Annotated in this window: 50 protein-coding genes and 1 pseudogene (2 of these 51 running past the window's edge); 13 read left to right on the forward strand and 38 right to left on the reverse strand. The window is 57.2% G+C overall.

What is annotated here, in order from left to right; all coding sequences use genetic code 11:
- On the forward strand, window positions 1–316 hold the end of the coding sequence (locus tag BQ7486_RS05005) for a DUF3482 domain-containing protein (protein ID WP_074009162.1). It extends 1,112 nt beyond the left edge of the window; 316 of the gene's 1,428 nt are visible here — the last part of the coding sequence; the start codon falls outside the window, past its left edge; it ends in the stop codon at window positions 314–316.
- Window positions 317–564: 248 nt separating this feature from the next.
- Here BQ7486_RS05005 and BQ7486_RS05010 read toward each other — a convergent pair whose 3' ends face one another.
- The 10 genes from BQ7486_RS05010 to BQ7486_RS05060 form a co-directional block, all read right to left on the reverse strand.
- A complete protein-coding gene (locus BQ7486_RS05010) occupies window positions 565–1,065 on the reverse strand; it encodes a Dps family protein (protein ID WP_074009163.1) in 501 nt (166 codons plus the stop codon).
- 259 nt (window positions 1,066–1,324) lie between these two features.
- Window positions 1,325–2,260, reverse strand: a complete 936-nt coding sequence (gene secF / locus BQ7486_RS05015; protein WP_022373998.1) for a protein translocase subunit SecF — start codon at window positions 2,258–2,260, stop codon at window positions 1,325–1,327.
- A 29-nt stretch (window positions 2,261–2,289) separates the two neighbouring features.
- Window positions 2,290–4,179, reverse strand: coding sequence for a protein translocase subunit SecD (gene secD / locus BQ7486_RS05020; protein ID WP_074009164.1), 1,890 nt, complete (start codon window positions 4,177–4,179; stop codon window positions 2,290–2,292).
- A 199-nt stretch (window positions 4,180–4,378) separates the two neighbouring features.
- Window positions 4,379–4,726 carry a preprotein translocase subunit YajC gene (gene yajC / locus BQ7486_RS05025; protein ID WP_204206992.1) on the reverse strand — a complete coding sequence of 116 codons (348 nt, stop codon included), beginning with the start codon at window positions 4,724–4,726 and terminating at the stop codon, window positions 4,379–4,381.
- Between the two features lie 501 nt (window positions 4,727–5,227).
- The gene (gene argC / locus BQ7486_RS05035; RefSeq protein ID WP_074009269.1) at window positions 5,228–6,295 is read right to left on the reverse strand and encodes an N-acetyl-gamma-glutamyl-phosphate reductase; all 1,068 of its coding nucleotides are present in this window, start codon (window positions 6,293–6,295) and stop codon (window positions 5,228–5,230) included.
- Between the two features lie 151 nt (window positions 6,296–6,446).
- Entirely contained in the window at window positions 6,447–6,839 is a 393-nt protein-coding gene (rpsI, locus tag BQ7486_RS05040; protein WP_022373994.1) for a 30S ribosomal protein S9, read from the reverse strand.
- Between the two features lie 11 nt (window positions 6,840–6,850).
- Window positions 6,851–7,279, reverse strand: a complete 429-nt coding sequence (gene rplM / locus BQ7486_RS05045; protein WP_074009166.1) for a 50S ribosomal protein L13 — start codon at window positions 7,277–7,279, stop codon at window positions 6,851–6,853.
- 309 nt (window positions 7,280–7,588) lie between these two features.
- Window positions 7,589–8,134, reverse strand: coding sequence for a sulfatase-like hydrolase/transferase (locus tag BQ7486_RS05050; protein WP_074009167.1), 546 nt, complete (start codon window positions 8,132–8,134; stop codon window positions 7,589–7,591).
- Between the two features lie 16 nt (window positions 8,135–8,150).
- Entirely contained in the window at window positions 8,151–9,752 is a 1,602-nt protein-coding gene (locus tag BQ7486_RS05055; RefSeq protein ID WP_074009168.1) for a zinc ribbon domain-containing protein, read from the reverse strand.
- A gap of 27 nt (window positions 9,753–9,779) precedes the next feature.
- The gene (locus tag BQ7486_RS05060) at window positions 9,780–10,106 is read right to left on the reverse strand and encodes a hypothetical protein (protein ID WP_143183053.1); all 327 of its coding nucleotides are present in this window, start codon (window positions 10,104–10,106) and stop codon (window positions 9,780–9,782) included.
- A 429-nt stretch (window positions 10,107–10,535) separates the two neighbouring features.
- On the opposite strand from BQ7486_RS05060, the gene BQ7486_RS05065 reads away from it, so the two are divergent.
- Complete coding sequence (locus tag BQ7486_RS05065; protein WP_074009170.1) at window positions 10,536–10,742, forward strand: cold-shock protein; 207 nt, start codon at window positions 10,536–10,538, stop codon at window positions 10,740–10,742.
- 111 nt (window positions 10,743–10,853) lie between these two features.
- Here BQ7486_RS05065 and icd read toward each other — a convergent pair whose 3' ends face one another.
- Window positions 10,854–12,113, reverse strand: a complete 1,260-nt coding sequence (gene icd, locus BQ7486_RS05070; protein WP_074009171.1) for an NADP-dependent isocitrate dehydrogenase — start codon at window positions 12,111–12,113, stop codon at window positions 10,854–10,856.
- Window positions 12,114–12,239: 126 nt separating this feature from the next.
- Between icd and BQ7486_RS05075 the strand changes: the two genes are divergently transcribed.
- Window positions 12,240–12,656 carry a DUF192 domain-containing protein gene (locus BQ7486_RS05075; RefSeq protein ID WP_022373042.1) on the forward strand — a complete coding sequence of 139 codons (417 nt, stop codon included), beginning with the start codon at window positions 12,240–12,242 and terminating at the stop codon, window positions 12,654–12,656.
- Window positions 12,657–12,820: 164 nt separating this feature from the next.
- Here BQ7486_RS05075 and BQ7486_RS05080 read toward each other — a convergent pair.
- The 3 genes and pseudogenes from BQ7486_RS05080 to infA all read right to left on the reverse strand — a co-directional run.
- Window positions 12,821–13,399: pseudogene (locus BQ7486_RS05080) on the reverse strand (superoxide dismutase); the annotation flags it as partial.
- Between the two features lie 192 nt (window positions 13,400–13,591).
- Entirely contained in the window at window positions 13,592–15,100 is a 1,509-nt protein-coding gene (xseA, locus tag BQ7486_RS05085; protein WP_084765689.1) for an exodeoxyribonuclease VII large subunit, read from the reverse strand.
- Window positions 15,101–15,179: 79 nt separating this feature from the next.
- Window positions 15,180–15,455, reverse strand: a complete 276-nt coding sequence (gene infA, locus BQ7486_RS05090; protein WP_022373040.1) for a translation initiation factor IF-1 — start codon at window positions 15,453–15,455, stop codon at window positions 15,180–15,182.
- 352 nt (window positions 15,456–15,807) lie between these two features.
- On the opposite strand from infA, the gene hemG reads away from it, so the two are divergent.
- The 3 genes from hemG to BQ7486_RS05105 all read left to right on the forward strand — a co-directional run bounded on the left by hemG (window position 15,808) and on the right by BQ7486_RS05105 (window position 17,689).
- The gene (gene hemG / locus BQ7486_RS05095; protein WP_022373039.1) at window positions 15,808–16,371 is read left to right on the forward strand and encodes a menaquinone-dependent protoporphyrinogen IX dehydrogenase; all 564 of its coding nucleotides are present in this window, start codon (window positions 15,808–15,810) and stop codon (window positions 16,369–16,371) included.
- Window positions 16,372–16,573: 202 nt separating this feature from the next.
- The gene (locus BQ7486_RS05100) at window positions 16,574–16,924 is read left to right on the forward strand and encodes a CidA/LrgA family protein (protein WP_022373038.1); all 351 of its coding nucleotides are present in this window, start codon (window positions 16,574–16,576) and stop codon (window positions 16,922–16,924) included.
- Window positions 16,925–16,930: 6 nt separating this feature from the next.
- On the forward strand, window positions 16,931–17,689 hold the full coding sequence (locus BQ7486_RS05105; protein WP_074009174.1) for an LrgB family protein: 759 nt from the start codon (window positions 16,931–16,933) through the stop codon (window positions 17,687–17,689).
- A 590-nt stretch (window positions 17,690–18,279) separates the two neighbouring features.
- Here the strand turns inward: BQ7486_RS05105 and dnaJ are convergent.
- The 5 genes from dnaJ to BQ7486_RS05130 form a co-directional block, all read right to left on the reverse strand.
- Entirely contained in the window at window positions 18,280–19,440 is a 1,161-nt protein-coding gene (dnaJ, locus tag BQ7486_RS05110; RefSeq protein ID WP_074009175.1) for a molecular chaperone DnaJ, read from the reverse strand.
- A 137-nt stretch (window positions 19,441–19,577) separates the two neighbouring features.
- A complete protein-coding gene (gene dnaK, locus BQ7486_RS05115) occupies window positions 19,578–21,518 on the reverse strand; it encodes a molecular chaperone DnaK (RefSeq protein ID WP_074009271.1) in 1,941 nt (646 codons plus the stop codon).
- A gap of 344 nt (window positions 21,519–21,862) precedes the next feature.
- Window positions 21,863–22,498 carry a nucleotide exchange factor GrpE gene (grpE, locus tag BQ7486_RS05120; protein WP_074009176.1) on the reverse strand — a complete coding sequence of 212 codons (636 nt, stop codon included), beginning with the start codon at window positions 22,496–22,498 and terminating at the stop codon, window positions 21,863–21,865.
- 66 nt (window positions 22,499–22,564) lie between these two features.
- Window positions 22,565–23,560, reverse strand: a complete 996-nt coding sequence (gene hemH / locus BQ7486_RS05125) for a ferrochelatase (protein ID WP_022373552.1) — start codon at window positions 23,558–23,560, stop codon at window positions 22,565–22,567.
- A 160-nt stretch (window positions 23,561–23,720) separates the two neighbouring features.
- Window positions 23,721–24,290, reverse strand: coding sequence for a VUT family protein (locus BQ7486_RS05130; protein WP_022373551.1), 570 nt, complete (start codon window positions 24,288–24,290; stop codon window positions 23,721–23,723).
- Between the two features lie 226 nt (window positions 24,291–24,516).
- On the opposite strand from BQ7486_RS05130, the gene BQ7486_RS05135 reads away from it, so the two are divergent.
- Window positions 24,517–26,739, forward strand: a complete 2,223-nt coding sequence (locus tag BQ7486_RS05135) for an inorganic phosphate transporter (RefSeq protein WP_074009272.1) — start codon at window positions 24,517–24,519, stop codon at window positions 26,737–26,739.
- 182 nt (window positions 26,740–26,921) lie between these two features.
- On the opposite strand, the gene BQ7486_RS05140 is transcribed toward BQ7486_RS05135, so the two are convergent.
- The 5 genes from BQ7486_RS05140 to BQ7486_RS05160 form a co-directional block, all read right to left on the reverse strand.
- Entirely contained in the window at window positions 26,922–27,698 is a 777-nt protein-coding gene (locus tag BQ7486_RS05140) for a radical SAM protein (RefSeq protein WP_074009177.1), read from the reverse strand.
- Window positions 27,699–27,740: 42 nt separating this feature from the next.
- Entirely contained in the window at window positions 27,741–28,910 is a 1,170-nt protein-coding gene (locus BQ7486_RS05145; RefSeq protein ID WP_074009178.1) for an amidohydrolase, read from the reverse strand.
- Window positions 28,911–29,062: 152 nt separating this feature from the next.
- A complete protein-coding gene (locus tag BQ7486_RS05150; RefSeq protein ID WP_074009179.1) occupies window positions 29,063–29,758 on the reverse strand; it encodes an orotate phosphoribosyltransferase in 696 nt (231 codons plus the stop codon).
- A gap of 2 nt (window positions 29,759–29,760) precedes the next feature.
- Complete coding sequence (locus BQ7486_RS05155; RefSeq protein WP_022373545.1) at window positions 29,761–30,768, reverse strand: amidohydrolase family protein; 1,008 nt, start codon at window positions 30,766–30,768, stop codon at window positions 29,761–29,763.
- Window positions 30,769–30,818: 50 nt separating this feature from the next.
- Window positions 30,819–31,928, reverse strand: a complete 1,110-nt coding sequence (locus tag BQ7486_RS05160) for an FAD:protein FMN transferase (RefSeq protein ID WP_074009180.1) — start codon at window positions 31,926–31,928, stop codon at window positions 30,819–30,821.
- Between the two features lie 204 nt (window positions 31,929–32,132).
- Between BQ7486_RS05160 and BQ7486_RS05165 the strand changes: the two genes are divergently transcribed.
- Window positions 32,133–32,711 (forward strand): AIM24 family protein, encoded by a 579-nt coding sequence (locus tag BQ7486_RS05165; protein ID WP_074009181.1) that lies wholly within the window; start codon window positions 32,133–32,135, stop codon window positions 32,709–32,711.
- Between the two features lie 77 nt (window positions 32,712–32,788).
- Here BQ7486_RS05165 and BQ7486_RS05170 read toward each other — a convergent pair whose 3' ends face one another.
- The 3 genes from BQ7486_RS05170 to BQ7486_RS05180 all read right to left on the reverse strand — a co-directional run bounded on the left by BQ7486_RS05170 (window position 32,789) and on the right by BQ7486_RS05180 (window position 36,078).
- Window positions 32,789–33,121, reverse strand: coding sequence for an FMN-binding protein (locus tag BQ7486_RS05170; RefSeq protein ID WP_204206993.1), 333 nt, complete (start codon window positions 33,119–33,121; stop codon window positions 32,789–32,791).
- 316 nt (window positions 33,122–33,437) lie between these two features.
- Window positions 33,438–34,847: a flavocytochrome c gene (locus tag BQ7486_RS05175; RefSeq protein WP_074009182.1), complete on the reverse strand. Its 1,410-nt coding sequence runs from the start codon at window positions 34,845–34,847 to the stop codon at window positions 33,438–33,440.
- A 166-nt stretch (window positions 34,848–35,013) separates the two neighbouring features.
- Window positions 35,014–36,078: a YheT family hydrolase gene (locus BQ7486_RS05180; protein ID WP_074009183.1), complete on the reverse strand. Its 1,065-nt coding sequence runs from the start codon at window positions 36,076–36,078 to the stop codon at window positions 35,014–35,016.
- Between the two features lie 471 nt (window positions 36,079–36,549).
- Between BQ7486_RS05180 and aroG the strand changes: the two genes are divergently transcribed.
- Entirely contained in the window at window positions 36,550–37,611 is a 1,062-nt protein-coding gene (aroG, locus tag BQ7486_RS05185; protein WP_022373539.1) for a 3-deoxy-7-phosphoheptulonate synthase AroG, read from the forward strand.
- Between the two features lie 76 nt (window positions 37,612–37,687).
- Here the strand turns inward: aroG and tgt are convergent, their stop codons facing one another.
- Window positions 37,688–38,821, reverse strand: coding sequence for a tRNA guanosine(34) transglycosylase Tgt (gene tgt, locus BQ7486_RS05190; protein WP_022373538.1), 1,134 nt, complete (start codon window positions 38,819–38,821; stop codon window positions 37,688–37,690).
- Window positions 38,822–38,826: 5 nt separating this feature from the next.
- Window positions 38,827–39,930: a tRNA preQ1(34) S-adenosylmethionine ribosyltransferase-isomerase QueA gene (queA, locus tag BQ7486_RS05195; protein ID WP_074009274.1), complete on the reverse strand. Its 1,104-nt coding sequence runs from the start codon at window positions 39,928–39,930 to the stop codon at window positions 38,827–38,829.
- Window positions 39,931–40,622: 692 nt separating this feature from the next.
- On the opposite strand from queA, the gene BQ7486_RS05200 reads away from it, so the two are divergent.
- The gene (locus BQ7486_RS05200; RefSeq protein WP_022373536.1) at window positions 40,623–41,318 is read left to right on the forward strand and encodes a trimeric intracellular cation channel family protein; all 696 of its coding nucleotides are present in this window, start codon (window positions 40,623–40,625) and stop codon (window positions 41,316–41,318) included.
- Here BQ7486_RS05200 and BQ7486_RS05205 read toward each other — a convergent pair.
- From BQ7486_RS05205 to BQ7486_RS05240, 7 genes are all read right to left on the reverse strand, one after another.
- Window positions 41,315–42,352 (reverse strand): DMT family transporter, encoded by a 1,038-nt coding sequence (locus BQ7486_RS05205; RefSeq protein WP_074009184.1) that lies wholly within the window; start codon window positions 42,350–42,352, stop codon window positions 41,315–41,317. The genes BQ7486_RS05200 and BQ7486_RS05205 overlap by 4 nt on opposite strands.
- A gap of 437 nt (window positions 42,353–42,789) precedes the next feature.
- Window positions 42,790–43,023, reverse strand: a complete 234-nt coding sequence (locus tag BQ7486_RS05215) for a sulfurtransferase TusA family protein (protein ID WP_074009186.1) — start codon at window positions 43,021–43,023, stop codon at window positions 42,790–42,792.
- Window positions 43,024–43,028: 5 nt separating this feature from the next.
- On the reverse strand, window positions 43,029–45,650 hold the full coding sequence (alaS, locus tag BQ7486_RS05220; protein WP_074009275.1) for an alanine--tRNA ligase: 2,622 nt from the start codon (window positions 45,648–45,650) through the stop codon (window positions 43,029–43,031).
- A 267-nt stretch (window positions 45,651–45,917) separates the two neighbouring features.
- On the reverse strand, window positions 45,918–47,252 hold the full coding sequence (glmM, locus tag BQ7486_RS05225) for a phosphoglucosamine mutase (RefSeq protein WP_074009187.1): 1,335 nt from the start codon (window positions 47,250–47,252) through the stop codon (window positions 45,918–45,920).
- Between the two features lie 39 nt (window positions 47,253–47,291).
- Window positions 47,292–48,158: a dihydropteroate synthase gene (folP, locus tag BQ7486_RS05230; RefSeq protein ID WP_022373531.1), complete on the reverse strand. Its 867-nt coding sequence runs from the start codon at window positions 48,156–48,158 to the stop codon at window positions 47,292–47,294.
- 90 nt (window positions 48,159–48,248) lie between these two features.
- Window positions 48,249–50,147 carry an ATP-dependent zinc metalloprotease FtsH gene (gene ftsH, locus BQ7486_RS05235; protein WP_074009188.1) on the reverse strand — a complete coding sequence of 633 codons (1,899 nt, stop codon included), beginning with the start codon at window positions 50,145–50,147 and terminating at the stop codon, window positions 48,249–48,251.
- A gap of 157 nt (window positions 50,148–50,304) precedes the next feature.
- On the reverse strand, window positions 50,305–50,955 hold the full coding sequence (locus BQ7486_RS05240; protein ID WP_143183067.1) for an RlmE family RNA methyltransferase: 651 nt from the start codon (window positions 50,953–50,955) through the stop codon (window positions 50,305–50,307).
- Window positions 50,956–51,028: 73 nt separating this feature from the next.
- Between BQ7486_RS05240 and BQ7486_RS05245 the strand changes: the two genes are divergently transcribed.
- Window positions 51,029–51,466 (forward strand): YhbY family RNA-binding protein, encoded by a 438-nt coding sequence (locus tag BQ7486_RS05245; protein WP_022372438.1) that lies wholly within the window; start codon window positions 51,029–51,031, stop codon window positions 51,464–51,466.
- A gap of 84 nt (window positions 51,467–51,550) precedes the next feature.
- Here BQ7486_RS05245 and BQ7486_RS05250 read toward each other — a convergent pair whose 3' ends face one another.
- Window positions 51,551–52,804 (reverse strand): hypothetical protein, encoded by a 1,254-nt coding sequence (locus tag BQ7486_RS05250; protein WP_143183054.1) that lies wholly within the window; start codon window positions 52,802–52,804, stop codon window positions 51,551–51,553.
- Between the two features lie 193 nt (window positions 52,805–52,997).
- Between BQ7486_RS05250 and BQ7486_RS05255 the strand changes: the two genes are divergently transcribed.
- Window positions 52,998–55,379 (forward strand): inorganic phosphate transporter, encoded by a 2,382-nt coding sequence (locus BQ7486_RS05255; protein WP_022372440.1) that lies wholly within the window; start codon window positions 52,998–53,000, stop codon window positions 55,377–55,379.
- On the forward strand, window positions 55,379–56,053 hold the full coding sequence (locus BQ7486_RS05260; protein WP_074009190.1) for an HAD-IA family hydrolase: 675 nt from the start codon (window positions 55,379–55,381) through the stop codon (window positions 56,051–56,053). The genes BQ7486_RS05255 and BQ7486_RS05260 overlap by 1 nt, the downstream gene beginning before the upstream one ends.
- Here BQ7486_RS05260 and uvrB read toward each other — a convergent pair.
- A protein-coding gene (gene uvrB, locus BQ7486_RS05265; protein ID WP_022372442.1) for an excinuclease ABC subunit UvrB crosses the window boundary here: on the reverse strand, window positions 56,033–57,388 show its 3' portion. It continues 681 nt past the right edge of the window; 1,356 of the gene's 2,037 nt are visible here — the last part of the coding sequence; its start codon lies off the right edge, out of view; the stop codon is at window positions 56,033–56,035. The genes BQ7486_RS05260 and uvrB overlap by 21 nt on opposite strands.

Raw genomic sequence — 57,388 nt, forward strand, 5'->3', positions numbered from 1 at the left:
CATTCTCGGCGCCGCGGGTGCCGTCGGAGCCGTTCATATGTACAGCCGCAAAAAGGAGCAAAACGGCGTGACCGCCGCCTGGAGTCACGCGGCGCTTGAAGACTTCATGCTGCAGTCGGTACTTTTGTATCTGGCCGTCGCGCACTTCGGGCGCGGCCGCGGCAACTGGACTGAAAGCGAATATCCTCCTGCCTGGAAGGAAACCGTCGAAAAGGTTCTCAAAAACCATCAGGCCGAGGACAAGCACCTGCCGATTATGGTGCAGCCGGTGCTGGAAGAGACGCTGAAAACGCTCTACCCGGGGATCGTTCTCTGAGAACGGGAATCCGCCATCCCTGCAGTTCGTGCTACCTCTGCAGCCCGCTCCTGTCCGAAGGACCGTTTCCGTCCGGCAGTTGCCCGTTACATGGAACTAACCGACGAACCATTGCCGGCAGCAACAACCTCGAAAAGCTTTACCTCGCAGGGGAATTCGGAGGCAATTACCCGGTTCGTCAAACGCAAAATCCCCGCCGGGCACCACACCCAACGGGGATTCGTTCTCAAGGAGGAGAAACTCTCTGATTACTTCGCTTTGCGGCAGGCGCGCTTGGCAGCGGGCTTGGTGTCGCAGGAAGCGGCATCAGCGTCGGTGCGCATCGCGCGGATGAACCACAGATCCTTGGCAAAGCCGCTCAGGAATTCTTCAAACTGAGTCTGAACCTGGAAGTCGTCATTTTCAGCAGCTGCATCGCGGATTTCTGCAGCGAGCTTCTGCATCGTCTTCATATCGGCTTCAATCATCGCCACGGCTTCGCTGCAGCAGACCGTCTTGAAGGTCCCTTCCTTGATGACGGACTGAGCAAGGGAGTCCTTGAGCGTGGCCACCGGGCTTTCATCGCGCATCTTGAGGATTTCAGCCACATCATCGTAGGCATCGAAGGCGCGGTCGTAAAGAGCTTCGGTGTATTCGTGAACTGGCTTAAAGAGGTGACCGGTCACATTCCAGTGAATGTTGTGCAGCTTCACGTTCCAGACCAGAAGGGAAGCGATGTAGGAGTTAAGAAGCTTGGTCGTATTTTTCATGCTGGGGTTTCCTTATCGTTATGGCGGAGCTTACTTCTTCCGGGACGGGAGTTTCTGCATCCGTTCTTGAGTTACCCGGATTTTTACACAATATCTATCGTTAATCAATTCTCGATAGTATTATCGTATTAACAAGCCTCTCCCTGCATTATGGTCACAGGACTTCCTCCCTCACCGTTTTTACTGCCGGGCCTGATGAAAACGCCGCCCAAGGGCAGCGTTTTCAGGTTGACCCGCGTCAGTTTTTTGGGCCTTCCCGTTACGGTACCATTTCCTGGACTTCGTCCTTTTTGACGGGCTTCACGAGGTCTTCACGCTTCACACCCAGGTACATGGCAATTGCTGCGGCCACGAAGACCGAGGAGTAAATACCAAGGCAGATGCCGATCGTGAGCGCGAGCGAAAAGTGGTGCAGCGCCGGGCCCCCGAAGAAGAACATCGAAAGCGTCATGGCAAGCGTTGACGTATGCGTGATCACCGTTCGCGAAATCGTTGCCGTGATGGCGGAGTTGATGACCTCAACCGTTGAGGTGCGGCGCATCTTGCGGAAGTGCTCGCGCACGCGGTCGAAAATAATCACCGATTCGTTCACGGAATAGCCGAGCACCGCGAGCACGGCCGCAAGCACCGGCAGTGAAAACTCCCACTGCATGATCGCAAAAATACCGATGACGATGATGACGTCGTGCAGGTTTGCGATGATCGCCGCGACGGCAAACTTCCATTCGAAACGAAACGCGAGGTAGATCATGATGCCGATCACAACCAAAAGCAGCGCCGTCGCGCCGTCGGTTGCGAGTTCCTCACCCACCTGCGGCCCCACGTATTCGTTGTTAAGAAGCTTTACGCCCGGGTCTTTGGCGCTTAACACCTTCATGAGTTCCTGCGCCTGCTGGCCCGAAGATTCACCGGCCTTCATCGGAAGGCGGATCATCAGGTCGCGCGCCGTGCCGTAATTCTGCACGGCCGCTTCGACCTTGAGTCCCTGCTGAATCTGGCCCCGGACTTCCTCAGCCGACACCGCCTGCGGGTAATTCACCACAACCTGCGTACCGCCCGTGAATTCGATGGAAAACGCCAGGCCGTGCGCAAAGATCCAGTAGACCGCCACCGCAAAGGAAATGAACGAAATCGCATTCAGAATATGCGAAAAGCGCATAAACGGAATGGTTTTGTGAATGCGGAAAAATTCCATTTTCTTTTACTCCGAATCCGTTTACACCCTTAAGCCTTCGCCTTCTCGGCGTCGGGCTTCCAGACCTGACCGATATGCACGCGGGCGAGTTTCTTCTGTCGCCCGTAGATGAGGTTGATCATCGCGCGCGAAACAGTGACCGAGGTAAAGATCGAGGTCATGATGCCCAGGCAGTGCACCACGGCAAAGCCTCTCACCGGGCCGGAACCGAAAATCAAAAGCGCCAGACCCGCGATAAGACTCGTGATGTTGGAGTCAAGAATCGTATTAAAGGCCGTATCGTAACCTTCGCTGATCGCGAGCTGCGGCGTTCGTCCGACTCTCAGTTCTTCACGTACGCGTTCGTTAATCAGAACGTTTGCGTCAACGGCCATACCCAAGGTAAGCGCAATAGCCGCGATACCGGGAAGCGTGAGCGTTGCCTGCAACATCGAAAGGATGGCGATAAGGCACATGACGTTGCAGACAAGGGAAATCGCGCTTACGACACCGAAGACCTGGTAGTAGAGCATCATGAAGATCGCAACCACCGCAAAGCCGTAGAGCGTGGAGCGGAAACCCGCTTCAATGTTGTCGGCACCAAGGCTCGGCCCGATCAGACGTTCTTCCACGATTTCCATGGGAGCAGCAAGTGACCCGGCACGCAGCAGCAGTGCAGTGTCCGTCGCTTCAATCGTTGTCATACGGCCCGAAATCTGCACACGGCCGCCGCCGATTTCCTGACGGATCACGGGAGCGGTCACCACTTCGCCCTTACCCTTTTCAAAAAGGATGATGGCCATGCGCTTACCGACGTTGTCGCGCGTCACATCGCGGAAAATGCGGGCACCCTTATTGTCAAGCGTGAGGTTTACCGTGGGCTCCTGGGTTTGCGAATCAAACCCGGGCTGCGCGTCGTTTAAGTTTTCACCGGTGAGAATCACGCGGCGCTTCACAAGAATGGGCCTGCCCTCGCGGTCCATGTACTTTTCGTCGCCGAAGGGGACGTTACCCTGCTGCATCTGCGCATAGGCTTCGGGCGAATCGTCCACCAGACGCACTTCAAGCGTGGCGGTACGGCCGAGGATGTCCTTGGCCTTTGCGGTATCCTGCACACCGGGGAGCTGCACCACAATACGGTCGGCGCCCTGCTGCGCGATCACGGGTTCGGCCACACCGAGCTCGTTGATTCGGTTGTGCAGCGTCGAGATATTCTGCTTTAACGAGTATTCCTGAACGTTTTGAATCGCTTTCTGCGAAAGTTCCGCAACGATCATGAGTTTGCCGCCTTCGTCAGCCTCACGAAACGACAGATCGGGCTGCGTCTGACGCATCACGTCCATGGCGCGGGCGCGCTCCTCAGCGTCATTAAAGAGCACCTCAATGGTGTTGCCGGTACGGCTGATCCCTGCGTGGCGGATGCGCTTGTCACGAAACTGCGTTCTTAAGTCCGCAGCCGTCGATTCCGCACGCTTCTGAATCGCGGTACGCATATCAACCTGCAGCAGAAAGTGCACGCCGCCCCGGAGGTCAAGGCCGAGGTACATCGGAAGCGCGTTGATTTTCAAAAGCCACGAGGGCGTATTGGGCACAAGGTTCGGCGCAACGATATAGCCCGGATCGGTTTTGTCGGGGTTCAGGGCCTTTTCAATCACTTCGCGGGCGAGCAGCTGCTCTTCACCCTGCGTCGGATCAAAACGCACGCGCACCGTGTTTTGCTGAGCGCCCTGCTCATAGAAAACACCGTTGGGAGTGAGCTTGGCATCGGCCAGTGCCTTCTCCACGTTTTTAAGGACCGTCTCATCGACTTTGACGGTGGACTTACCCGAACTCACCTGCACGGCAGGCGATTCGCCGTAGAAATTCGGGAGCGTATAAAGCGCCGCCACAATGAGCACAACGGCAATCAGGATGTATTTCCAAAGAGCGTAGCGGTTCATAGGAAATCAAACAAAAACAATCCGCCGGGAGCTTAAAAATGTTCTCAACGGAAACTGACGGAAAAAGGCAGACACGGCGTTACACGCGCGCTACCGGTAAAACGCGAAAAGGGCGCCTGCCGCCGTCAGTGGTCGGAGGGCGCCCGTTTACGCGGGAGCTTTTTGTTGGGCGGCTCAAAACGGCCGCCGCAAAAAAGCATCAGATCGACTTGATCGTTCCCTTGGGCAGAACCGTCTGAACGGCACCGCGCTGCATCGTAATCGTCACGGGCTTGTCGTCCACGCGGCTGATTTCGATCACGATGTACTGGTCGTTAAGATCCGCAATACGGCCGGCAATGCCTCCGAGCGTCAGGATCTCATCACCCTTGGCGAGCTCCGAACACATCTTCATGTGTTCCTTCTGGCGCTTTTGCTGCGGACGGATGAGGAAGAACCAGAAAACAACGAAAATCAGAACAATCGGAACAATCTGCATGAGCAGACCGCCGGCGCCGCCGGCTGCTGCATCGGCCGTCTGGGCCATTGCATCGGAAATCAGGAACACAACTTTCCCCTTAAGGTATGTATGTAGGCTGCGCCCGTCAAAAGCGCAGTGCCCGCATTATACGGGCTTGCCGCGGACCGCCCAAAAATAAAGTTGCAAACAGTTGTGGACGGATTTCACTGCAAAAGCCGCGCCCCCATGCAGTAGCATAACTGAAATTATCATAAAGCCAGTTATGACGATGCACTTTACCGGCCGACAGACTGAACTTGCTCACCTCCACGCCGCCCGCGAACGCGTTTTCCAGGGGGCCTCAGAAATCAGCTTCAGACCGGCCGCCGCGGTATTGGCAAAACCTCGCTTGTTCTCAAACACTGCGGGAACCAACGCGCGCTTTACCTGTATGCCGCAAACGTAACCGAGGGCCTTCTCACGCGGCGCTTCACAGGATTTGGGCGGAGGCACCCGCTTCTTTGCGAATCGGCTGACGCCTGCCGCAGAAAAAAAGACCGGTGTCTCAAACGAGTCCGGTCTCTGCATTTTTTGGGTAGATCAAGCGCCTTAGGGCGTCGTTGCGGGCCGGTAAAGTCCTGTCTTTTCATCAATGCCCGCCATCAGATTCATCGCCTGCACGGCCTGACCGGCAGCGCCCTTCACAAGGTTGTCTTCCACGACAAGAATCACCAGAAGGTCCCCGCCCTGCGGACGGTGCACGGCAATGCGAGCAAAGTTTGATCCCCGCACACTGCGTGTTTCAGGCGTTGATCCCGCAGGCATCACGTCAACGAAGGGTTCGTCCGCATAGCGCTTTTCAAAAAGCGTCTGCACATCAAGTTCCGTGCCGGGCTTACTAAAGCGCAGATAAATCGTCGAGTGAATCCCGCGGATCACCGGAAGCAGATGCGGCACAAACGTAAGTCTCAGATCCTTGTTGCCGGACAGAAGCCCTAACTGCTGCTCGATTTCAGGCCCGTGGCGGTGCCCTGCAACCCCGTAGGCATGAAAGTTATCAATGTTTTCCGCGGCAATGAGTGAAACACTTGCCTTTTTACCGGCCCCGGAAATCCCGGACTTGCTGTCGGCAATGATGCTCGTGAGGTCAAAGGTGCCCGGATGCGCCTTTTCATAGGCCATCAAGGGAGCCAAGCCCAGTTCAATACTTGTGGGATAGCAGCCTGCCATCCCCACCACACGCGCGGTTTTCATGGCCTCACGCATAGTCTCGGGCTGACCGTAGACGGCTTCGGCCAAGAGTTCCGGGCAGGCATGATCGAGCTTATACCAGCGCTTAAATTCTTCAGCGTCCTTCAGGCGAAAGTCCGCTGCAAGGTCAATGATCCGCACGCCTTTACTCACGAGTTCACGCGCGGCATTCATCGCCACGCCGTGGGGCGTAGCAAAAAACACAAAGTCGCAGACGGTGAGATCTGCGGCATCGGGCGAAGAAAACTTCAGATCGTCCAAAAACCCCCGCAGAAAGGGAAAGAGTTCGGTGACAGATTTACCGGCTTCGGTGCGCGAGGTAATCGCGGTGATTTCCACGTCACTGCGGTTAGCCAGCAGGCGCAGCAGTTCACTTCCCGTATAGCCTGTTGCGCCCACAATCCCGACTTTGATTGTCTTGTCCATTCTGTTTCCTTCCCGTTTTGCGTTTTGAGCGGATACAAAAAAGCCGCCAGCGGCCATAGACCGAAAGCGGCTTTTCGTTTTTGCCCTCTCGTTTTCTCCCGTACGGCGCCGATCGGTGCAGTATACGGGAGAAACGCAGGTCCAAACAATATCAGCGCTTGCTGAACTGCTTGGCGCGGCGGGCACCGCGCAGACCGACCTTCTTACGTTCAACTTCACGGGCGTCGCGCGTGACGAGGCCGGCGTTGGAGAGAACGCTCTTCAGATTTGCATCGTAGTCGATCAGAGCACGGGTAATGCCGTGACGCACAGCGCCGGCCTGGCCGGATTCACCGCCGCCGGTGACGTTGACCATGATGTCAAACGTTTCGACGTTTTCGGTGAGCTGCAGCGGCTGCATGACGACCATACGGCCGGTTTCGCGCTTGAAGAAATCGTTGAGTTCACGACCGTTGATCACGATCTTGCCCGTACCGCGCTTGATGAAGACGCGAGCCACAGAGCTCTTGCGGCGGCCGGTACCGTAGTTGTAGTTGCCGATCATCTTTGTCTTCCTTAAATATCAAGAACCTTGGGCTGCTGAGCAGTGTGCGGATGCTCGGTGCCGGCGTAGATCTTCAGTTTCTTGATCATGGCGTAGCCGAGCGGGCCCTTCGGAAGCATGCCCTTCACAGCGATTTCGAGGGCACGGCCCGGGTGCTTGGCCTGCATTTCCTGGAAGGTCGTTTCATACACGCCGCCCGGATAGCCGGTGTGGCGGTAGTAGGTCTTCTTGCCGGCTTTTTCGGCAGAGAGCTTGATTTTGTCGGCGTTGATCACGACGATGTAGTCGCCCGTATCGACGTGCGGCGTGAATTCGGGCTTGTGCTTGCCGCGCAGACGAGCGGCAATTTCGGTGGCAAGGCGGCCGAGCACCTTGTCACTGCCGTCGACCACGTACCAGTCGCGCTTGACTTCGAGCGGCTTGGCCGAAAAGGTCTTCATTATTTTCACCTAATGGGTTGTGACGCAGCAATCAGACTCGCACTAAGGATGGCGCCCGTGCTTTAACGCGGCGGAAAAGGTGCCGCGACTGTCCGTCACTGAATCGTTTCTACAAATAGTCAGATGCCCGATTCTTCCGGACACCGAGAATGTGTTTTGCTGACGTCTGACGGTCATTATTGCCGCCGATTCAGTGGAAACGGGGAAATCTGCGGCGGCCGACAAAAAATCAGGGGGCGAATTTTACCTGCAAACGCCTGCGTGCGCAAGAGCCGCAAAAACCCTGATTTTTAAAGGCAAAAGAGGCGCCTAGCGCTTTTTCCAGCGGGTAAGCTCATCGACGGCTTCCTTAAGGTACGCGGGCATTGTTTCGTCCTTTGCGGGCCGCCCCGTCTTATCCTGAAACTCAAGCATTCCGAACTTATTGATGAGCACGATGCGCTCGGGTTCCACAAAGGCGTTTGAGCAGTAGATTGTCGAATGAAACCAGTTTTTGCGGCGGTTTTCGCTCCAGAGCGATTCGCCCGTCGTGTAGTCAGTGGTCGGATTGGTGCAGCCGAGCGCCTCAGGAATAAGCGTTGCCGTGAGGTCCGCGGAGGACGTCACCGCGTCCACCAGCCTGCCCGCTTTTCCCGGCCAGTGCACGATGAGCGGCACCTTGATCTGCGCGTCCGTGTAGTTGCCGTTATGCCCCCAGTAGTTCAGTTTATTGTCGTTAAATTCCTCGCCATGATCCGAACTCACCACGACGATCGTGTTTTCCAGGAGCCCCTTTTCCTTAAGGTACCCCGTGACGCGCGCGAGTTCTCCGTCCGTCCAGTAAGCCGAATTGCGGTAGCGGTTAAAGTACGGCACGGGATCCGTGTCGTTCCTAAACAACCCGCGCTTGAAAGCGCGGGGTTTCCTGACACGGTGCAGGCTTTTCCGTAACAGCCAAGGTTTTTGAGGCCTTGTCTGCCCGGGCGTCCCCTGCACCACAGGAACATTTAAAACGCAACCGCTCTACGGGTACGGGCTTCATCAGCTCGATCCGTCGGTTCCGGCGAAGGACTGCTTCGTCTTGCCGATTCGCTGGTTTGTACTGCACTATCGATCCGGCGTTCCCTGAGACTTGTTTGAGCCTCGCAAGCGCTGATTGCTCAGCCTTCAGATCGTAGCTGTCAGTGGCGGGATCCGCAAAATACAGGTTCATGGCGGCCGCGACATCGCGGTCCATGTACCAGCCCGTGTCTCCCAACTGATGACTTCTCTCCCAAAGAGCCTTCTTACGGTACGTTCCCGTTTCGGGATCGTGCTGACTCGGGCGCAGTTTCCGGGGACTGACTTCCACCACACAACAGCCGGCGCTTTCAGCCTTACTTGTCATCCGGGTTATCAATCCTGCAATACCGCTTTTGCCCAAACTCTTGCCGTATCCGGCTCTCTGAAATGCTTTGTATGAGTTCTTCTCCACAATGACGGTGCCGGCCCTGCCGAACACCTGGTTAATCACTTCGCCGTGCAGGCAACGGCGGGTTTCCGCCTGACGGCGGTACAGATCCGCAAGTTTTGCCTTTGTTGCCTTATAGGTCTTGGATTCCTTCCAGACAATCTTTTTTCCGGCGGCTTTAACGGTGCCGTCCGCGTTGTAGCACTCCCGATTTGTGTCTCTGCGGGAGCGGTCCATGGCACGTAAAAGACGCGCAATCTCCTTTTCCTGAGAGACAGTGCCCGCGCTCACCAAAATCTTCTGCTGCCACTCGGGGCTGTAAAAAGTCATGGTCCTCGGGCCCGGATCAACAGCCACCTTGAGATCCTTGGGAGCATAAACGTGCTTGACGGGCGGTACGCCTTCGACAATGAGCTGAACAAAGTAGCGCATACGGCCGCGGATCATCCGCCGGACAAGACGGCAGTATTTGACACGCTTAAAGCCGGACGGATCTGTTGCTGAAAGAAGAGCTTCTTTCTGCCAGGCATCCGGCGCTTCAGCCTTTATCACCAGATCCAGAACCTCGAGCGTCCACGTCTTAGCCTTCCAACGCAACCCTGTTTTGTTTGATTTTCCCTCAACGCTGTGCAAGCCCCGTTTAGCACTCTTAAACCGCGGCTGACCGCCCTGATGAAGCAGCCAGCGCTCAATGCCCTGCCAGACACGTGTGGCAATTTTCTGCGCTTCGTTGATGCCGATGCGCTTTGTAAAGCCGCCCTTGGCACGGTGCTCTTTCACGACATCATGCAGGGCATACTCGGAAAGGAGAGCGGACTTCTGAATTTCCTTAAACCGCTTGTTACGGTCTTTGCCCTTGGGCATCGCGGCCGTCAGCTTCCATGCTTCAGTGCTTTTCATGGCGCGCACGCGTTTCTTTGCTGTTCCAAGAACAGCATTGAAGAGCTGGCGTGCATCGGAGAAGTAGGTCTCCAGTGCACTTTCCTGATCCTCTCCGGTTTTCAGGCCCAGCTCGATGACAAAGGACGGTGTGCGCGATTTCATAGCGGCTGAATATACCTTAAGCGAAAACTATGTGCATGGTTTGGCTGCGTTTGGGCCAAGATTAAAAAATTTCGAAAGCCCGCATTCCTCCCGGGGCTCAAGCCCCGGGCTTCCTGCGGGAAATTCTGTGAGCGGCCACCCCGGTACCATCAAAAAGAGGAGCGTCAGAACGAAGACATGCCCGGTGAGAAACACAAAGAAGTACGCGTACTGCCAGAAGGCCCAGTCTTCGGTACCCGTAAAGTAGCGGCTGCCTGTGACGGCTGCGACAAGCGCCGTAATCAAAGCCGCACGCAGCAAAAAGCCCGCGCCCGCACGGTCGGCGCCGAGCATTTCCCATAAGCGTTTCTGCATGGTGTTTTTTGTTGCCCGCGCGAAAACGGCCGGCCGGTGTCTCAGAAATAAAGGTGCCGCATTGTAGCGGCTCGCGCTTAAATCCCCGAAGCGCCGCGCCAAAGCCCGCGGCAGAGGCTTTCGGAGCACTACCCCCCCCCCGCGTTTTCCCGCTCCCTAAGGAAAAACACGTGTAGTAAAAAACACAAATACCGCACTGCCTTAAGTCAAAAAGATGGCCCTCTGACTCGCCAATTGAGTCGGCTCAGCGTATTGTGTACCGTGCATTCGGCCTGAAGTCAGGGCTTTTGTCCTGAAAACTCTCGCTCACATGCTGGGATGCCGCACTTATCTATCCGTTTTACAGCGGCATCTGGCTCTGATGTTCTTTTGTTATCGGCAGAAACGTTTTTTGCCGGAGAAGCGGAGCAGGATAATTAGGAGTTAGAAATGGCAAGTGGTATTGTCAAATGGTTCAACGACGCCAAGGGTTTCGGTTTCATCACCCCGGACGAAGGCGGCGAAGATCTTTTTGCTCACTTCTCTGCAATCGAGATTGAAGGCTTCAAGACCCTCAAGGAAGGCCAGAAGGTGACGTTTGAAATCGTGACCGGCCCCAAGGGTAAGCAGGCTGCTCACATCAAGCCCGTGAAGTAATTCACGTCTCGCTTTCGGCAAAAAAGCGCCGGTTCCGTTTCGGGAATCAGCGCTTTTTTCTTGTCCGGCAAACGCGGGAAGGCCCAAAAAACCTTCCCGTTTTTTTTGCGCTTAGAGCTTCGCGATCAGCTCATCACCGAACCCGGAGCACGTGAGCGTCACGGCGCCTTCAACGAGCGCCGCCAAGTCCGCCGTGACGCGCCCCGAGGCAATCATGGCGGCCACGCCCTTTTCGATGAGATCAGCCGCTTCGTTCCAGCCCATGTGCCGCAGCATCATCTGCGCGGAGAGAATTTCCGAGCAGGGATTGGCGATATTTTTCCCGGCAATCGCGGGGCCCGTACCGTGCGTGGCTTCAAAGATCGCGACGGTATCAGAGAGGTTTGCCCCCGGGGCAATGCCGATGCCGCCCACCTGCGCCGCCAGGGCGTCGCTCACGTAGTCACCGTTCAGGTTCATGGTGGCGATGACGTCGTAGTCGGCGGGCGCAAGCAGGACCTGCTGCAAAAAGGCGTCACAGATGCAGTCCTTCACCACAATCATGCGGCCCGTCTTCGGGTTTTTAAACTGGCACCAGGGGCCGCTGCTGATCACTTCGGCGCCGAACTCGCGCTTGGCAAGGGCATAACCCCAGTCACGGAAAGCGCCTTCCGTAAACTTCATGATGTTGCCCTTGTGCACCAGAGTGACGCTCTTACGGTCATGATCCACCGCGTACTGCAGGGCTTTACGCACCAGGCGTTCGCTCCCCTCACGGCTTACCGGTTTAATGCCGATGCCGCTCGTTTGGGGAAAGCGGATCTTTTTAACGCCCATCGCGGTCTGCAGAAATTCAATCACCTTTTTGGCTTCGGGGGTATCCGCCGCCCACTCAATCCCTGCGTAAATGTCTTCGGTGTTTTCGCGGAAAATCACCATGTCGACTTTTTCCGGGTGCTTCACGGGAGAAGGGGTACCTGCAAAGTAGCGCACGGGTCTGAGGCACACGTAAAGATCGAGCGTCTGGCGTAGCGCAACGTTGAGGCTTCGGATACCGCCGCCCACCGGTGTTGTGAGCGGCCCCTTAAAGCCCACCTTAAACTGCCTCAACGCTTCAAAAGTTTCTTCGGCGATCCACGTGTCCTTGCCGTAAATCTTTGTGGCTTTTTCGCCCGCATAGATTTCCGTCCACCAGATACGGCGGCGTCCGGCATAGGCTTTTTCTACTGCTGCATCCACCACCTTTTTCATCACGGGCGTGATGTCCGCCCCGATCCCGTCGCCCTCAATGTAAGCCACGATCGGGTTATCCGGCACCACAAGACGCCCGTCCGTATCAACGGTTATGGCACTGCCCTGCGGCGGAACCTGAATATGCTCAAATGCGCACATATGGGATATTCTCCTTAGAATAGAGCCTGGCCGCCCGTTAACGCAGCCGAAGTCGAATTTTTTAATTATGGCGGCTCAGCTCATTTTCTTCCTATGCAATTACGCTTACTCGTTCTCGGAACCCTGATGCTTTCGTCACTGGCAGCCTACGGTGACGACAACGTGCGCATGGAAGAAAAAACCGTGACGGTAAACGACAAGGCGCTTACGGTGGAAGTCGCCCGCACGATTGAAGAGCAGCGTAAGGGCCTGATGTTTCGCACGGAGCTTGCCGCCGACCGCGGCATGGTCTTTGTGTTTACGCCCGTGCGGCCCGTGGCGATGTGGATGAAAAACACCCTCATTGACCTCGATGCCGCCTTTTTGGACGAAAAGGGCTGCATCTTCCGGATTGCCTCGATGAAGGCGAAAACGCTTGATCTGCACCGCTCGAAATTGCCTGCGGCCTATGTTGTTGAAACAAACGGCGGGTGGTTTGACTTTCACAACGTAAAGCCCGGGGACTGCTTTGCCGGAATTAAGGAATTAAGGCCGCGCCGATAGCTGCGGCGTGCGCCCATAAAAAAGACGACCCTTGAGCCGTCTTTTTTACTGACTGCGGGTTTCGATTCCCCGCAGTCACCGGATTAAACGTCAGCCTCTTAGTGGCAGCCGCCGCAGCAGCAGAACGTTTCCGCACGGCTGCCGCAGCCGCAGGGAGCGCCGTTAAAGCGGTCTTCCACAAATTTCCAGTTGACGAGCTTATCGAAGAACGCCGCGATGAACTTCGGACGGGCGTTGCGGTAGTCGATGTAGTAAGCGTGTTCCCAGACGTCAATCGTCAGAAGCGGCCTCATGCCGTGGACGATGGGGTTGTCGGCGTTGGAGGTCGAGAAAATATCGATCGTGCCGTCTTCCTTTTCCACCAGCCACGTCCAGCCGGAACCGAAGTTGCCGGCCGCAGCGGCGCTGAAGGCTTCCACAAAGGCTGCCACGTCACCCCACTTGGCGACAATCGCGTCACGCAGGGCACCCGCGGGTTCACCGCCGCCGTTGGGGGTCATGCACTTCCAGAAGTAGTTGTGGTTGTAGACCTGAGCAGCGTTATTGAAAATGCCGCCCTTGGCCTTCAGAATGATTTCCTTTAAAGGCTTGTCTTCCCATTCGGTGCCCTTGATGAGCTTGTTGAGGTTCGTCACATAGCCCTGATGGTGCTTGCCGTAGTGGTACTCAATCGTTTCCTTGCTCATCACGGGAGCAAGCGCGTCCATGGCGTACGGAAGATTCGGCAGAATAAATTCGCTCATTGTCAGTCTCCTGAATTTCTCATGAAAACCGGGCGGCCGGGCAACACGCCCCGTCACCGGCACCGGTTAAGTTGGGCGCATCATAGTGCCGGATGGCTTAGAAATGCCTTATGGTTTTGCCGACTGAAAAAGCAGGTAACAATTTGCCGGTATCGGCTAAGCGGGAGTGCCTAAAAAATGAGCGATTCCGACCTATTTCGCCGTGCTTACCACGCGGCTTACGGCCTCGCCCCGGGCAAAGCGCACAGTCAGGCTCTCCCCGACCGTGAGTTTTGCGGCATCGCGCACAATTTCCCCCTTGTCGGTGACCGCGAGTGCGTAGCCACGCGAGAGAACCGCTTCGGGCGCCAGGGCCTTCAGGCGCTTGGTGAGTGCCGTCTGCCGCTCACGCTTAAGTCCCGTTTCTCCGACAATGAGGCGCTTTAAAAGGGCCTCGCGCCCGGCCAATTCCGTGCGCATCAGCGTCACGTCAGGCAGGGAATCGGCAAGTCTGCGGGTGAGTGCTGTCAGCGCGAGCCTCTTTTCGGGAACCTGGTTTTGAAGCGCTGCCTCAAGCCTTGCGGACAAACGCGCAAGCGTAAGCGACTGAGCGTCAAACGCGGGCCGCGCCCTGATAAGTCGCGCCGACGCCTCAAGATACGCCTTTTCTTTCTGCGCAAAAACCGTTACGGGGAGCCCGGCCACACGGCTTACCGCATAGTCAAGCCGGCGCTCCGCGTTTTCCATCTGCCGCTCAAAAAGGCGCTCCAGGCGGCTTGCCCTTTCAGCGCGGTAAAGCGCATGCATTACGGTTTCCCTGAGGCTGCGCTTCATCACGGCAAGAGCCCCGGCAATGACGCCGTCGGCCGCCTTCCAGTTTTCCATGGCTTTGGCGGCCGCCGCAGTGGGCGTTGCCGCACGAAAGTCCGCCACGAGGTCTGCGATCGTCGTGTCGGTTTCGTGTCCCACGCCCGAAATCACCGGTGTATGCAGTTCCGCAATAACCCGCGCGAGCGTTTCTTCGTTATAGGTCCAGAGGTCAGCGAGGGCCCCCCCGCCCCTCACGAGCAAAATAACGTCACACTCGGCACGAAAGTCCGCGTCCCTGAGCGCCGCGCAGAGTTCGGCCAAAGCGCCCTCTCCCTGCACCCGCGCGGGATAAAGGATGATGTCAACGGCAGCGCCCGCAAGCAAAATCGTGCGCACCGCGTCACGCAATGCCGCGGCTTCGGGACTTGTGACAATGCCGATGCGCCTCGGGTACAGGGGGAGCGCTTTTTTGCGCGAAACGTCAAAAAGGCCTTCGGCAAGAAGCTTTTCCTTTAACGCAAGAAAGCGCGCATAAAGGTCACCCTCGCCCGCCCTTTTCAGGCGCTTTACCACGAGGTTCATCTGCCCCCGGGGCGCATAGATGTTGATTTCGCCCTCAGCCACAACACTGTCGCCGCGCGCAGGGACAAAATCCAGGCGCGAAGCTGCCCCCCGAAAAAGCGCGCAGCTGATGTGCGCGTCTTCCCGGGCGTCCTTCAGATCAAAATAGATGTGTCCGGAGGGCGCTCGCGAAATTGAGTGAATTTCTCCGGTGACTTTGACCGATGAAAAACCGGCGGCGAGCGCCGATGTGATGCGGCGCAAAAGCTGCGCCACACCTTCGGCGGCGGGCCTGACGGGTTCAGCTGCGCCGTACCCGGCCCAGAGGTCAAAGTCGTCAAAGTTTTGCATCAGTTATCTTGCGGAGACAAAAACACCGCCCGAAGCAAAGACTTAAGGCGGCATTTTTTACAGAGCGTCCGGGGCCGGATTAACGGCGGCGGTTTTGCTGCGGCTGCGCGGCACCCGCACCCATCGGAGGACGGCCCTCGATGTGGCGGAACGTGATGCGGCCCTTTGTGAGATCGTAGGGCGAGAGTTCCAGGGACACTTTGTCGCCGGCCAAAATGCGGATGTGGTGCTTGCGCATCTTGCCGTTGGTGTACGCGATGAGTTCATGACCGTTGTCAAGCTTGACACGGTAGCGGGCGTCGGGCAGGACTTCCAGAACCTGGCCGGCCATTTCAATAAGGTCTTCTTTTGCCATAAATCCAAAGCACTGCAGGCGGCGTTTTGTTGTCGGTCCGGCTCTGCAGCTTACTGTGTTTGTCTTTTTGTGCGCACCGATCCCGAAAGGGGCCGGACCGCGCTTTTGGCGCCCGCCGCATTTGTGCGCAGGCGCTGAATTTTTGATTTTAGACTGTTTTTTGTGCGCACGCGAGTACCCACCGCGAACTTTTTTGCTGGAAAAACCGTGTTCACCCTCCCATTTTGTCCGCAATGCCCGGATTTTTACGCCCGAAATTTTCTCCAAAGGCCCGCTGAATCTCTAAAATGGATTCTCTGCGCCGGCACCTGCCGGGCGCGGCAAAGAATCAGAATCCCCGGGAGCCACTTCCATGAAACACGTCCTTCTGGCCTATTACAGCCATGCCGGCCACACCGCCCGCATTGCCCGCCGCATTGCCGAAACCATTGAGGCCGAAGGCAGCCGCTGCGACGTCGTAAGCATGATGGAAGCGGTGCGCGAGGGCGTTGACTGGGATAAGTACGACATCGTGATCGTGGGCTCCCCCATCGTCTACGGTGTCTATAACCGCGTGGTCTGGGAGTTTGTCTCCGCCTACCGCGACCGGCTTGAGTCGATGCCCAACAGTTTCTTTAATGTGACGGTGGTCGCACGCTCCCCCAACAAAGCCCGCCCTGAAGGCAACCGCTACCTGCAGAAATTCGTGAAGCGCTCCCCGTGGAAGCCCCGTGACCTCAAGTGCTTTGCCGGCAAGGTCGACTACCCCAACTGGAACTGGTTTGACACCCTCATGATTCAGATCATCATGAAGATTACGAACGGCCCCACCAATCCCAACACGGTCGTTGACTACACCGACTACGAGGACCTTAAAAATTACGCCCGGCACTGCTTAAATCTTGATGTTGAGCAGGGTTTTGCCAAGAAAGCGTAACGCTCATTAACACGATTCCAAGGTCCGCTGCAGTTCATTGTGCGGACTTTTTCTTTTTCGTCTTTGCCCGCTTTTTTGATAAAAGGCACGACTGCTATCGTCCACCCCGTAGCCAAGCTATGGGTTTCAGTGTCAGAATTGCCCGCTTTCCCCGATGTAACTGCCCGGCCGATTGTTCTGCCGGGCTTTTTGGACTGACGCCATGGTTCTTACCATTGCATTGCTTCTATTCTTTCAGCTTGCGGGCACGGCCATCGTGACCGTCACGGGACTGCCCATTCCCGGCCCCGTGATGGGCATGCTGCTTTTTCTTTTTGCGCTGATGGTCAAGGACAACCTTCTGCAACAGACGCTGCCGGTGGTTAACGTTCTTCTCGCGCACTTTTCGCTGCTCTTTGTGCCGGCAGGCGTGGGCATCATGCAGCACGGCGCCCGGCTTGCCGCCGAGTGGCTGCCGATTGCCGCCTCCATTGTCATCTCAACGCTTCTGGCGATGGCCGCAACGGCGATCACGGTCCGCATTGTGATGAAAGTGATGAAAATTCAGGGGTAACGCATCATGTGGGACTCACTTCTTACCTCTTTACTGGAAATCCTCCAGGAAGTCTGGAGGCGCGAGCAGGCTGAGCCGTCACTTTGGCTTGCTGCAACGCTTATTGCCTATGCCATCGGCATGTGGGGCTATAAAAAGAGCGGTTATAAGCCGATCTGCACGCCGCTGCTGACCGCCATCGTGATTGTGGTGACTCTTCTTTTGGTTTCCGGCACCGACTACAAAACCTACCTTGAAGGCGGTCAGCACATCAACTTTCTGCTGGGACCCGCGACCGTAGCGCTTGCCGTTCCCCTTTACGAGCAGCGTCTGAGGCTTGCAAAACTGTGGCTCCCCTTAACCTGCGGGCTCATTGTGGGCGCGGGTACCGCGATTGTCTCGGGTATTGTGATTGCTTCGGCGCTCGGCGCGAGCAAAGAAACCGTCATCAGTCTGGCGCCTAAAAGCGTCACGGTGCCGATTGCCATGGGTGTGAGTCAGCACTTGGGCGGTATTCCGGCTCTGACCGCGGCACTCGTCGTGATCACCGGTGTAACGGGCGCTTTAATCTGTAAGCCCGCGATGGCGCTTCTCAGAGAACATAACGATGCGGTGCGCGGTTTCTCAATCGGCCTTGCCTCGCACGGCGTGGGTACGGCAACCGCCTTTCAGATGAGCCGCGATACGGGTGCATTTTCCGGCCTTGCCATGGGCCTTTGCGGCCTGCTGACGGCCTTTATCGCTCCGCCACTTTTACAGTGGACGTTGCCGCTTTTCTTTGATTAACCGGAAGGCATTTACACCTAAGCCCGCGACGGAAAACGCCGGCGGGCTTTTTTGTCTGCAGCTGTCCCTTGCGGCCATCGGATAGGAGGCGGGGCTAGGCCCCGCCGTCCTTCCACACCACCGCCCGTACCGATCTGGTAGGCACTGCTCACGCAGTGTTTTACGGCGGTTTTCATAGTTTTACCTTCTCATACCGTTAACTCGGTGCATACCGAGCCAACACCATCCATTCTTCTTCAGAATACCATTGGTCAGCTTGGTCGAGAGAATTTGGCTGTGTGCAACCCGCTAGGCGCCTTTTCGGGTATTGGCCCATTTATGGGCCGTCTCTTCATCGCCTCGTTGAAATGAGCCTGCGTTAAGGCCGTTAAGCCGCCGGCTTCCATCAGTTGCTCTACGGCATCGTTCAGAATGGCCTGTTGCTGGTCGGTAAATTTTACGGTGTCGTTTATTTTGGGTGTACAGTGTGCCACGGTGATTCCTTTCGCGCCCTACGGGAGCACTATTAGCCTGGACACAAAGCGCACAAAAAAAGCGGACCCGAGCCCAAAACTCAGATCCGCTTTTCCCGCTTCGAAGGCTTGCGCAGATTAGCCGCCGAAGAACTTCTTCATCTTTTCAATGAAGCCGGTGCTTCTCGGGGAATGCTTGTCCTCACCCCCTTCAGACAACGACGCACCGAATTCCTTCAGGAGGTTCTTCTGCTTCGTGGTGAGGTTCACAGGCGTTTCCACGTACACGTGCACGTAGAGGTCGCCCTTCACATGCGAGCGGACGTTGGGGACGCCCTTGCCGCGCAGCCTCAGAATCTTCCCGGACTGGGTGCCCTCAGGAATCGTGATGCGGGTTTCCGTGTCCATTGTGGGCACGGACACTTCGCCGCCCAACGCTGCCGTCGTAAAGCTGATCGGAAGGTCGGCATGCAGATCGTCGCCTTCACGCTGGAAGATGTCGTGGGGCTTAATCATGACCTGCACGTAGAGGTCACCGGCGGGGCCGCCGTTTACACCCGGTTCGCCCTTACCGGCAAGGCGGATTCTCTGGCCGTCGTTAATACCCGCAGGAATTTCGACTTCAAGCGTTGTGACTTTCTTGACGCGCCCCTGGCCGTTACATTTCGGGCAGGGATCGGTGATGATTTCACCCGTGCCGTTACAGTAGGGGCAGGTCTGCTGCACCTGCAGAAAGCCGCTGCTCATGTTGACGGTACCGGTACCGTGGCAGTGCGGGCAGGGTTTCTTCGTGGTGCCTTTCTTTGCGCCCGTGCCGCCGCATTCGTCACAGGTCTCCCACACAGGAAGCCTGAGATCCGTTTTCATGCCGTGCACGGCCTGCTCAAGCGTTACTTCCAGGGAATAACTCAGATCGGCCCCGCGGTAGACACGAGGTCCGCGTCTGGCCTGGCGCCCTGCGGCACCGCCACCGAAAATCTCGCTGAAAATATCGCTGAAGTCGCCGGCGTTAAAGCCTCCCTGGCCGAAACCGCCGAAGCCCCCGAAGCCGCCCGCTCCGCCTGCGGCGCTCGGGTCGACGCCGGCTTTGCCGAAGCGGTCATAGGCGGCCTTCTTCTGGGGGTCGGAGAGGACCGCGTAGGCCTCACCCACCTGCTTAAATTTTTCCTCGGCCGCCTTGTCACCGTTATTGCGGTCGGGGTGATACTTCATGGCCAGTCGCCGATAAGCTTTTTTGATGTCCTCATCGGAGGCGTCGCGGGATACGCCCAGTACCTCGTAATAATCCTGATCAGCCATTTTTTAACACAATCCCTCGTGTGCTGTAGAACAAACGAAAGGCCGGAAGGGCTTGGATGAGCGTCTTCCGACCTTCACGCAGGGCTCACCGCCCGCGTCTGAAGCGGGGCACTTGCGTACCCCGCGCACCGTGCTTATCAGTGCTTGACTTCCTTGAAGTCGGCATCAACGACATCGTCGTCATTGCCGCCCTTCGGGGCTTCGCCGCCCGCGGCACCCGCGGCCTGACCGGCCTGAGGCTGAGCCTGCGCGGCCGCTGCCTTATTGAGCTTTTCGCCCCCTTTCTGCGCGGCAGCCATCAGGCGCTCCACGGCCTTGTCGATTGCGGCCTTGTCTTCGCCCTTGACCTGCGCTTCAACGTCTTTGACCGCTTCTTCGCAGGCAGCGCGGTCAGCGCTTTCGACCTTGTCACCCAAGTCTTTGAGCATCTTCTGAACCTGTGCAACCGAGGCGTCCGCGGTGTTACGCGACTGCGCGAGCTCAAAGCGGCGCTGGTCTTCAGCCTTGTTGGCTTCGGCGTCAGCCACCATGCGCTTGATCTCGTCTTCGGACAAACCGGAGCTCGCCTTAATCGTGATCGTGTTTTCCTTACCGGTCGCCTTATCCTTGGCGCTCACGTGCAAAATGCCGTTGGCGTCAATATCAAAGGTCACTTCAATCTGCGGCAGTCCGCGCGGAGAAGGCGGAATCCCTTCGAGGTTGAATTCACCCAAAAGCTTGTTCGAAGCCGCCATCTGGTGTTCACCCTGGTAGACCTTAATGGTCACGGCAGGCTGATTGTCTTCCGCGGTCGAAAACACCTGCGAGTGCTTGGTCGGAATCGTGGTGTTGCGCTTAATCATCGCGGTCATCACGCCGCCCAGCGTTTCAATACCAAGCGTCAGAGGCGTCACATCAAGAAGCAGCACGTCGTGACGGTCACCGGTCAAAACCGAGCCCTGAATTGCAGCGCCGATAGCCACTGCTTCATCGGGGTTCACGTCCTTACGGGGTTCCTTACCGAAGAACTCGCGTACCACTTCCTGCACGCGGGGCATACGGCTCATGCCACCCACAAGAATCACGTCGGAAATATCCGAGGTGCCGGCCTTGGCGTCAGCCAAAGCCTTCTTCACCGGTTCAATCGTGCGCTGAACGAGGTCTTCGACGAGGCTTTCAAACTTCGCACGCGTCACCGTAATGTTCATGTGCTTCGGACCGGTAGCATCTGCCGTGATGTAGGGCAGGTTCACTTCCGTTTCCTGACGGCTCGAGAGTTCAATCTTGGCCTTTTCCGCGGCGTCCTTTAAGCGCTGCAGGGCGAGGATGTCTTTACTCAGGTCGCACCCCGTGTCCTTACGGAATTCGTCAATCAGGTACGTGACGAGGCGCTGGTCGAAGTCTTCGCCCCCGAGGAACGTATCGCCGTTTGTGGATAGCACTTCAAACTGCTTGTCACCGTCGACGTTGGCGATATCAATCACCGAAATATCAAACGTGCCGCCGCCCAAGTCGTAGACCGCGATCTTGCGGTCGGAATTGCCGGCCTTATCCAGACCGAAGGCCAAAGCGGCTGCCGTCGGTTCGTTGATGATGCGTTTGACTTCCAGACCCGCGATACGGCCGGCGTCCTTAGTTGCCTGACGCTGGCTGTCGTTAAAGTACGCAGGCACCGTAATCACGGCTTCCGTCACGGGCTCACCGAGGTAATCCTCAGCGGTCTTCTTCATCTTACGGAGAACTTCAGCGGAAACCTGCTGCGGAGCCAACTTCTTGTCAGCAAGAACCTGCACCCAGGCGTCGCCGTTATCAGCCTTCACGATCTTAAAGGGCGCACGGCTGATGTCCTTTTGGACTTCCGCATCATCGTAGCGGCGGCCGATCAGGCGCTTCACAGCAAAGAGCGTGTTCTTGGGGTTCGTCACAGCCTGACGCTTTGCAGGCGCACCCACCAGAATCTCACCGTTTTCAAGATAGGCAACGATCGAGGGCGTTGTGCGGGCGCCTTCGGAGTTCTCAATGACGCGAACCTTGTCGCCTTCCATAATGGCAACGGCCGAATTGGTTGTACCAAGGTCGATACCGATAATCTTTGACATCTTGTTTCTCATCCTCTTGTCTGCACCCTGTGCGTGCCTGATGCCCACGGCTGAGTACGAACCTCAGGCACCGCAGCTACCGTTTTTTACCTTCACTGACGGCAACCGGCACAGCGTGCTGTTTAAAACTTGTTGTGCCTTCGGGGACAAGCCCCATCGGCTGATAAGCCCTATATGGGGACGGGGTGATTTTTTTCAACAGGCGGAAAAACGTTTTGTTGCAATGGCTCGAAAAAGTAACACCCGGCCCCGCCGCCGCAGGGCCCGACACGAACGCCGGGCAACAAAAAAGGCACCCTCCCTTTGAGAAAGATGCCTTCTGCCGTCAAACCTAAGATTGACGCTTAGCCCTGAACGACGCTTACCATCGCGGGACGCAGCACGCGGTCGTGAATCATCCAGCCGCGCTGAAAGACTTCCGCCACGCACCCGGCGGTTTTACCTTCGGTTGCGGGAACCATGGCAATCGCCTGCTGCGTGTTGGGATCAAACTTCTCGCCCTTGGGGTCGATTGCGCGCATACCGCTCATTTCCAGAGCGTGCACAAGCTGCCGGTGGGTGGCCAAAATGCCGTCACGCAGAGCGCCCGCGTCTTTAGCGGACACTTCAATCGCCTTTTCAAGGCTGTCGACAACCGGGAGAAGGTTCTTTGCAAACTTTTCAATCCCGAACTTCTGAGCCTTCTGCACGTCTTCAGCGCAGCGGCGGCGCGTGTTGTCCATTTCTGCGACGGCGCGCACGTAAAGGTCGTAGTGCTCTGCGGCCTTGGCGTTGGCTTCCTCAAGGGCCTTTGTGGCCTTGGTGAGTTCGTCAACCTCAGCTTTGACTTCAGCGGCTTCAGCCTGCGGCTTTTCACCGCAGGTGCAACCGCACCCGCAGCCGCAGCCGCCCGCGGCGTCACTGGCTTCAGCCGCTTTCTTTAATTCTTCCGCGGCTTGGGTTTCCGACTGCTGCGTCGGTTTTTCGTTCATGTCGGCCATTTTTTAAGTGGACTCCGAAAAATTCATTACCTGTATCAGGCAATATGGAGGCTTTCTGCCGGTTTTTCAAGCCCCGGCAACGGCGCTTTTCACGATGGCGGCGTAGGCGGCAACCGCTTCGGGCTGCGCGTTCATCGCGGGGATGTAGTGGAAGGTCTTTCCGCCCGCAGCCAGAAAGATTCCCTTTAATTCGTCCCCGATCTCTTCAATGGTCTCCAGGCAGTCCGCGGCAAAGCCAGGGCAGACGACGTCAAGGCGCTCAACCCCTTCAGAGGCCAGGCGCTTTGCGGTATCAATGCTCGCGGGCTCAAGCCACTTTGCGCGCCCGAACTTTGACTGAAAAGAGAGCGTCCACGCATCTGCCGGTAAGCCGAGTTCTTCGGCAATGAGCCGTGCCGTTTCCCTGCACTGCGCTTCATACGGGTCCCCGCGGTCGGAACTTGCCTGAGGAATGCCGTGAAAGCTCATGAGAAGCTTTCCTTTTTCACCCAGGGGCCCGACGGCAGCCCAGTGGCGCCGCACGTCGTCGGCGACAGCACGGATGTAGGCGGGATTGGTGTGATAGTGCTGAATGCTCACGGTCTTGCCGCGCCAAGGGTGCTTTTTGCGCACGGCTTCCACAGCGTCATAAACCGCGGTCGTCGTCTGCGTTGCAAACTGCGCGAACAAGGGAAGAACAACCAGACGCTCGGGCCGGATTTCATCCAAAAACTTCGGAAGCTCATCGACCACCCGGTGAGTGCCGTAGCGCATCGCCCAGCGCACTTTCCAGCCCTCACCCAACGCTTTTTCCAAGGCCTCTGCTGTCTCAGCGGTGACCGCCACCAAAGGCGCCCCCTTTTCCGTCCACACGGTTTTGTAGCGCGCGGCCGAGGCTTCAGGGCGTTTTCTCAGAATAATGCCGTGCAGGATGGGAAGCCACAAAAGCCGCGGCATTTCCACGACGCGGGGATCTCCCAAAAATTCCGCAAGATAGGTTTTAAGCGCCTCTTTGGTGGGCGCAGCGGGCGAGCCCGTGTTAACCAAGAGCACCAGCGTCTCATTGGGATTTGCTTCAGGCATGTTTTGACCTTGGCTGCCCAGCGGGCAGGTAAGAGAAAAGCAGTTCACGCGTTGTTGTATTTGTCAGTGCGCAGGACGAAAGCGGCAAACCCGCCGGTTTATGCCGGTTGCCGTCTGTTATCTGCCGCCATTTTGCCGCTTTTCCCTTAATCAGGGCTTTTTATGCTTGAACAGGCGCGCGTCGTAAGCCTCTGACTGTCACGATGATTAACGCGGCCAAAAGGCTCATTTCGAATTTTCCGATCACCTGCCCTGCAACGTAGTCCAGAGACCCGAAGGCAAGCGAGAGGAAGAGAACCGAATCGACAACGCTTCCGGCAAAGCCCGACGCGACAATCGCCCAGGCCGGAAAACGCCGGCGCATCGGCGTGTAGACAATGAGGTCAGCCGTTTCAGAAAAAAGAAAGGCCGCGCAGGAAGCGATCACGAGGCTTGCGTCACTTAAAAAGCCGGAAAGCGCAGTGCCCGCCAAAATGCAGTAAAACGCCCAGCGTGTGCCGAGGCAGTGATGCACGGCGTCACGCAAAACGAGCGCAAGGCCCGCGAGCAAAACAGCCGACGGCGCCATGAGACCGGGCAGAACCGGCACCAGGCAGGGGCCGTCCTTGAGACAGACAAGCCCCACATTCATGACCACCCAGTTGCCGAGCGGAATCGTGAGGATAAATAGGACAGCTGAGATAAGTCCCCAGAAACGATGCGTCTGAGGGTACGCGGCAATATGCGACATATTGTTTGACTCCCGGCCACAGACGGTGCGGAGAACCGAAGCGGCCTTACGTTAACCAAAGCCCGAAGTTTCCTTCCGGGCGATGCGGACGCCATTTTACAAGACCTCAGCCGCCTGCGAAACCGTTTTTGTGTTGCACTGTCACGGTTTTGTCATGAAAACTCAGGCGTTTTGTCACAGTCGCGCCTCAGACTGCGCCCCGTACCAAACGGGAATCAAATCAAAAATGCAAGAGTACTACCTTGTTTTGCTGGTCTTTCTGGGTGCTTTAGCCCTTTTTGACCTCTTTGTGGGCGTCAGTAACGACGCCGTCAATTTTCTGAATTCGGCCTTAGGCTGCCGCATTGCCTCTTTCCGCACCACGATGTGGGTCGCGGCCGCAGGCGTCATGCTCGGCGCCACCTTTTCTTCGGGCATGATGGAAATCGCCCGAAGCGGCGTCTTTCATCCGCAGATGTTCAGCTTCACCGAAATCATGTTGATCTTTTTTGCCGTGATGGTGGCTGACGTTATTTTGCTTGATACGTTTAACTCCCTGGGGCTTCCGACCTCCACCACGGTGTCGATCGTCTTTGAGCTTTTGGGAAGCGCCCTCGCCGCTGCCTGCATGAAGCTCATTTCCGAAGGGGCGTCCCTCACCGAAGTCGCCGCCTACATCAACAGTTCCAAAGCGCTCACAATCATCTCCGGGATTCTCATTTCCGTCGTGGTCGCGTTTGTCACGGGCGCGGTGGTGCAGTACCTCGTGCGACTCGTCTTTACCTTTCACTTTGAAAACGCCTATAAGCGCTACGGCGCGGTTTTCGCGGGCTTTGCCATCACCGCCATCGTTTACTTTCTCGTAATGAAGGGCGCCAAGGGTTCAAGCTTCATGCGTCCCGAATGGATCCGCTTCATTCAGGAAAACACGCCCGTGATCGTCGTGTCGCTTTTTGTGGGCCTCACGGTGCTTTTCCAGATTCTCATCACGTTCCTCAGAATCAACATCTTCAAGATCGTGATTCTCTCGGGGACCTTTTCACTCGCGTTTGCCTTTGCCGGCAACGACCTCGTGAACTTCGTGGGCGTGCCGCTTGCGGCGCTTGACAGCTATCAGACCTGGAGTGCCTCGGGGGTTGCTGCGGAAATCTTCATGATGGATGGGCTCTCCAAGCCCACGCAGACCCCGACGTATCTTTTGCTGCTTGCGGGCCTTATGATGGTTTTGACGCTCTGGTTCTCGCGCAAGGCCTACCGCGTGATTCAGACCTCAATTAACCTATCCTCCTCCAATTCCGGTGAGCAGGAGCAGTTTGGGTCGTCGTTGCCCGGGCGCGTCATCGTGCGGGCCGCCATGGGCTGCGGCAAGGTTCTGCATCAGATCATTCCAGTACCGCTGCAGCGGGGCCTCAATTCCCGCTTTGAACCCAAGGCTCTTGCAAAGGGCGAAGCGCCGCTACCCTTTGACTACGTGCGAGCAAGCGTAAACCTTGTGGTGAGCGCCGCCCTTATTGCCTCCGCTACAAGCCTCAAGCTTCCGCTTTCCACCACTTACGTCACCTTCATGGTCGCGATGGGTTCAAGTTTCGCGGACGGCGCCTGGGACCGTGAGTCTGCCGTTTACCGTATTTCGGGCGTTCTCACCGTCATCAGCGGATGGTTTCTGACCGCGCTTTCTGCTTCGATGCTTGCGGCCTTTGTTGCCTGCATCGTCTTTGCGGGCGGCGAGGTCGCAGCCGTCATCCTTGCCGTGATTGCAATTGTGCTTCTTGTGCGCTCCAACCTCAAGGCCAAGGACGGGGAAGAACTCAGAAACGACCATCCGAAGGCTTACGACAGTGCGGCCGTGCGGGCGTTGCTTGACACGAAGACCGGCGAAAACCTCACCGCGGCAACGGCACTTTTTGCCCGGATCGTGGAAGACTGCTTAAACGAAAAAGAAAAGGATCTGAAGCGCAACAGGACGCTTGCGGCCGAACTCTTTGACAACTTAAGCCGCGCAAGAAGCCTTTACTACCGGATGAGCAACACCGCCGCGAAATCCTCCAAGGCCGACTTTGACGCCCGTTACTGCTACTACCGGTCCTTCACCAACATGCGCGAAGTGGGCCGGAGCCTGCAAAGCCTTGCCAAGCAGTCCTACGACCATGTTGCGAACCGCCACCGCGGCTTCACGGGCAGCCCCCGCACGGATCTTGAGGCGTTTGTCGCAAAGCTCACAGCGCTTACCCAGGCAAGTTCCGGGCGCGCGGATGTGATGGCCTTTGCGAAAGAGGGCCCCGCGCTACTTGACGAAATTGACGGACTGCAGCAAAAGCTCCTGCAGAGCATTCCGCGGGAAAAGATTTCAATCCGCGGCTGCGAGCTCTATCTCTCCATCCTTCTGATGGCCCGTGAGATTGTGAACCACTACACGATTTCCTCGGTGCTGCAGAAGCGCCTGGACGCCGCAACCCTGCCGCAGAAGTAACGCGCTTAAAAAACGGCAAGACGGCTGAGATCCTTCGATTTCAGCCGCCTTTTTTTATATTCTCAGATAAGGTATCGGCAACCTGGGCATCGAATTGAGAACCGCTTCCCGGAGAGACCATTTCCGCGATGTTACGAAAATGGCCATCCCGGTCATACCCGTTAATTTGCCTATGACTGCAGTCAGTCAAACGCGTGCGCGTCAATGCCCCTTGCCCTTAAAAGGTTCACGATGCGCATGAGTTCTTCGTCGGTTGCCTTCTGAAGGGCCTTATCCGGTGTATCGCGCGAAATCGTGTAGACATCAACGCCCGCCGGTTTAATCGCGGCCACCGCATCCACCCAGGGGAGCACGTACTTGTCGGTCGTGTTGTCCACGTCCACGCCCTGCCAGGCGCCTTTTAAAAACATTGACTGAATCACGCACTTTCCGCCGCAGGCCTTCATGCGGTCAATAAGGACGTTGACGTCATAGCGGCACTGCGGCCTGTCCACCAAATTGATGTAGTCAGGATCGACAGTATCAAGTTTCAGGCACGCCTTATCGAGTTTCATCACCGCTTCAAAAACGCGGTCGTTCGTAAGGTGCGTGGCGTTTGTGAGAAGACAGACTTTAGCCTCGGGAAACCATGTGTCACGCAGTGCCTTGACGTCCTCAGCAATCTCGGCAAAGTGCGGGTGTGAGGTGGGTTCGCCGTTACCGGCAAAGGTGAGCGCATCAAGCGTTTCACCGGCCTCTTTCATCGCTTTGAGGCGGCGGTTAAGTTCTGACTTCACGAACTCACGCGCGGGGAGCTTTTTTTTCGGAAGCGTATCGGCGTTAAAGCCGCACTCACAATAAATGCAGTCAAAGTTACAGACCTTACCGTCCTCGGGAAGCAGATTAATGCCGAGCGACCGCCCGAGTCGGCGGCTTTTCACCGGCCCAAAAACGGGGGACGGATAAATGATCGTTGCCATCGGCCTTTCTCCTCTTTTTTCTTTTAAGCCGCTTTAGATTTGTTAAGCACCAAGGCGCAACAGCGCGAGTTCCGCCCAATACGCGGCCCCAAGGGGCAGCACCGTGTCGTCAAAGTTAAAGCGCGGGCTGTGCAGCACGTGGTCGCTCCCCGGATTCCGGTTACCGATAAAGGCAAAACCGCCCGCAACCTTCTGACGCAGGAAGGCAAAGTCTTCGCTTGCCATCTCCGGGCGCCCTTCGGTCACAACGTGCTCGCTTCCGACCACGCGGCGGGCCGCTTCGCGCATCGCGGCAACCGCTTCCGGAGTGCTCGTTAAAACCGGCGCCCGCGCCACAACCTTCACGGCAATGTCTGCCCCCGTCGTGGCAGCAATACCCGCGCAGACGGCCTCAATCCGCGACCAGATTTTCTTACCTGTTTGGGCATCAAAAAAGCGCGTGCAACCGCCCAGTACCGCTTTTTCCGGAATGACGTTGCAGGCAAAGCCGCTCTGAAACTTCGTGACGCTGACAACCGTCGTTTCCGCGGGATCGGCGTTTCGCGACACAATCTGCTGCAGCGCCTGCACAAGAAGGCTCCCGGCGTAGACGGGATCAACCGATTTATCGGGTGCTGAGCCGTGGGCGCCTTTCCCGGTAATCGTGATTTCAAAGAAGTCGGCGCCCGACATGGCGACGCCCGGGAGCACCACAAAGGTCCCCGAGGCTGCCCGGGGCTGATTGTGCATGCCGTAGATCTCATCGCACGGGAAGCGCTCAAAGAGGCGGTCCGCGAGCATTGCTTCCGCGCCCCCGCGGCCTTCTTCAGCGGGCTGAAAAATAAAGTTCACGGTCCCGGCAAAATCACGGTGCTGCGAGAGCCACTTCGCCGCGCCCAGAAGCATCGTCATATGCCCGTCGTGCCCGCAGGCGTGCATTGTTCCTTTATTTTGAGAGGCGTAGGCGCAGCCCGTTTCTTCGGTAAGCGGCAGCGCATCCATGTCGGCTCTCAGGCCGATCGCGCGCCCTTCTCCCTTCGTGCCCTTTAAAACCGCCACAACCCCGTAGCCGCCGACGCCTTCGTGCACGTCAAGCCCGAAGCTTTTAAGTTTCTCGGCCACAACCGCAGAGGTCCTCTTTTCCTCGCGCCCGATTTCAGGGTGCGCATGAAAGTCACGGCGCCAGGCTGTGAGTTCGGCTGCAGTCGCGCGGATATCATCCAAAAGAGACATGTTTAATTCCGGAAAATTTTTTTGGTATCCGCGAGTCTAGCGAAGCACCGCACGGGCGGCGCTTAAGCGTTGCACTCTGTCACACGCAAAAAAAGAAAACGGCCGGAAACAGACCGTCTCCGACCGCTTGCGCCGCGTACAACCCGCGAAAATCAGTTTTCGCGGGCCGAGGCGACCTTACCGTGCATCGCTGCCCAGGTCCACGGGGTCTTGAGCCACTCAAGCACGAGCTTTTCTTCTTCGGGCGTGATGCTGCCCATCTCGCGGGCTTTGTTCACGACCTTATTAAAGGCAATCACTTCAAAGGTGGTAAGCCCGTCTTCGGCAAAAAGCTTCACGGTCTCAGGGATCCCGAAATTCGTAATCGACATCACCTGGGTGACAGTGGCACCCTCGTCACGCAGCCCTCTGATTGCGTCAAGGCAGGAAAGACCCGTCGAGATGTGGTCTTCAAGGAGCAGCACGTTCTTACCCTTCACGCACCCGCCTTCAATACGCGAGCGGTTGCCGTAGGTCTTGGCTTCGCGGCGCACCATGATGGCGGGCAGCCGCAGGCGGTAGGCGAGCGCCGCCGCGTGCATCGAACCCGCGGCCTCAACGCCCGCGACAATATCAAAGGAGAGATCAAACTCCTCCACACGGCTTGCCATCGTTTCGATGACGTCGCTCCAGGCTTCCGGATAGTAGAAAAGCTTGCGGTTATCGACGTAGACCGGCGAAATGAGACCGGACTTCAGACGCATCGGCTCTTCGGTGAGAAATTCCACGGCCTTGGCGCGGATGAGGCGCTCGGCCATGATGTCTTCCGCGATGCTGCTTGTGTAGCTCGGCTTAAATTTGTGCGCCATCGTTACTCTCCCTTATCCAGACCGAGAGCCTTGCGGCCGTTTTCGGTAGCAATTTTCACCAGGGCATCAAAGTCATCAAAGCGGCAGCCGGTGGCAAGAAGCTGCAGTTCGTGCCACATGTCCCCTGCGCTCCAGGGCACCATGGCATCACAGACGTTATCAGTCCCCAAGGCCACCGTGACGCCTGCCGGAACAAGCTCATCCACCGGCGTCATCGAATTGTGCATCGGGCCGATCGACTCGGTGCGCGCCGTATCAATCCAGGCCGTGGGGCAGCAGACCATCATGACCTTGGCTTCCTTTAAGAGGCTGTAGAGCCGCTGACGGTACATCTTGGAGTGTGCGCCGATTGAAATACCGTGAATCGCAACAACCTGCCCCTGCATGCCGTGCTCAATCGTCTTGTGAGCAAGCATCTCGGTCTCGTATTCGCTTGAGAGATTGAACTGGTCCACGTGCGCGTGCACCATCTTGCCCTGCGCTTTGGCGGTCCCGAGCAAAATGTCAAAAGCTTCGGCGGCACGCCCGAAGTCGCGTTCGTCGCGCTTAGGCAACCCCCCGATGATGTCGACCATCTCAGAGCCGATATCAAACCAGTGACGGGCCTGAGGATCAATCACGCCTTTCAGAGTCTGATTGGCAAACTTCACCGTGATCTGATCCTTGTAGTGCTCGCGCGCTCTCCAACCGGCCTTAATGGCTCGGTCCTGCGTGAGCGGATCAATGTCCACAAAGGTCGCGCAGGCCTTGCAGCCCTGCTTGATCATCAATTCAAAGAAAAGGCTGAAACGACGGTAGAAATCTTCTTCCGTGGATTCAGCCTTCAGACGATCAAGTGCATCCCACTTCTGCTGCAGCGTGCAAGTACGGCGCATTTCCAGAATTTCAGGCGACAGGGTAAATGCACGGTCCGCATGCGCATGGGTGTTGACCCAGCCGCCTGCCTTCATAATGGCGGGCTCAATCATGTCGCGGACGGTACGTGCCTGTTCGTTTGTCACGTCAGTCATGACTCTTTCTCTCGCTTCGTTTCGTTAAAAAAACCATTCTGTTAATTTTCTCACTTTTGGGCCGATGCTGCCCGTGTGAGGATATTGAGCTTTACGTCGGGCGCAAGAAGCGTAAGACGCGGCGCAAGCCCCTCACTCACCCACGCGGTCTTTTCGTCCGGTGACAGTAAAAACGCCCGGATTTCAGGGTGTTCTCTGAGGTAGGCAAGCGCTTTTTCGCGCCCCATGGCAAAAAGCGCCGTGCACCAGCCGTCGGCTTTGGCGCCGTCAGCGTCCACAATCGTCACGGAACTGAAGGACACGGGCACCGGGCGTCCGGTCTTGCCGGAGAGAATATGCCCGTAGGTCTTGCCCTCGGCGTCCATGTAGCGCTCGTAGTCCCCGGACGTAATCACCGATTCGTTTTTCGCTTCAATGACGGCGAGCGTTTCGCCGCGGTCAGCCTTCGGGTCCTGCACGCCCACGCGCCAGGCGCGCCCGGAAGGGGCACTGTTAAGCAATGCAACGTTGCCTCCCAGATCGACGATTGCGCGCACCGCACCCGCTTTTTTTAAGTCCTGCGTGAGCGCCGTTCCGATCCAGCCCTTGGCGATCGCGCCGAGATCAATGTTTTGCCCGGCGCGGATTTTCACGCGGCAGGTGCCGTCTTCGCGTCTCTCGGTTTCAATGCCCCGCCAGTTGACGTGCTTTTTGGCTTCGGCAATCGCGGCGTCCGAAGGAACCTTGTCGCCCCCGAACCCGATTTTCCAGACGTTGACAACCGGGCCGATCGTGGGATCAAACGCGCCTTCTGAAGCCCGGGCAATCGCTTTTGCCTGATCCATCACATCCGTGATGCGGCAGTCCGTTACAACCCATTCACCCGCTTTTTTATTTAACTCCGTCATGGGACCCGCGGCATGCACGGTAAAAAGCGTTTCATAGGCAAAAAGAGCTTTTTCAAAGCGCGCGGGCAATGCATCCGCCGTTTTTTGATCTTTGGCGTAGAAACTGCCCTGAATGAAGGTTCCCATGGAAAAGCCGGTGTACTGCGCAGAGGCTTCTTCGGGATGAGCGGATTGGGCAGCCGTTGCTGCCGCCGAAAATAGAAAAAACGGAAGGACTGCGGCCGCTAAAGCCGCGAGCTGTGCTTTGCAAAATAGGAAGTTCGTCTTCTGCATGCCGCCACCCGTTTCGGGAGAAAGGTTCCCGCATTCAGCAACCGTCCGTGCGGTTACCCAAAATAAATTCGCGGGATTCTAGCAAAAGCAGCCGTTTCTTTTTCGGTAAAAATCAGTTTCTCTCAGTTTCAGAGCCTCAAATGCGCGCAGCAGGCGTTTCGGAGCTAGCCTTTTTTGTTGTCAACCATTTTTCGACAGATCACCATGGCTCAGTTTGATATCTCCGGGTCCGTTGATCCGCTTTTAAGCGTCACCCTCAATAAGGGCGAAAGCCTTTTTGCCGAATCCAACGCCATGGTGGCGATGGACGGCACTTTGTCGCTCTCAGGCCGCACCAAAGGCGGCTTTTTTAAGTCGCTTGCGCGCAAGTTTTTAAACGACGAAACCTTCTTTCAGCAGAAAATCACCGCCGAAGACGAGGGCGGCCGCGCGCTTCTCGGAAATTCCGGGGGCCTTTTTGTAATGGCAACCGAAAGCGAAGGCCGTGTGGCCGTAAGCGGCTTCGGAAGCGTCCGTCGCATTGATATCGCCGACGGCCAAAAGCTCATCGTTGATAACGGGCACCTCCTCGCCTGGGAGAAGTCCCTTGACTATGAGTTGTCGATCAACACATCCCGCTCGGGGGTTCTGGGCAAACTCGTCTCAAGTCAGACCACAGGCGAAGGGATTGTTCTGAAATTTAAGGGGCCTGGCGCGGTCTACGTCTGCTCCCGCAATAAGGGCGGGTTCCTCAACTGGGGGTTTTCTCAGATGCCCGAGGAAAAAGCCGTCAAAAACGAATAAGCCGGGCACGAAAAACCCGCCTCAGGGAAACGCTTCCCGGGCGGGTTTTCTTTCATCAGGCGGAAAAATTCACCCGATTACTTGGCCTTTGCGAGAGCCTGATTCACAGCGGCGATGATGCCCTTGGAGGAGTTGGAGGCACCCGTCACAGCGTTCACGCCTTCCGTGCCGTTATTGGCAACGATCTGCTTGGCGAGCTTCTTTTCGGCTGCGCCCACGAGCATGGCGGTTTCACCGTGCTTGACAACCTTGACGGAAGCAACCTTGCCGCCCTTCACCTGCACCTGAACGGTGATCTGGCTGGCGTTGCCCTGGCCCTGGCCTTCATAGGTGCCGTCCTTGTAGGAAGCAGCGTTCACACCGGCGCAGAGCATGGCGGCAGCGGCCGCAACGATAACCTGTTTGATCATGGCTTAAAAAATCCTCAGAAAAACCACCGTACCCGTCGACGGGCACTGATTTCAGTCGGCCCGCTTTAAAAAGCGCGCCCTAAAAACGCGTTTTTCCCGGCGGGTTGATTCACAGGCCGCAATAGTAATGGGTTCGCCCCGTTTTTAGGTAACGATTTCACCCTAATTTGTGTCAGTTTCCTAAGCCCGTGAGGGAAAATCCCGAGTGTTCAGGGCATCAAAAAAGGCGCCCTCCGCAAAGGAAAGCGCCTTTTTCTTTCACCATTTATTTTCCGCGGACCGCGACTAAACAGTCCTCAGGCGGAAAAACCTCAGGTTAGTGAGCCTTGGCGTAAGCCGTGGCAGACTGACCGGCGATACGGCCGTAGACGATGATGTCGGCCTGAGCATTGCCGCCGAGACGGTTGCCGCCGTGCACGCCGCCCGTGACTTCACCGGCTGCGAAGTAGCCCGGGATCACCTGGCCGCGGAAGTTATAAACCTGAGCCTTGGTGTCGATCTTGAGACCGCCCATCGTGTGGTGCACGGCGGGGGTCACGACGATCGCGTAGTAGCCCGGCTGGTTAAGCGGACGTTCCATCTTGGTACGGCCGCAGCAGCTGTCCTTACCGGCAGCCTGATCCTTGGCGTACTGTGCCATCGTGGCCTTGAGGGCATCAGCCGGAACCTTCATCTTGCCGGCGATTTCTTCAAGGGTCTTACCCTGAAGAACCATGCCCGGGCGCTTGACGTAGCCTTCGATGGCCTTGAGGCTCTTACGGACGGATTCATCAAAGAAGAGGTAGGCGTGGCTGGTGGGCTGCTTCAGAATGGCGGCCGAGACCTTGTCACGGGTGCTCAGTTCGTCGTAGAAGCGCTTGCCGTTCATGTTGATGAGCACAGCACCGTTACCGCGGACAGCTTCCGTGACCATGATGCCGGAGTGTTCGTTAAAGGTCGGGTGGGTCTGAATTTCAGGCAGATCCACGAAGGCTGCGCCGATCTTTTCGGACAGAAGCAGGCCGTCGCCCGTGGCACCCGGATGGTTCGTGGTGGCAAAGCCCTTCAGACGCGGAACGATCTTGGAAACGAGGGCGTTGTTGGCACCGAAGCCGCCGGCGGCGTTCACCACGGCCTTGGTGTTAATCGTGTAGACCTTGCCGTTTTCAAGGTTCTTCACCTTGACGCCGACCACTGCACCCTTCTTGTTCTGGATGAGGTCGACAACCTGGCTTTCGGTTCTCAGATCGATCTTACGGGCCTGAACGGCGTTATCGAGAGTCTTCACGACTTCGGGGCCGACAGCTGCGCCACCCGTGGGACGGTGGCAGCGCTTGTTGGTAGCGCCGCCCATGAAGCCCACGTCGTTGAAGTCACCGCCGAGCTTAATCAACCACTGCACAGCGGCGTTGGAATTCTGAGCGAGAACCTTGACGAGTTCGGGGTTGTTCTTGTTGTGACCGCCCTTCATCGTGTCCTTGTACATCTGTTCGATGCTGTCTTTGATGCCGAGCTTGGCCTGCTGCGGGGTTTCAGCCGCATTGATGCCGCCCGTGGCGCGGACCGTGTTGCCGCCGACAAACGGCATCTTTTCAAGAACGATCACCTTGGCGCCCAGATCGTGCGCCGTAACGGCAGCCGCCATACCGGCACCGCCCGCACCGATCACGACGACGTCGGCGTGCTGAGCGGCCTGAGCCGCACCGAAGGCTGCGGCAAGCATGGAAGCAATTACGAGTTTCTTCATTATGTTCCCCTCCTCATCGGGAATTGTGACGGCCCGGATACCTCTTTGAGGGTACCCCACGGGCGCATTTTTTTCATTATATCCGCGTGCATCGGCACAACCCCTTGGGCAAGTCCCCTCTGTTGCACAAAGTGCCACGCCGACTTTCAGAAGATTTTGATGCGGATCAACCTTTGCGGAACCATTTACCGGCAAGACGCGTCAATGTCCCTTCCGGTTTGGCCTTGGCCTCCGTTACGCCCACGTTATTGGCGTGCGGGGTAAAGCCCGAGAAAAAGGTAAAGATGTGTTCGGGCAGATAAAAGAGGTCGCCCGGGGGGTTGCCTCTCGGGAAACCAATGTGCCCGCCCTCTTCGGGCTGCTCCAGATACACGTCGGACGATACATCCTTTTCCCCGGGCAGAGCCCACACCGGCAGAAACGGATCATTTTTGGCGTTAAGCATCAGAAGCGGCACCTTCACACCCGTTAAAACCGGCTTGGCCGAACAGCGCGTCCAGTAGTCCATCGCGCTTTTAAAACCGTGAATGGGCGCCGTGTAAATCGAATCGAAGTCGTAAAGCGTCGAGCAGTTTTTCACCACGTTTTCGTCAATAAGGTCCGGAAAGCGCCGCGCTTTTTCCAGAACCTTTTCCTTGAGCGTTGACAAAAACATCTCGGCGTAGAGTTTATTGGCGCCAAGCGACACTATTTCGCTACCTGCCACCAGATCCACGGGTGCGCCGACGCTCACCGCGGCCGTCAGAAACGAAGCGTCGCTGCCCAAATCCCCAAGACACTTTGAAAGCTGGTTTCCGCCCAGACTCACCCCCACGGCATACAAGGGAGCCTCCGGGTAGCGCGCGGCCACCGTCTTTAAAGCCCAGCTGTTGTCAGCGGTGTCACCGGCAAAATAAGCGCGCGGCAGGCGGTTCGGGAGCCCTCCGCAGCAGCGGAAATGCGCAACCACACCTCTCCAGCCCTTGTCCGCGGCGTAGCGCATGAGGGCCTCCGCGTAGTGGCTTTCCGAAGATCCTTCAAGCCCGTGGAAATGCACGAGAAGAGGTGCCGTCAGGTCTGAGGGTTCGGGCGTTGCCCAGTCAAAGATCATAAAGTCGCCGTCGGGCATATCAATGAGCTCACGGCGGTAGTGAATCTCAGGGCGCGGGAAAAACCGCGCAGGTATCACGGTCTGCAGATGCGCGCCCGGAAGCCACTTGGGCGCTTTGTAGTCGGGAGTCAGAATCGGCATGGCGGAAATGTCTTCTCGCAATTAGCCCGCCTCGGCGGACCAAGACAAAGGATGGGGTGATTCTAGAGCGGCTCATTGACAAGAAAATGCTTTTGCCAGGATAACTTCCCGCAAAGTCCGCGATACATATAATCCCTTAAGCAAAAGAACGGCTTTGCACAAATTCAGACTTCGCAGTAAAGTAAAGCCCGTTGCCGCCTGAAAAAGTCATGTTTTTTCAGGGTGCATGAACAAAATTTTGGAAGAAACGATGCTTAACCGCGCCGCCCGATTTTTTTATTACTTTTACTTTTTCTGCACACCGGCGGAAGGAGTGAGAGCGCGCACGAGTTTTTAAGCACGACTTCGAAAGAACCCCGACCGCCTGGCCATCAAGACCCGGCGGTTTTTGTTTCTCAGGCCGGGCGAAAAGAACCCGGCGGTGTTTGGCAAAACGATTTTTTAACCGACACCGAAAGAAAGGACTGAAACATGCGCTACACAACCGATGACCTCCGCATCAAAGAGATCCGGGAACTTACGCCTCCGGCACACCTCATCCGGGAATTTCCCTGCGAAGAAGTCGCTGCCGACACCGTGCACCGCGCGCGTCTTGCCGCGCACGACATCCTGCACGGTAACGACGACCGATTGATTGTTGTGGTGGGACCCTGCTCCATTCATGACCCCAAGGCCGCGCGCGAGTACGCCGAGAAACTCGCGGAAGTGCGCCGTAAGCTGCAGGGGGAACTTGAGATCATCATGCGTGTGTACTTTGAAAAGCCGCGCACGACGGTGGGCTGGAAGGGGCTCATCAACGACCCCGACATGGACGGCTCCTGCCGCATCAACCACGGCCTGCGAATTGCCCGTGAGCTCATTCTTGACATCAACAACATGGGACTGCCCACGGGGGTTGAGTACCTCGACATGATCACGCCGCAGTACATTGCGGACCTTGTGAGCTGGGGCGCCATCGGCGCGCGCACCACGGAAAGCCAGGTGCACCGGGAGCTCGCAAGCGGTCTTTCCTGCCCCGTGGGCTTTAAAAACGCCACCAACGGTGCCGTGAAGATCGCCGTGGACGCCATCGGCGCGGCCGAACACCCGCACTCCTTCCTTTCCGTTACCAAGGGCGGCATCTCCGCCATTGTCACCACAACCGGCAATGAAGACTGCCACATCATTTTGCGCGGCGGCAAGGAACCCAACTACGACGCAGAGTCCGTCAAAGCCGCCTGTGAGCTTTTGAAGGCCGCCGGTCACCGCGAAATGGTGATGATCGACGCCTCGCACTCCAACTCCAAAAAGATCTGCCGCAACCAAATTTTGGTGGTGGACGACATCTGTGCGCAGGTTGCCGACGGCTCCAGTGCCATCATCGGCGTCATGATTGAATCCAACCTCGTCGAAGGCCGTCAGGACATTACGCCTGATAAGCCCCTCACCTACGGTCAGTCGGTGACGGACGCGTGCCTCGGGTGGGATGACACCGTGAAGCTGCTTGAGAAGCTTGCGCGCGCCGTGCGCGACCGCCGCAGCCGCAACTGCTGATACCTCTGGCAGCAGGCGCAAAAAAGCCGGCGAAACCGTTTTGGGTTTCTGCCGGCTTTTTTGTGCGCGGGCCTCTTTAGTCCACGCCGCGGGCTCTGTCGCGGTAGAACTGCTCGCGCCAGGCGCCAAAGCGCCCCTCATCCAAAGCCTGCCGGATTTCTTCCATCAGATGCACGTAAAACGTGAGGTTATGGATGGAATTCAGACGCGCGCCGAGGATTTCGTTCACCTTCTGCAGATGGTGCAGATAGGCGCGTGTAAAGCCCCGGCAGCAGTAGCAGCTGCAACTTTCATCGAGCGGCCGCATGTCGTCTTTGTATTTGGCATTGCGGATTTTCACGTCGCCGTAACGGGTAAAGAGCCAGCCGTTGCGGGCGTTACGGGTAGGCATCACGCAGTCAAACATATCAATGCCGCGCGCCACCCCTTCCACGAGGTCTTCGGGCGTTCCCACGCCCATCAGATAACGGGGCTTGTCTTCGGGCATCTCGTGGACGACTTCATCCATGATGTGAAGCATCTCTTCCTTGGGTTCACCCACGGAGAGGCCCCCGACGGCATAGCCGTGAAAGCCGATGTCTTTGAGCCCGGCCAGTGACTCACGTCTGAGTTCCGGAAACATCCCGCCCTGCACGATCCCGAAAAGCGCATTGGGATTTTCCAGGCGGTCAAATTCCTCGCGGCTGCGTTTGGCCCATCTGAGCGACAGACGCATGGATTTGGCGGCTTCTTCTTTGGTTGCGGGCCTGTCGCCGATCATGTAGGGCGTGCATTCGTCAAAGACCATGGAGATATCAGAATTGAGGGTCTTCTGAATCTGCATGGAAACTTCAGGCGTCAAAAAGAGCCGGTCGCCGTTAATGGGCGAAGCAAAGCGTACGCCCTCTTCGCTGATTTTCCTGAGTGCCCCGAGGCTAAAGACCTGAAAGCCGCCCGAGTCGGTCAAAATCGGCTTATTCCAGTTCATGAAGCGGTGCAGACCCGCGTGCTTTTCAATAACTTCCAGGCCGGGACGAAGCCAGAGGTGGAAGGTGTTTCCGAGAATAATCTGGCTCCCCATCTCTTCGAGTTCGTTCGGAGCCATGGCCTTTACGGTTCCGTAGGTGCCCACCGGCATGAAAATCGGTGTCTGAACCACCCCGTGGTTCAGCGTCATGCGGCCGCGGCGGGCCTTACCCTCGGTTTTTAAAACTTCAAAGGAAAGACTCACGGTATTTACTCCTTGGCGGTGTTGTCCGGCCGAGCCCGGTCTTTTTCCGGGAGCTCAAAAAAGCAGGCGTCGCCGTAACTGAAAAAGCGGTATTTGTTGTCCACGGCGTGGCGGTAGGCTTGCATCACCCGGTCGCGGCCGACGATAGCCGAAACCAGCATCACGAGCGTGGACTTGGGAAGGTGAAAGTTCGTGATCATCACGTCGATCACGTCAAACTTATAACCCGGCGCAATAAAAAGTTTCGTGTCCATGGCGCCCGCGCGGATGACGCCCGGCGCAACGGCAGCGCTTTCGAGCGCTCTAAGGCTCGTTGAGCCCACCGCAATCACACGCCGCCCCTCACGCTTGGCGCGGTTTACTTTTTCGGCGGTCTCTTCGCTTACGGTGAGCCACTCGGAATGCATCGTGTGCTCTTCGAGGTTTTCCTCACGCACGGGCTGAAAGGTCCCCGCGCCCACGTGCAGCGTCACAAAGGCTTCGTCAACGCCTTTGTCCTTAAGTTCTGCCAGGAGTTCCTTCGTAAAGTGCAGGCCCGCGGTCGGTGCCGCCACCGCTCCCGGGCACTTGGCGTAGACCGTCTGATAGCGCCCGGCATCTTCGGCCTTGGCTTCACGTTCGATGTAAGGCGGCAACGGCACTTTGCCGAAAGCGTCAAGCACAGCGAGCACCGGCTCATCAAATTCAAGCAGAAAGAATTCCCCCTGACGGCCCGTGACGGTCGCGCCCGCTTCTTCCCCCTTATCGTTGACCGCAAAAAGGCGGCTTCCGGTTTTGGGCGTTTTGCTGGCTCTGAGCATACTTAAAGCCGTCTTTTCTCCGGTGACGCGCTCGATCATGAATTCAACGGCGCCTCCGGTGTCTTTGTGACCGCGCAGGCGCGCCTTAATCACCTTGGTGTCGTTCATCACCAGAAGGTCGCCCGGGCGCAGAAGCTTTTTGACGTCGGTGAAGTGAAGATCCTCAATCACGCTGTCCGTAACGTGCAACAGGCGCGAGGCCGTGCGGTCTGCAAGCGGATACTGCGCAATGAGTTCTTCGGGAAGATTGAAGTCGTAGTCGGACAGATGCTGACCGACCAGATAGTCTGGATGCAGTTGAAATGCCATGATGGCTTTACCGGCCAAATAAAAGAAAGGCGCCATTTTAGAGATTTCGTGCGGCTTTTCCTCTGTTTTTTCTCAGGTTTTACCATAACAGAAATATTTGGAAACAAACACACATACCAAAACAATGCCAGCACAATTGCGAATGATTCTCATTTACTGTATAGTTTCACCAACTGGGAAACAAAGCGCGGCGACACCGCAAACGGTACCTTTGGGGTCGGTACCGGTCGCCGGCAACTACGTTCAGATCTGTTTCTCCTGCAGTCTGGACGATGTTTCTTGGGGTTCTTCTGACGCGGTAACGGGATTTTCAGGCTCCCGTTACCGCTTTTTTTCGTCCTTTGCGCTTAGTTCGAAAGTCTAGTTGCGAATGATTCCCATTATGTGTAAAGTGTCGGCAACCGGGAAACACAGGCGGTGACACCGCAAACAACGTCAACGGGGTCGACGTTGGTCACCAAGGCCTTGCGTTTCAGGATTGTTTCTCCTGCAGTCCGAAACATGTTTCTTGGGGTTTATATGTTCGCGCTGACGGAACTTTCAGGCTTTCCGTCAGCGCTTTTTTTCGCGGTAATTCTGACGGGCGTGCGCGTCCGTTCTCTAAAATAGCCAAAGAAAGTCGACGAAGAAGCGTTGTCTGTCCCGTCCGGGTCGATTTTCCTTTGTGCGGCAGGCGCACCGGAGGAAACACCATGCAGTCTGGAATTCTCTCGCTCACCGACATCATCGGCATCGCCGCCTTTGCCTTTGCGGGTATTTTGGCCGCTGACGGTAAAAAGCTCGATCCGGTGGGCGTTTTTGTGATGGCCTTCACGACCGCTTTCGGCGGGGGGCTGGTGCGCGACATCATCATTGACAACCGGCCGTTTTTCTGGGTCGCGCACAGCGGGTACGTGTGGCTCACGATTTTTATCGCGGCCTTTGCCCCCTCCCTTTTAAAGCACTTCAGGGAGTTCCTCCCCTATTCCGTCTTTATCTGGTCGGACGCCGTGGGCCTGGGATTTTTCTCCGCGGGCGGCACGGCGTTATCGCTGCAGGCGGGGCTCCCACCCCTGCCCGCCGCCATCCTGGGCGTGTGTACGGGTGCTTTCGGCGGCATGATCCGCGACGTCTTTTTAAACCAGATGCCGATGGTGCTCTCTGACAAACAGCCCTACGCTTCCGCAGCGTTTCTGGGCTGCTGGATTTATATCGCTTTGGTGTACTTCGGCGCGGACGATGCGTTTTCCCTCATTTTGTCGAGCCTTCTGATTGTGGCCGTGCGGATGCTCTGCTGGTACAAAGGCTGGAACATCATCCGCTACCGTGACGGGGACGAGCCCAAAAAGGCAACGGATCAAAAGCCCGCCGTCACAAAAACCGGCAGCCGGCCCGATCCGTCGGGTTAAATACCGTTTGTGCCGTCGGCAGCAATGCGGTCGCGGTTGGCGGCACCCCGACGGGCCTCATGCGGCTCATCCTCCGCGTCATGCACGACCTTAATCGTTGACTGAAAGACCTGAAGCGACCCCAAAACACCGAACATCAGAATCGCAAAACCCACGACCATCGAAAGTGTCGGAAGTTCCCCGCGCCAGATGAGCGCATAAATCACGGCAAACACAGACTCAAAGACGATGAACTGGCCTCCGAGTCCCGCAGGCAGCCGCTTACTCATGCTGTTCCAGCAGATCATCGCTATCCATGAGCAGAAAAGGCCGATCACAAAAGCCGTGGCAAAGAAGGTCCAGGGGGCGGGCCCCCAGACGGACACCGTCGTGTCCATAAAGCCCATGGGCCAGGCAACGATTCCAAAGAGCACCATCACCAGGGGCAACACGGTCACGCCCTGCAGTGCCGTCCACGCCCCCGTTGAAAGCCGCGTGTGCTTTAAGAGCCACTCGGCATTCATGATGGAAAACCAGGTCCAGGAGATGACGGCAGCGATACCGAAACCGACACCCACCCAGTATTCGGTGCCGCCTTGGGCGCTGGCGGTCACGGCGCGTTCAAATTCGGAATAGTTGGCAATCACGAGGCCCACGAAAATGATGCAAAGCGGCGGCAGAATCTTTGCCCAGGGCAGTGCCGCGTCACTGCCGGCATTGCGGAAATTCGAACCGATCGCAACAAGCACCGGAATCACGGCCATAAACATGCCTGCAAGCGGCGCTCCCGCGAGACGAATGCAGACGGTAAGAAGGCAGTAAAAAAGAACGTTGCCGAAAAGCGGAAGCTTAAAAGACTGCCAGACGTCGGTGCGGGTAAAGCGCTTTAATTCCCGCCGGTAGACATAAAGAAACGGCAGCGAAATAAGACCGAACGCGATAAAGCGCGAAAGCGCCACCAGTACCGGGTTATAGTCCGGCACGACCAAAGGGGCGATGTAGATTAAGCCCCAGAGAGCACCGCTTGCGATGCCCAGTAAAACACCCGTCAGCATGACAAAAAACACAGTTTCCGAACGCCCGCCTTTCACCCGTGCGTTCTTTTTCTGCTGATGCGGCCGCTTTCTTTGATGAAGGAGGGAGTCGTTAGTGAAAGCGCCGTCCTTAAGGCCCGCTTCCCGCGCCGCCGGCGCAGACCGTGGAAACCCCGCCTTAAGAAATCAGGTGAGCGTGAAAATTACCTGCATTTTCTGCGGCTTCCGGCTCCGGATGAAAGCCGCCGCCCGACACGGTTTTCTTAAAAGGCGACGGATGGTAGCACTGTGTTTTGCCTAGGTAAAGTACCTTAGTCAAAAATTTCCCGTAAAGACGGCATTTTCCGGACTGGGACTTACCCTTAAGCCGCAGAAACGGGACGAAAAAAAAAAAAAAGAAAAAAAAGCCCGGCCGAAGCAAAGAATTGCTGGACCGGGCCTCATGCCGCAGAAAACCGTTACGGACGGTGCTTCACCACGTGCTTTGTGGTTTTGCCGTCAGCCTGCATCTCCTGCGCGACCAGAATATGGCCGCTTTGCTCACAGAAAAGCCGGATATCCGGCACGGCGTGGGGATCATCGGTGAGAACTTCCACGACGTCCCCGGCCGCTTTTTTCGCAAGCGCCTTTTTGGTTCTTAAAACCGGCAGGGGACAGGCCATCCCCCGCAGGTCAAGCACTTCGGCCTCCATCACGCTCAGGCGAGCTTTTCGCCGATAAACGTGCGGGCTGCCTTCATGGCGTCGGCCAGTTTGGCGACGTCAGCGGCGCCGGCCATCGCCATATCGGGCTTGCCGCCGCCCTTGCCGCCCGCGACGGCCGCCGCGGCGTTGACAAGTTCTCCGGCCTTGATGCGGCCCGTGAGGTCTTTGGTGACACCGGCGCAGAACTGGATCTTGTCGCCTGCGACCGCAAGAAGAATCACGGCACTGCCGAGCTTGTTTTTGAGATCATCCATCGTGGTTCTGAGGCTCTTGGCGTCCATGCCTTCAAGCACGGCAACGAGAACCTTGACACCGGCGACGTCTTCGGCCTTCGCAACCACATTGGCGCCCTGCGCGGCCGCGAGCTTATCCTTGGCGGCCGTCAGTTCCTTTTCAAGTTCGTGGGCGTCGGCGATCAGGCGGTCGATCTTACCGGGCAATTCTTCCGCAGGCGTCTTAAAGCGTGCGGCGCTTTCGGTAAGCAACGCGGCATTGTGCTGCATGAGTTTCAGGGCATTCATGCCGGTCACGGCTTCCACGCGGCGCACGCCTGCGCTGATGCCGGCTTCCGACACAATCTTGAAGCACCCGATGTCGCCGGTGCGTGCAACGTGCGTGCCGCCACAGAGTTCCCGCGACGTACCGATATCAAGCACACGGACCGTGGCGCCGTACTTTTCACCGAAAAGCATGACGGCACCGGCCTTCTTTGCTTCTTCAATCGACATTTCACGCGCAAGCACCGGGGTATTGGCAAGAATCTCGGTGTTGACGATGTCTTCGACTTCAGCGATCTGTTCGGTCGTCATGGGCTTGTCGTGCGTGAAGTCAAAGCGGGTGACCTTGCTGTTCACAAGGCTCCCCTTCTGCGCGACGTGGGCGCCGAGCACTTCACGAAGCGCCTTATGCATGATGTGCGTCACGGAGTGGTTGCGCGCGACGGCTGCGCGCGTTGCCTGATCGACCTGCGCGTCAAGCACGTCGCCAGCCTTAAGGCTTCCTTCCTTGATGTGCGCGGCATGCCCGAAGACACTTTCCTTGATGCGGAAGGTGTCCGTGACCTGCAGCAGCGTCGTGCCGTTTTCAAGGATACCGACGTCACCGACCTGGCCGCCCATCTCAGCGTAAAAGGGCGTCTTGTCAAGCACCACAATCACGTCGTCGCCTGCAGCCGCTTCTTCAACCTGCGCACCGTTACGGTAAAGCGCAAGGACCTTGGCCTGCGGTTCGTCCAGGGTCTTGTAACCCTCAAACGTATTGTTTTCACCGGTGTAAAGGACTCCGGCCGCAACCTTAAACTTACCGGCAGCGCGGGCCTTGGACTTTTGTTCGTCCATTGCCTTATCAAAGGCTTCGACGTCAACCTTAAGACCGCGTTCGCGGCAGACGTCGGCGGTGAGGTCAACCGGGAAGCCGTAGGTGTCGTGCAGCTTAAAGGCGACATTGCCGTCAAGCACGCCGTCCTTGGTTTCGGCAATGGCGGCTTCGAGAATTTCCATGCCGTTGCTTAACGTCTGCAGGAACCGTTCTTCCTCGCTCTTAATGACTTCGGCAATGCGCGCATCCTTCACTTCAGGATAGGTGTCACCCATTTCCTGCGCGACGGAATCAACGAGCTTATAGAAGAAAAGCCCGCGGGCGCCGAGCTTGTAGCCGTGGCGGATGGCGCGGCGGCAGATGCGGCGCAGCACGTATGCGCGGCCTTCGTTACCGGGCTTGACGCCGTCAGCAACGGCGAAGCTGCAGCAGCGAATATGGTCGGCAATCACCTTAAGCGAGGGCGACTGCGGATCCACGTTTTGCGCTCCGGCTTCTTCCACGGCCTTTTTCGCGGCGGCCATGATGTTCTGGAAGAGGTCGATGTCGTAGTTGGTCGGCACGTCCTGCAGCACGGAAGCAATACGCTCAAGCCCCATCCCCGTATCGATGTTGGGGTGCGGCAGGCGGTTGAGTTTGCCGGTCGTGTCACGGTTAAACTGCGTGAAGACGAGGTTCCAGATTTCCATGTAACGGTCGCCGTCTTCATCCGGGCTCCCCGGAGGGCCGCCCTGCACGGACGGACCGCGGTCATAGAAGATTTCCGAGCACGGACCGCAGGGACCGGTGTCGCCCATCATCCAGAAGTTGTCCGACATGTAGCGCGCGCCCTTGTTGTCGCCGATGCGGATGATGCGCTCGGCCGGCACGTGGATTTCGTTCAGCCAGATGTTGTAGGCCTCATCGTCCTCGAAATAGACGGTGACCCAGAGGCGTTCCGGCGGCAGCTTATAAACGGTCGTTAAGAGTTCCCAGGCCCAGTGAATCGCTTCGTGCTTGAAATAATCGCCGAAACTGAAGTTTCCGAGCATTTCAAAGAACGTGTGATGACGCGCCGTGTAGCCGACGTTATCAAGGTCGTTGTGCTTGCCGCCGGCGCGGATGCACTTCTGAGAGGTCGTTGCGCGGTGCAACGACTTATCAAGGCCCAGGAAGTTGGCCTTGAACTGGTTCATACCGGCATTGGTAAAGAGCAGCGTCGGATCGTCCTTGGGAACGACCGGGCTTGACTTCACAATCGTGTGGCCCTTGCTCTCGAAAAACTTGAGGTACGCCTGACGAATGTCGGCGGCCGTCATATAGGTACTGGGTTTCATAGTACTCGCAATAAATTCGCGCTTAAAAAAGCGGAAGCCGCCCGTTTAAGGGCGACCGAAAACCTGTGCGGTACGGGCGGTTTGTTTTTCAACCAATGCTGCCCCGGCAAAAAGCGAAGCGCCGTCCGCGAAAACGATGAATTTTAACCGTTAATTGCGGCCTCAACCACGGCGAAAGGCAAAAGCCCGAAAGAAAAACGGGCCGTTCCTTTCAGAAAATCCGCCCGTTTGTGTTTTTTTCAGGAAGCCTCAGACTCTGAGCGCATCGGCAAGGCCCTGCGCAAGCGTCTGCGCCTCGGCCTTATCCCCCGTCTCCACCATGATCCGGAGCAGAGGTTCCGTGCCTGAGGGGCGGATCAGCACGCGCCCGCGCCCCGCGAGCGTTTTCTCTGCCTCAGCAACCGCCGCAACAAACGCGGCATTACCCTTCCAGTCATAGCCCTTTTCAATACGCTTATTGATGAGAACCTGGGGCATGAGTTCAAGCCCCGCCAAAAGTTCAGCAAGCGTCTTACCGGTGTCTCTGACGGCAGCCAAAACCTGAAGCGCGCTCACGATGCCGTCGCCGGTACTCTGCCTGTCAAGCGCAATGATGTGCCCGGAGGATTCTCCCCCGAAAAGCCAGCCGCGCTTGGTGAGTTCTTCCATCACGTAGCGGTCGCCCACCTTGGCGCGCACGAAGGGAAGCTTCATTTCACCGAAGCGCTTTTCCAAAGCGTAGTTTGTCATGAGCGTGCCGCAGACACCGTCAACACGGCCCTTTCGGCCCCGGTCGCAGACGATGGCGTAAAGAAGCTCATCACCGTTATAAAGGTGGCCTGCGGCGTCAGCCATAATGAGGCGGTCGGCGTCCCCGTCAAAGGCAAGGCCGTAGGCGCAGCCCGCCTTGGCGGTGCGCTCGGCCAGGGTATCCGTGTGCGTCGCACCCACACCCTCGTTGATGTTAAAGCCGTTGGGACTGACGGCGTCCGCCGTCACATCAGCACCCAACTCATGAAAAACGGCGGGAGCGACGTGGTAGGAAGCGCCGTTGGCGCAGTCGAGATAAAGCTTCATCCCCTTAAGGTCGAGCCCCGCGGGGAACGTGCTTTTACAAAATTCAACGTAGCGGCCGGCCGCATCATCGAGCCTTCGGGCTTTGCCGAGATTGTCGCTTGCCTCACAGTGAAAGCCTTTGTCGATTTCGGCTTCAACGGCAAGCTCCACGGCGTCCGGAAGTTTTGTGCCGGCAGCGGAGAAAAACTTGATGCCGTTGTCGCAGTACGGATTGTGGCTTGCACTGATCGCAACGCCGGCTTCAAGTCTCAGAGCCCGCGTGAGATAGGCAACCGCGGGCGTCGGAATGGGCCCGGAGAGAACCGTATCCACGCCGGCAGACGAAAACCCCGCCTGCAGCGCGGCTTCCAGCATGTAGCCCGACACCCGGGTGTCCTTGCCGATTAAAACCGTCGTTTTGCGTCCGGCATTTTCCCTGCGGATCACGCGGCCTGAGGCCTGCCCCAGAAGCATCACAAAGTCCGGCGTCATGGGAAAAGTTCCCACCGTGGCTCTTACACCGTCCGTGCCGAAGTAGCGTCGCGTCATGTTGTTCTTTCTCTTTTGGCGGATTCAAACTTCTAGATATTAATCCTTAAGACGCACCTCTGCCGCACGCACGGCCGCCAAAACGTCAAAAGCTTCCTTCGTTTCCCTCACGTCGTGCACACGCACCAGCTGCGCGCCGCGCTCAACGGCAATCAGGGCCCCGGCAACCGAACTCACAATACGGTCGCCAGCCTTGGCTACGCCCGTGACGGCCCCCAGGGACGACTTACGGGAAAGCGCCATCAAAAAGGGCCTGCCGAGTTCCACGAAATGCGCCGTTGCCGCAAGAAGCTCAAAGTTCTGCTCCACGTTTTTCCCGAAACCAAAGCCCGGATCAAACATGACCGCCGCGGGGTCTGCGCCGGCGGCAAGCAGCACCTTTTCCTGCGAGAGCAGAAAGTCGGTGACTTCGCCGATCAAGTCCGTGTAGGACGGGGCCTTCTGCATGGTGCGGGGCGTCCCCTGCATGTGCATCACAATGAGGCCGCAGCCGCTTTGGGCGGCAGCCTGAGGCGCCCCCGCCTCACGAAAACCCCGGATGTCGTTCAAAATCTCGGCGCCTGCGGCCGCGGCTTCCCGCATCACTTCGGGTTTACTTGTGTCCACCGACACAATAAGTCCCTCTCGGGCCAGCGTCTTTACCACCGGAATCACACGGGCGAGCTCTTCTTCAAGCGAGACATCCGCCGCGCCTGGGCGCGTGGATTCGCCCCCGACGTCGATGATGTCGGCGCCGTCAGCGGCAAGTTTTCTGCCCCAGGCAACGGCCGCCTCGGTTGTGGCGTGTTCTCCGCCGTCAGAAAAGGAGTCGGGCGTCACGTTCACAATCCCCATGATGCGGGGGCGGGTCAGATCGAGCGTGCGGGTTCTGAGTTTCCAGGCAACCGCTGCTTTTGAATTTTGCATTTTCTCTTGTCCTTTCACGGAAAAAGGACGGAAAGCGCACGGCACTCCGTCCTTTTGCCGGGGCCTGCCGGCCCCGTCTTCACATCCTTCTTACGCCGCAGGCGGCTGTGAGCCGTTATCCTGCGCGGACGCAGCAGCTGCAACCGCAGCGGGAGCCGCCGGCTGCGCGGCCCCGGCGGGCTGCGAAACCTTCGGTTCACGCGGGGGCTTGCCTGCCATGATGTCGTCGATCTGATCGGCGTCAATCGTCTCCCATTTGAGAAGCGCCTGCGCCATGGCTTCAACCTTGTCGGCGTTGTCTTCAATGAGTTTACGCGCAGTTGTGTACTGCTCTTCGAGGATGCGGCGGATCTCGTTATCAACCGCACGCATGGTTTCCTCAGAGATGTGGCTTGTGCGCGTCAGAGACCGCCCCAGGAAGGGATCCCCTTCGTTTTCGGCGTACACCATCACGCCCATGCTGTCGCTCATACCGTAGCGCGTCACCATGTCGCGCGCCATCTGGGTGGCACGTTCAAAGTCGTTGCTTGCGCCCGTGGTCATCTGATGCATGAAGACTTCTTCGGCGATGCGGCCGCCGAACAAAATCGCGATGCGCGTCAAAAGGTACTGTTTGTCGTAGGCGTAGTGATCTTCTTCCGGAAGCTGCATCGTCACGCCCAGGGCTCTGCCGCGCGGGATGATCGTCACCTTATGCACGGGATCGGACTTGGGCATGAGTTTGGCTACGAGCGCATGACCGGATTCGTGATAGGCGGTGTTGCGCTTTTCGTCCTCGGTCATCACCATGGACTTACGTTCTGCGCCCATCATGATCTTGTCTTTGGCAAGCTCAAAGTCGTTCATATCGACCACACGGCCGTTACGACGTGCGGCAAAAAGCGCAGCTTCGTTCACGAGGTTTGCGAGATCGGCGCCTGAAAAGCCCGGTGTGCCTCGCGCGAGAATGTCAGCGCGCACGTCCTGCGCCACAGGGATCTTTTTCATGTGAACGTTGAGAATCTGCTCACGCCCGCGAATGTCGGGCAGCGGCACCACGACCTGGCGGTCAAAGCGGCCCGGGCGAAGGAGCGCCGGATCCAGCACGTCAGGGCGGTTTGTTGCCGCGATCACGATGATGTTGGTGCCGGTTTCAAAGCCGTCCATCTCTACGAGCATCTGATTTAACGTCTGCTCGCGTTCGTCGTTGCCGCCGCCCAAGCCTGCGCCACGCTGACGGCCCACGGCATCGATTTCGTCGATGAAGATGATGCAGGGCGCGTTTTTCTTGGCGTTTTCAAACATGTCGCGCACTCGCGCGGCACCCACACCCACAAACATTTCCACGAAGTCAGAGCCTGAAATCGAGAAAAAGGGCACCCCCGCTTCACCGGCGATGGCTTTCGCAAGAAGCGTCTTACCGGTCCCGGGAGGTCCGACGAGCAAAATGCCGCGCGGAATATGGCCCCCGAGCCTCTGGTACTTCGAAGGGTCCTTGAGAAAGTCCACGACTTCCTGGACGTCTTGCTTCGCTTCATCGCACCCGGCAACGTCGTTAAACCGCACCTTGTTGGCGGTGTCGTCAAGCATTCTTGCCTTACTCTTACCGAAGGAGAAGGCGCCGCCCTTGCCGCCCTGCATCTGACGCATGAAGAAAATCCACACGCCGATCAAAAGCAGCATCGGGAACCAACTTACAAAAAGCGTCTGCAGGAAAGACGGTTCCTCTTCGGCCTTACCGTAAACCTGCACGCCGTTTTTACGCAGATCGTCCACCATCCAGAGGTCGCCCGGACTGGTGATCGAATAAGCGGGCCCGTCGGTGGGCGTCACGGTGAGCTTTCTGCCCTGCACGTCCACGCGGCTGATGCGGCCTGCCTTGGCGTCAGCCATAAACTGCGTGTAACTCGTCTGTTCGGCCGCCGGAACCGCACGTTCGCCGTCAAACTGCCGAAACACGGTAAAGAGCACAAAGGCGATCAGCACCCAGATCGCGATGCGCCCCAGCATCCTGTTGTCCAAAATTGTCCTCTCAGTCGTCGGTATTTTTGCCGTCACCGGGAGCGCTCAAGGCGCACAGACGGCTTCATTTTGCACGTAGCCTAAACGAAATCGGGCGTTTTGTCGTCCAAAGCCGCGAATTTCCAAGCTTTTTTGTATCCGGTCGTTAAGCGTTCTTCTTTGCGGGTTTAAGTCCCCGCCCCACCACATACATTTCCGGACTCGTATCGCGGCTTGCCTCGGGTTTGCGCTGCTTCACCGTCTTAAAGACGCGCTTGCAGCTTTCCACAAACTGCGAGTAGCCCGAGCCCTGAAAAACCTTCGTTACAAAGACCCCTTCGGGTTTGAGGTTCTTTTCGGCAAATTCAAGCGCAAGTTCATTTAAAAGAAGGCTCGCGCCCGCGTCGACCATCGCTACGCCCGAAAGGTTCGGAGCCATGTCGCTGATCACCACATCGGCCTTGCCGCCCTCCAAAAGCGCATCCAGGGCGTCCGCCACTTCCTGCTCCCTGAAGTCGCCCTGCAGAAAATCCACGCCCTCAATGGGCTCCATCGGGAGAATATCCATCGCAATCACGCGGCCGCAGAAGGTGCCGTCAGGGTTTGTGAGGCGCTTTCTTGCAATCTGAGACCAACTGCCCGGAGCGGCGCCTAAATCCACCACGGTCATTCCCGGGTGAAAGATCTTTTCCTTTTCGTCAATTTCCAGCAACTTGAAAGCCGAACGCGCACGATACCCCTGCGCACGGCTCATTTTGACGAAGGGATCGTTGATGTGACGCTCGATCCAGGCACGGTTGGAGCGGAGTTTTTTCAGTGATTTGGGCATAGACCAATTACAATAGCGGGACAAAAAAGAGTGTCTTTTTCTTAGGAGAAAGCTTTTTATTATGGCCGAACTCATTTTAGAGCGCGACAAGCGTCTCGAACTGCGCGGACAGGCGCATCACCTCAAAGCCCGCGTTCTTTTGGGCGCAAACGGACTTACCGAAGCCGTCGAAAAGGAAGTAAGCCGCGCGCTTGACGATGCGGGGCTCGTGAAGATTCACGTTCCGGGCGACGACCGTGAGGAGCGCACCGCCATTTACGAAGCGCTTGCCGACAAGCTCGGCGCAGCGCGCATTCAGGCAATCGGCAAGATGCTCGTTCTCTGGCGCCCGCCCGTTGAAAAAGAAGAAAAGAAACCGGCCTTTGAACCGGCTCCTTCAAAAAAGAAGGTCGCCGTGAAAAAGCCCGGCATGAAAAAGACGGCCAAAAAGCCCGTCATCATTCATGCCCGTCCGAAGCGCAAGACCCTCACGAAAAAAGCAGCGCTTGCCAAGTGCTGATTCCTGTCTGAGTGAGATACGCCAAACGGCATCCGGTTTTCGGGTGCCGTTTGTTTTTTCCTGGCAGCTATATCTGCGCCCGGCTTAATCCGCGTCCAGAGCCGCCGTCAACGCGTCATGCAGATCTTCATCGAGCTCATCGCAGGTCACGGCGGCAGCGATCTGATAACCCAGAAGGCTGATGCAACGCTCCGCGTAACTGTCAAATTCCGTTTCCAGAAGCTTCCAGCCGACTTTTTCACGCTCCACGCCAAAACACGCCGATGCGAGAAAAAGCAGGTACGACAGACTCTCACGCACGCGCCAGGCGTCTTCTTTGCTCTGAGAATCGAACGCTTCCGTGAGTTCGTCAAAATATGGCGTCAGGAATTCGCGTTCCGTTACCTTTCTCAGGCTTTTGACTGCCTCCGGCCACAACACAGAACAAACCACCTTGGCTTCCTGAGCGTTGCTGAGCAACACCTCAATGTCCGCGTCCCGAAGGTCTTCCTCTTTTTTCAGCGTTTCAGCAAAGTCATCCCGACGCTCAGCCCAAGCGCGCCGCATGAGCGGTACAAGACTTGCAAATGCCAGAACAATATACGGACGCAGGCGCGAACCGACTTCTTTTGTTCCGTTCAGGATTTCTTTGGCGGTTGATTCAAAAAGCTGCGGCATGTCCGGATCATCCGGCCATTCATCCTCATCAAGCCCGTCATCCTCTTCCTCATCTGCTTCGTCCGTGTCTTTCCCGTACGAATCGAGCATGTCCTCCAGGTGCGGCGCCACGAAAAACGTCAGAAGAACACTGAGGGCCGAGGAAAAATCCCCGGCTTCATCTTCGGCCTGTGCTTGTGGCAACCCGCGGGCGACGAATGCCTCAGCCACCACAGAAGCAATCACAGCAGACATCTCTTCGGGTGCGGCATCCTTAAGTGCTTCAGAAAACTGTTTTCCGAGCAAACGCATGGCAATACGCGCAGTCACAGAAACCGCCGTGCGCAGGTTAACCGCCTCCTGCCGCTTTCCTTCCCGGCTGTGCCACAATCTGACGCCCTCGGATCGGGTTTCGCCGCTTCCAAAAAGAAGGCGGTCCTTCTCCGGAAACACCTCATTGAGCACGCCGTAACAGGCGAGATCCTCATCGTCGGCAGGGGAAGCCGCTGCTTTATCTGCCCGATATGCCGCTTCAAGCGTGCGGCCGACAAGCAACCTGTCAATTGTGTTCAGAAATGTTCCGGCCAAGTCAACCGCCACAGCCGTCATTTCGTGCGGCAATGCGCGAAAAGCCGCTTCAAGATTTTCCCGGCTGACACCGGCATCCTTAATAAAAAATCCTTTGTAAGAATCGTCTTCCATTTTTCTCTTCCCGCCCGACAGCCGATTGTTATTGCAGTGGCACGAGACTAACACGGCAAGGCCTTTTTTTCCGCGCCTGCAGCGAAACATTTGCCGAATGTGTCGGTTTGTCACAAATCTGTCACAAAACCCCGTCAGACTCTCAAAAATATCATAGACCCGTCATATTTGTGCCTGTGGCACAGCTCTCGCGATGGACAACTTTTACCTTGTCATCCTGGCTTTTCTGGCGATTCTCGCCTGTTTTGACCTCTTTGTGGGCGTCAGTAACGACGCCGTCAACTTCTTAAATTCAGCCCTGGGCTGCCGCATCGCCACCTACCGCACCACAATGATTGTGGCAAGCCTTGGTGTGCTTCTCGGAGCCACCTTCTCTTCGGGGATGATGGAAATCGCACGAAGCGGCGTTTTTCATCCGCAGATGTTTACCTTTGCGGAAATCATGGTGATCTTTTTTGCCGTGATGGTCAGCGACGTGCTGCTGCTTGATACCTTCAACTCCCTGGGGCTTCCCACCTCCACCACGGTTTCGATTGTCTTTGAACTGTTGGGCAGCGCCATGGCTGCGGCGCTTTACAAAATCCTCACCGCCGACGGGTCAGTGGCGGGCCTGGCTGAATACATCAACAGCGCCAAGGCGCTCACCATTATTTCGGGCATTCTGATTTCGGTGGTCGTCGCCTTTATCGCGGGCATGGTCGTGCAGTACATTGCGCGCCTTATTTTCACCTTTCACTTTGAGCGGATGTACCGCCGCGTGGGCGGCCTTTTCGGGGGATTCGCGATCACCGCGATCTTTTACTTTCTGGTGATTAAGGGGGCTTCGGGCTCTAGCTTCATGCGCCCCGAATGGATCAGCTGGATTAACGCCAACACGCAGACCATTCTTCTCTCGCTTTTTATCGGGCTCACGGTTCTTTTTCAGATCCTCATCCTGCTTTTTAACCTCAATATCTTCAAGATCGTCATTCTGTCGGGGACGTTTTCGCTTGCCTTTGCCTTTGCCGGCAACGACCTTGTGAACTTTGTGGGTGTGCCTCTGGCGGCTTTAGACAGCGTGCGCGACTTTATGGCAAACGGCACGGATGCCGCAACGTACCTGATGACAAGCCTTCAGAAGGGAAGTGCCGCGCCCACGTTCTTCCTCTTACTCTCGGGCAGCATCATGGTGGCAACGCTCTGGCTCAGTAAAAAAGCCAAACGCGTGGTGCAGACCTCCATCAACCTCTCTTCGAGCCAGTCGGGCACGCACGAGCAGTTCGGTTCGTCGCTGCCCGGGCGAATGATTGTGAGAAGCTCGATGACGCTCGGCCGCGTTGTGCGCCAAATTATTCCGGCCCCCGTGCAGGTGATGCTGCACTCGCGCTTTAAGCCCCGGGCAATCAAGCGCGGTGAACCCGTGCTTCCCTTTGACTATGTGCGTGCCTCCATCAACCTCGTTTTAAGTTCAATTCTGATTGCTTCGGCAACGAGCCTCAAGCTCCCGCTTTCGACGACCTACGTCACCTTCATGGTGGCGATGGGCTCAAGCTTCGCGGACGGCGCCTGGGACCGTGAGTCGGCGGTCTACCGCATCTCTGGCGTTTTAACGGTCATCAGCGGGTGGTTCCTGACGGCACTCACAGCCTGCACGGTCGCGGGCGTGATGTGCATGCTCGTGATGATGGGCGGGGAACTGATGTGCTGCGCTCTGATTCTTCTCGCCGTCACGCTTCTTGTGCGCTCCAACTTCTTTGGTAAGAGCAGCGCCGACACTGTGATCGTGGCCCCGAAGGCCAGCGACTGCAATTCCGTGCGGGACGCCTTAAACAAGATGGTGGGCACGTATCTTTCCCGCACCGTGGATATTTACAGCGACACCGTCACGAGTTTTCTTGACGACAACGAAACGGGCCTGCGGCACTTAAAGACGGACGCCACCTCGCTATTTGACAGCCTCTCGCAGCAGAGAAGCACCTACTACGGTATGGCGCAGGGTACGGGCGGCGCAGACACCAAACTTGATCAGGATGCGCGCTACTGCTTCTTAAGAACCTACACCAACATGCGTGAAGTGGGGCGCGGCCTGCAGCGGCTGACAACCACCGTTAAGGAGCACGTTGCCAACCGTCACCGTGTTTTCCATGGTGAGTCAAAGCGCAATCTTTTGGCGCTTGTCAAAGACCTGCAGCGCCTGAGCCAAACCGGCGAAGGCAAGCATTCCCTGGAAGCCGTAAGCCTCTCCGCCAACGACATCATCAGCGAAATCGACGCGATGCAGTCGGACCTTTTAAAGTCCATTTCCCGCGAAAACCTCTCGATGCGCGGCTGCGAGCTCTACCTCACGTTCCTGCAGTTTGCCCGTGAGCTCGTGAACCGCTACTCGATTGTCGCGGTGCTGCAGAAGGAATTAAACGACCTCTGTGACGAAAACGACCGCCGCAAAGCCAAGGAAGCAACGGAACAGAAAACGACTGCGGCCACGCCCGCAGCCCAGCCCTCGTCGGGGCGCAGAATTCTGCAGGCGCTGCATCTGACGCCGCGCCAGCCCAAGGTGCCTGACGGGCAGAGCAACACGCCTGAAGGAAAGGCCTGATGCCCGCGCACTTTAAAGCCGTCCTTTTTGATCTGGACGGCACGCTCGTGGACAGCGCACCGGACCTTGTGGCGGCCGTCAACAGCCTCAGGCGTAATCTGGGGCTGCCGGAGATCATTTATGAGGCCTTAAGGGGCCGAGCCGGGCACGGAATACGGGGCCTTGTGTGGAGCGCGCTGAGAATCCGTAAAGAGGATCCCCCCTTTGCAGGGCTTTCAGACGCGTTTCTCACGCATTACGAAGCGCATATCCATGACGGCACGCACCCTTTTGCGGGTGTTGAGGCAATGCTCACGGCACTCACCCGACGCGGCATTGCCTGGGGCATTGTCACGAATAAACCGGAGCGCCTTGCGAAAATTGTCGTCGGCAACAACCCGGTGATCTCCGAGGCCCGCTGCGTGATCGGCTGGGACACGGTCGGGAAAATGAAACCGGCTCCGGATTCCCTCATTTTGGCCATGAAAACGCTGGGGGTTATGCCGTCCGAAGTTTTGTACGTCGGAGACGATGCGCGCGACACACTTGCCGCACACAACGCCGGCTGCCGCGCAGCCGCCGCCCTTTGGGGCTACACAGCCGGCAACACCCAGCCGGCTGACTGGGGATCTGACTTTCTCCTTAAGAGCCCCGCAGAGCTCCTTAACCTTCTCTCAGAGCCCGTCGCCGGCTGACCCGAAGACAAGCTTTTTGAGTTCCTCCAGGCGGTCGCGGTACATCGCGGCCTGCTCGAAGTCGAGATTTTTAGCGCACTCAAGCATCTTCTTTTCGGTTTCCTTGATGCGCTTGGCAACGCTTTTTTCATCATCAGGATTGACGTCGGCAAAGACAACCGCCGATTCTTTCTTGGCCTGATCCGGACCCTTATAAACCCCGTCGATGATTTCACGGACTTCCTTCACCACAGACCGCGGCGTAATGCCGTGCTCCTTGTTGTAGTCCTGCTGCTTGGCGCGGCGCCGTTCCGTCTCTCCGATGGCTTCCTTCATCGAGTCAGTCATCTTGTCGGCGTACAAAATGGCCTTGCCGTGCACGTTACGCGCGGCGCGCCCGATGGTCTGAATGAGCGACCGCGTTGAACGCAGAAACCCCTCTTTATCCGCGTCCAGAATCGCCACAAGCGAAACTTCCGGAATGTCCAAGCCCTCACGCAGGAGGTTAATGCCCACAAGCACGTCAAAGACGCCGGCACGAAGGTCGCGGATGATTTCCACGCGCTCCACCGTATCGATGTCGGAATGGAGGTACCGGACCTTGACGTTGTGTTCGCTTAAAAACTCGGTGAGCTCTTCGGCCATGCGCTTGGTGAGCGTGGTGACCAGCACGCGGTCCCCGACCTTCGTGCGCTCGGAGATTTCGCTTAAAACATCATCGACCTGCGTTGTCGCGGGCCGCACCTCTACTTCGGGGTCCACAAGCCCCGTGGGACGCACGACCTGCTCGACGATCTGAGAACTCTTTTTGAGTTCCCACTCCGCGGGCGTTGCCGACACAAAGATGCTGCGGCGCATCTTGCGCTCAAATTCGTCAAAGCGAAGCGGCCGGTTGTCAAGGGCCGAAGGCAGACGAAACCCGTAATTGACAAGCGTCTCTTTTCTTGAGCGGTCCCCGCGGTACATGCCGCCTAACTGCCCCAGCATCACGTGGCTTTCATCGAAAAACATGAGGGCATCGCTGGGGAGGTAGTCAATAAGGCACGGGGGCGCCTCCCCGGGCGCAAGGCCCGTCAAATGCCGCGAATAGTTTTCAATGCCCTTGCAAAAGCCCACCTGATCGAGCATTTCAAGGTCAAAAAGCGTTCTCTGCTGCAGGCGTGCCGCTTCGATTTCCTTGCCGGCCGCCCTGAGTTCGGCAAGCCGCTCCTTAAGCTCCGCCTTAATCGTGCCGATTGCGTGCACGATCTCGTTTCTCGGAGTCACGTAGTGACTTGCGGGGTACACGACAAAGCGCGGCACCTTCTGGCGCACCTGGCCCGTTAAGGGATCAAAGAGCACGACGGCATCCACCTC

This window comes from Duodenibacillus massiliensis, from assembly GCF_900128485.1.
GTDB classification, from domain to species: domain Bacteria; phylum Pseudomonadota; class Gammaproteobacteria; order Burkholderiales; family Burkholderiaceae_F; genus Duodenibacillus; species Duodenibacillus massiliensis.

Coding starts and splice junctions, on each gene's coding strand:
- BQ7486_RS05010 (WP_074009163.1), bottom strand. CDS start 1,065: ATGAAAAATACGACCAAGCTTCTTAACTCCTACATCGCTTCCCTTCTG.
- secF (WP_022373998.1), bottom strand. CDS start 2,260: ATGGAATTTTTCCGCATTCACAAAACCATTCCGTTTATGCGCTTTTCG.
- secD (WP_074009164.1), bottom strand. CDS start 4,179: ATGAACCGCTACGCTCTTTGGAAATACATCCTGATTGCCGTTGTGCTC.
- argC (WP_074009269.1), bottom strand. CDS start 6,295: ATGGACAAGACAATCAAAGTCGGGATTGTGGGCGCAACAGGCTATACG.
- rpsI (WP_022373994.1), bottom strand. CDS start 6,839: ATGATCGGCAACTACAACTACGGTACCGGCCGCCGCAAGAGCTCTGTG.
- rplM (WP_074009166.1), bottom strand. CDS start 7,279: ATGAAGACCTTTTCGGCCAAGCCGCTCGAAGTCAAGCGCGACTGGTAC.
- BQ7486_RS05055 (WP_074009168.1), bottom strand. CDS start 9,752: ATGAAATCGCGCACACCGTCCTTTGTCATCGAGCTGGGCCTGAAAACC.
- BQ7486_RS05060 (WP_143183053.1), bottom strand. CDS start 10,106: ATGCAGAAACGCTTATGGGAAATGCTCGGCGCCGACCGTGCGGGCGCG.
- BQ7486_RS05065 (WP_074009170.1), top strand. CDS start 10,536: ATGGCAAGTGGTATTGTCAAATGGTTCAACGACGCCAAGGGTTTCGGT.
- icd (WP_074009171.1), bottom strand. CDS start 12,113: ATGTGCGCATTTGAGCATATTCAGGTTCCGCCGCAGGGCAGTGCCATA.
- BQ7486_RS05075 (WP_022373042.1), top strand. CDS start 12,240: ATGCTTTCGTCACTGGCAGCCTACGGTGACGACAACGTGCGCATGGAA.
- xseA (WP_084765689.1), bottom strand. CDS start 15,100: ATGCAAAACTTTGACGACTTTGACCTCTGGGCCGGGTACGGCGCAGCT.
- infA (WP_022373040.1), bottom strand. CDS start 15,455: ATGGCAAAAGAAGACCTTATTGAAATGGCCGGCCAGGTTCTGGAAGTC.
- hemG (WP_022373039.1), top strand. CDS start 15,808: ATGAAACACGTCCTTCTGGCCTATTACAGCCATGCCGGCCACACCGCC.
- BQ7486_RS05100 (WP_022373038.1), top strand. CDS start 16,574: ATGGTTCTTACCATTGCATTGCTTCTATTCTTTCAGCTTGCGGGCACG.
- BQ7486_RS05105 (WP_074009174.1), top strand. CDS start 16,931: ATGTGGGACTCACTTCTTACCTCTTTACTGGAAATCCTCCAGGAAGTC.
- dnaJ (WP_074009175.1), bottom strand. CDS start 19,440: ATGGCTGATCAGGATTATTACGAGGTACTGGGCGTATCCCGCGACGCC.
- dnaK (WP_074009271.1), bottom strand. CDS start 21,518: ATGTCAAAGATTATCGGTATCGACCTTGGTACAACCAATTCGGCCGTT.
- grpE (WP_074009176.1), bottom strand. CDS start 22,498: ATGGCCGACATGAACGAAAAACCGACGCAGCAGTCGGAAACCCAAGCC.
- hemH (WP_022373552.1), bottom strand. CDS start 23,560: ATGCCTGAAGCAAATCCCAATGAGACGCTGGTGCTCTTGGTTAACACG.
- BQ7486_RS05130 (WP_022373551.1), bottom strand. CDS start 24,290: ATGTCGCATATTGCCGCGTACCCTCAGACGCATCGTTTCTGGGGACTT.
- BQ7486_RS05135 (WP_074009272.1), top strand. CDS start 24,517: ATGCAAGAGTACTACCTTGTTTTGCTGGTCTTTCTGGGTGCTTTAGCC.
- BQ7486_RS05140 (WP_074009177.1), bottom strand. CDS start 27,698: ATGGCAACGATCATTTATCCGTCCCCCGTTTTTGGGCCGGTGAAAAGC.
- BQ7486_RS05145 (WP_074009178.1), bottom strand. CDS start 28,910: ATGTCTCTTTTGGATGATATCCGCGCGACTGCAGCCGAACTCACAGCC.
- BQ7486_RS05150 (WP_074009179.1), bottom strand. CDS start 29,758: ATGGCGCACAAATTTAAGCCGAGCTACACAAGCAGCATCGCGGAAGAC.
- BQ7486_RS05155 (WP_022373545.1), bottom strand. CDS start 30,768: ATGACTGACGTGACAAACGAACAGGCACGTACCGTCCGCGACATGATT.
- BQ7486_RS05160 (WP_074009180.1), bottom strand. CDS start 31,928: ATGCAGAAGACGAACTTCCTATTTTGCAAAGCACAGCTCGCGGCTTTA.
- BQ7486_RS05165 (WP_074009181.1), top strand. CDS start 32,133: ATGGCTCAGTTTGATATCTCCGGGTCCGTTGATCCGCTTTTAAGCGTC.
- BQ7486_RS05170 (WP_204206993.1), bottom strand. CDS start 33,121: ATGATCAAACAGGTTATCGTTGCGGCCGCTGCCGCCATGCTCTGCGCC.
- BQ7486_RS05175 (WP_074009182.1), bottom strand. CDS start 34,847: ATGAAGAAACTCGTAATTGCTTCCATGCTTGCCGCAGCCTTCGGTGCG.
- BQ7486_RS05180 (WP_074009183.1), bottom strand. CDS start 36,078: ATGCCGATTCTGACTCCCGACTACAAAGCGCCCAAGTGGCTTCCGGGC.
- aroG (WP_022373539.1), top strand. CDS start 36,550: ATGCGCTACACAACCGATGACCTCCGCATCAAAGAGATCCGGGAACTT.
- queA (WP_074009274.1), bottom strand. CDS start 39,930: ATGGCATTTCAACTGCATCCAGACTATCTGGTCGGTCAGCATCTGTCC.
- BQ7486_RS05200 (WP_022373536.1), top strand. CDS start 40,623: ATGCAGTCTGGAATTCTCTCGCTCACCGACATCATCGGCATCGCCGCC.
- BQ7486_RS05205 (WP_074009184.1), bottom strand. CDS start 42,352: ATGCTGACGGGTGTTTTACTGGGCATCGCAAGCGGTGCTCTCTGGGGC.
- BQ7486_RS05215 (WP_074009186.1), bottom strand. CDS start 43,023: ATGGAGGCCGAAGTGCTTGACCTGCGGGGGATGGCCTGTCCCCTGCCG.
- alaS (WP_074009275.1), bottom strand. CDS start 45,650: ATGACGGCCGCCGACATTCGTCAGGCGTACCTCAAGTTTTTCGAGAGC.
- glmM (WP_074009187.1), bottom strand. CDS start 47,252: ATGACGCGACGCTACTTCGGCACGGACGGTGTAAGAGCCACGGTGGGA.
- folP (WP_022373531.1), bottom strand. CDS start 48,158: ATGCAAAATTCAAAAGCAGCGGTTGCCTGGAAACTCAGAACCCGCACG.
- ftsH (WP_074009188.1), bottom strand. CDS start 50,147: ATGCTGGGGCGCATCGCGATCTGGGTGCTGATCGCCTTTGTGCTCTTT.
- BQ7486_RS05245 (WP_022372438.1), top strand. CDS start 51,029: ATGGCCGAACTCATTTTAGAGCGCGACAAGCGTCTCGAACTGCGCGGA.
- BQ7486_RS05250 (WP_143183054.1), bottom strand. CDS start 52,804: ATGGAAGACGATTCTTACAAAGGATTTTTTATTAAGGATGCCGGTGTC.
- BQ7486_RS05255 (WP_022372440.1), top strand. CDS start 52,998: ATGGACAACTTTTACCTTGTCATCCTGGCTTTTCTGGCGATTCTCGCC.
- BQ7486_RS05260 (WP_074009190.1), top strand. CDS start 55,379: ATGCCCGCGCACTTTAAAGCCGTCCTTTTTGATCTGGACGGCACGCTC.